At 34.4% G+C, this 57671-nt stretch carries 44 protein-coding genes, 1 rRNA gene and 1 pseudogene (1 of these 46 running past the window's edge); 11 read left to right on the top strand and 35 right to left on the bottom strand.

The features are described from left to right. Together pheT and C8P67_RS14240 are read left to right on the top strand one after the other, a co-directional pair. On the top strand, positions 1-117 hold the final stretch of the coding sequence (pheT, locus tag C8P67_RS14245; RefSeq protein WP_115813838.1) for a phenylalanine--tRNA ligase subunit beta. The gene continues 2304 nt to the left of window position 1, outside the view; 117 of the gene's 2421 nt are visible here — the last part of the coding sequence; its start codon lies off the left edge, out of view; its stop codon occupies positions 115-117. A gap of 168 nt (positions 118-285) precedes the next feature. Then, on the top strand, positions 286-816 hold the full coding sequence (locus tag C8P67_RS14240; RefSeq protein ID WP_170141471.1) for an ExbD/TolR family protein: 531 nt from the start codon (positions 286-288) through the stop codon (positions 814-816). A gap of 87 nt (positions 817-903) precedes the next feature. Here C8P67_RS14240 and C8P67_RS14235 read toward each other — a convergent pair whose 3' ends face one another. The 10 genes from C8P67_RS14235 to C8P67_RS14190 form a co-directional block, all read right to left on the bottom strand. After that, on the bottom strand, positions 904-3099 hold the full coding sequence (locus C8P67_RS14235) for an OmpA family protein (RefSeq protein WP_115813836.1): 2196 nt from the start codon (positions 3097-3099) through the stop codon (positions 904-906). Between the two features lie 10 nt (positions 3100-3109). After that, positions 3110-4039, bottom strand: coding sequence for a PorP/SprF family type IX secretion system membrane protein (locus tag C8P67_RS14230; protein ID WP_115813835.1), 930 nt, complete (start codon positions 4037-4039; stop codon positions 3110-3112). A gap of 28 nt (positions 4040-4067) precedes the next feature. Next, positions 4068-7877: a gliding motility-associated C-terminal domain-containing protein gene (locus tag C8P67_RS14225; protein WP_115813834.1), complete on the bottom strand. Its 3810-nt coding sequence runs from the start codon at positions 7875-7877 to the stop codon at positions 4068-4070. A gap of 226 nt (positions 7878-8103) precedes the next feature. After that, positions 8104-10740 carry a DUF7619 domain-containing protein gene (locus tag C8P67_RS14220; protein WP_115813833.1) on the bottom strand — a complete coding sequence of 879 codons (2637 nt, stop codon included), beginning with the start codon at positions 10738-10740 and terminating at the stop codon, positions 8104-8106. Positions 10741-10871: 131 nt separating this feature from the next. Beyond that, positions 10872-12650, bottom strand: a complete 1779-nt coding sequence (rpsA, locus tag C8P67_RS14215; protein ID WP_115813832.1) for a 30S ribosomal protein S1 — start codon at positions 12648-12650, stop codon at positions 10872-10874. Between the two features lie 484 nt (positions 12651-13134). Then, positions 13135-14511: a nucleoside permease gene (locus tag C8P67_RS14210; protein ID WP_115813831.1), complete on the bottom strand. Its 1377-nt coding sequence runs from the start codon at positions 14509-14511 to the stop codon at positions 13135-13137. Between the two features lie 76 nt (positions 14512-14587). Beyond that, on the bottom strand, positions 14588-15280 hold the full coding sequence (gene cmk / locus C8P67_RS14205) for a (d)CMP kinase (protein ID WP_115813830.1): 693 nt from the start codon (positions 15278-15280) through the stop codon (positions 14588-14590). A 36-nt stretch (positions 15281-15316) separates the two neighbouring features. After that, positions 15317-16339: a type IX secretion system protein PorQ gene (gene porQ, locus C8P67_RS14200; RefSeq protein ID WP_115813829.1), complete on the bottom strand. Its 1023-nt coding sequence runs from the start codon at positions 16337-16339 to the stop codon at positions 15317-15319. Between the two features lie 192 nt (positions 16340-16531). Next, complete coding sequence (lon, locus tag C8P67_RS14195) at positions 16532-18985, bottom strand: endopeptidase La (protein WP_115813828.1); 2454 nt, start codon at positions 18983-18985, stop codon at positions 16532-16534. Positions 18986-19218: 233 nt separating this feature from the next. Beyond that, positions 19219-20160, bottom strand: a complete 942-nt coding sequence (locus C8P67_RS14190; RefSeq protein ID WP_115813827.1) for a DUF6252 family protein — start codon at positions 20158-20160, stop codon at positions 19219-19221. A gap of 235 nt (positions 20161-20395) precedes the next feature. Here C8P67_RS14190 and C8P67_RS14185 point away from each other — a divergent pair, with 235 nt between their 5' ends. From C8P67_RS14185 to C8P67_RS14170, 4 genes are read left to right on the top strand one after another with little or no spacing between them, the layout of a single operon-like run. Continuing rightward, positions 20396-20950 carry an RNA polymerase sigma factor gene (locus C8P67_RS14185; protein WP_115813826.1) on the top strand — a complete coding sequence of 185 codons (555 nt, stop codon included), beginning with the start codon at positions 20396-20398 and terminating at the stop codon, positions 20948-20950. Then, positions 20947-21483 carry an anti-sigma factor gene (locus C8P67_RS14180; RefSeq protein WP_115813825.1) on the top strand — a complete coding sequence of 179 codons (537 nt, stop codon included), beginning with the start codon at positions 20947-20949 and terminating at the stop codon, positions 21481-21483. Before C8P67_RS14185 ends, C8P67_RS14180 begins: the two co-directional genes overlap by 4 nt. Further along, the gene (locus tag C8P67_RS14175) at positions 21467-22540 is read left to right on the top strand and encodes a hypothetical protein (RefSeq protein ID WP_115813824.1); all 1074 of its coding nucleotides are present in this window, start codon (positions 21467-21469) and stop codon (positions 22538-22540) included. Before C8P67_RS14180 ends, C8P67_RS14175 begins: the two co-directional genes overlap by 17 nt. Positions 22541-22583: 43 nt before the next feature. Continuing rightward, the gene (locus tag C8P67_RS14170; protein WP_115813964.1) at positions 22584-23303 is read left to right on the top strand and encodes a head GIN domain-containing protein; all 720 of its coding nucleotides are present in this window, start codon (positions 22584-22586) and stop codon (positions 23301-23303) included. 62 nt (positions 23304-23365) lie between these two features. Here C8P67_RS14170 and C8P67_RS14165 read toward each other — a convergent pair whose 3' ends face one another. From C8P67_RS14165 to C8P67_RS14140, 6 genes are all read right to left on the bottom strand, one after another. Further along, complete coding sequence (locus C8P67_RS14165) at positions 23366-24697, bottom strand: MFS transporter (RefSeq protein ID WP_115813823.1); 1332 nt, start codon at positions 24695-24697, stop codon at positions 23366-23368. A 124-nt stretch (positions 24698-24821) separates the two neighbouring features. Continuing rightward, on the bottom strand, positions 24822-26741 hold the full coding sequence (glgB, locus tag C8P67_RS14160; protein ID WP_115813822.1) for a 1,4-alpha-glucan branching protein GlgB: 1920 nt from the start codon (positions 26739-26741) through the stop codon (positions 24822-24824). Between the two features lie 44 nt (positions 26742-26785). Beyond that, entirely contained in the window at positions 26786-28420 is a 1635-nt protein-coding gene (locus tag C8P67_RS14155; RefSeq protein WP_115813963.1) for a maltokinase N-terminal cap-like domain-containing protein, read from the bottom strand. Then, entirely contained in the window at positions 28420-30354 is a 1935-nt protein-coding gene (locus tag C8P67_RS14150; RefSeq protein WP_115813821.1) for an alpha-1,4-glucan--maltose-1-phosphate maltosyltransferase, read from the bottom strand. Before C8P67_RS14150 ends, C8P67_RS14155 begins: the two co-directional genes overlap by 1 nt. Before the next feature lie 397 nt (positions 30355-30751). After that, the gene (locus tag C8P67_RS14145) at positions 30752-32032 is read right to left on the bottom strand and encodes a glucose-1-phosphate adenylyltransferase (RefSeq protein WP_115813820.1); all 1281 of its coding nucleotides are present in this window, start codon (positions 32030-32032) and stop codon (positions 30752-30754) included. Continuing rightward, positions 32022-33452 (bottom strand): glycogen synthase, encoded by a 1431-nt coding sequence (locus tag C8P67_RS14140; RefSeq protein ID WP_115813819.1) that lies wholly within the window; start codon positions 33450-33452, stop codon positions 32022-32024. The genes C8P67_RS14145 and C8P67_RS14140 overlap by 11 nt, the downstream gene beginning before the upstream one ends. A gap of 190 nt (positions 33453-33642) precedes the next feature. On the opposite strand from C8P67_RS14140, the gene C8P67_RS14135 reads away from it, so the two are divergent. Beyond that, positions 33643-34512: an alpha/beta hydrolase gene (locus tag C8P67_RS14135; protein ID WP_115813818.1), complete on the top strand. Its 870-nt coding sequence runs from the start codon at positions 33643-33645 to the stop codon at positions 34510-34512. 5 nt (positions 34513-34517) lie between these two features. Continuing rightward, complete coding sequence (msrB, locus tag C8P67_RS14130; protein ID WP_115813817.1) at positions 34518-34910, top strand: peptide-methionine (R)-S-oxide reductase MsrB; 393 nt, start codon at positions 34518-34520, stop codon at positions 34908-34910. 71 nt (positions 34911-34981) lie between these two features. On the opposite strand, the gene C8P67_RS14125 is transcribed toward msrB, so the two are convergent. The 9 genes from C8P67_RS14125 to C8P67_RS14085 form a co-directional block, all read right to left on the bottom strand. Continuing rightward, positions 34982-35410: a hypothetical protein gene (locus C8P67_RS14125; RefSeq protein WP_115813816.1), complete on the bottom strand. Its 429-nt coding sequence runs from the start codon at positions 35408-35410 to the stop codon at positions 34982-34984. Positions 35411-35483: 73 nt separating this feature from the next. After that, the gene (sucD, locus tag C8P67_RS14120; protein WP_115813815.1) at positions 35484-36356 is read right to left on the bottom strand and encodes a succinate--CoA ligase subunit alpha; all 873 of its coding nucleotides are present in this window, start codon (positions 36354-36356) and stop codon (positions 35484-35486) included. An 84-nt stretch (positions 36357-36440) separates the two neighbouring features. Next, positions 36441-36803, bottom strand: coding sequence for a nuclear transport factor 2-like protein (locus tag C8P67_RS14115; RefSeq protein WP_115813814.1), 363 nt, complete (start codon positions 36801-36803; stop codon positions 36441-36443). Positions 36804-36805: 2 nt separating this feature from the next. Further along, positions 36806-37735, bottom strand: a complete 930-nt coding sequence (locus C8P67_RS14110) for a UDP-3-O-(3-hydroxymyristoyl)glucosamine N-acyltransferase (protein WP_115813813.1) — start codon at positions 37733-37735, stop codon at positions 36806-36808. 108 nt (positions 37736-37843) lie between these two features. Then, entirely contained in the window at positions 37844-38410 is a 567-nt protein-coding gene (gene efp, locus C8P67_RS14105; protein WP_115813962.1) for an elongation factor P, read from the bottom strand. Between the two features lie 92 nt (positions 38411-38502). Beyond that, positions 38503-39288, bottom strand: a complete 786-nt coding sequence (gene lpxA, locus C8P67_RS14100; RefSeq protein ID WP_100430762.1) for an acyl-ACP--UDP-N-acetylglucosamine O-acyltransferase — start codon at positions 39286-39288, stop codon at positions 38503-38505. A gap of 56 nt (positions 39289-39344) precedes the next feature. Next, complete coding sequence (locus C8P67_RS14095; RefSeq protein WP_115813961.1) at positions 39345-40733, bottom strand: bifunctional UDP-3-O-[3-hydroxymyristoyl] N-acetylglucosamine deacetylase/3-hydroxyacyl-ACP dehydratase; 1389 nt, start codon at positions 40731-40733, stop codon at positions 39345-39347. Further along, entirely contained in the window at positions 40726-41769 is a 1044-nt protein-coding gene (gene lpxD, locus C8P67_RS14090) for a UDP-3-O-(3-hydroxymyristoyl)glucosamine N-acyltransferase (protein ID WP_115813812.1), read from the bottom strand. Before lpxD ends, C8P67_RS14095 begins: the two co-directional genes overlap by 8 nt. Positions 41770-41900: 131 nt before the next feature. Next, on the bottom strand, positions 41901-43130 hold the full coding sequence (locus C8P67_RS14085) for an HD domain-containing protein (RefSeq protein ID WP_115813811.1): 1230 nt from the start codon (positions 43128-43130) through the stop codon (positions 41901-41903). A 208-nt stretch (positions 43131-43338) separates the two neighbouring features. Here C8P67_RS14085 and C8P67_RS14080 point away from each other — a divergent pair, with 208 nt between their 5' ends. Then, on the top strand, positions 43339-44796 hold the full coding sequence (locus C8P67_RS14080; RefSeq protein ID WP_115813960.1) for an FAD-dependent oxidoreductase: 1458 nt from the start codon (positions 43339-43341) through the stop codon (positions 44794-44796). Positions 44797-45029: 233 nt separating this feature from the next. Here C8P67_RS14080 and C8P67_RS14075 read toward each other — a convergent pair whose 3' ends face one another. The 7 genes from C8P67_RS14075 to C8P67_RS14045 all read right to left on the bottom strand — a co-directional run bounded on the left by C8P67_RS14075 (position 45030) and on the right by C8P67_RS14045 (position 54769). Further along, positions 45030-46226 carry a Gfo/Idh/MocA family protein gene (locus C8P67_RS14075; RefSeq protein ID WP_211319916.1) on the bottom strand — a complete coding sequence of 399 codons (1197 nt, stop codon included), beginning with the start codon at positions 46224-46226 and terminating at the stop codon, positions 45030-45032. Continuing rightward, entirely contained in the window at positions 46223-47581 is a 1359-nt protein-coding gene (locus tag C8P67_RS14070) for a 3-keto-disaccharide hydrolase (protein ID WP_115813810.1), read from the bottom strand. Before C8P67_RS14070 ends, C8P67_RS14075 begins: the two co-directional genes overlap by 4 nt. 22 nt (positions 47582-47603) lie before the next feature. Continuing rightward, on the bottom strand, positions 47604-48956 hold the full coding sequence (locus C8P67_RS14065; RefSeq protein WP_115813809.1) for a Gfo/Idh/MocA family protein: 1353 nt from the start codon (positions 48954-48956) through the stop codon (positions 47604-47606). Positions 48957-49620: 664 nt separating this feature from the next. Further along, positions 49621-50331 (bottom strand): HesA/MoeB/ThiF family protein, encoded by a 711-nt coding sequence (locus tag C8P67_RS14060; protein WP_115813808.1) that lies wholly within the window; start codon positions 50329-50331, stop codon positions 49621-49623. Between the two features lie 2 nt (positions 50332-50333). Then, entirely contained in the window at positions 50334-52904 is a 2571-nt protein-coding gene (locus tag C8P67_RS14055) for a DUF4132 domain-containing protein (RefSeq protein WP_115813807.1), read from the bottom strand. 3 nt (positions 52905-52907) lie between these two features. Beyond that, the gene (locus C8P67_RS14050; protein WP_115813806.1) at positions 52908-53297 is read right to left on the bottom strand and encodes a hypothetical protein; all 390 of its coding nucleotides are present in this window, start codon (positions 53295-53297) and stop codon (positions 52908-52910) included. Positions 53298-53695: 398 nt separating this feature from the next. Then, the gene (locus tag C8P67_RS14045; RefSeq protein ID WP_245980462.1) at positions 53696-54769 is read right to left on the bottom strand and encodes a ligand-binding sensor domain-containing protein; all 1074 of its coding nucleotides are present in this window, start codon (positions 54767-54769) and stop codon (positions 53696-53698) included. 103 nt (positions 54770-54872) lie between these two features. On the opposite strand from C8P67_RS14045, the gene C8P67_RS14040 reads away from it, so the two are divergent. Continuing rightward, a complete protein-coding gene (locus tag C8P67_RS14040; RefSeq protein ID WP_115813805.1) occupies positions 54873-55763 on the top strand; it encodes a winged helix-turn-helix domain-containing protein in 891 nt (296 codons plus the stop codon). A 66-nt stretch (positions 55764-55829) separates the two neighbouring features. Next, positions 55830-56048 (top strand): annotated as a pseudogene (locus C8P67_RS14035) (transposase); the annotation flags it as partial. Here the strand turns inward: C8P67_RS14035 and C8P67_RS14030 are convergent. From C8P67_RS14030 to rrf, 3 genes are all read right to left on the bottom strand, one after another. Then, positions 56045-56980 (bottom strand): ISAon1 family transposase, encoded by a 936-nt coding sequence (locus C8P67_RS14030; RefSeq protein WP_245980459.1) that lies wholly within the window; start codon positions 56978-56980, stop codon positions 56045-56047. The pseudogene C8P67_RS14035 and the gene C8P67_RS14030 overlap by 4 nt on opposite strands. Positions 56981-57020: 40 nt before the next feature. After that, the gene (locus tag C8P67_RS22445; protein WP_317125457.1) at positions 57021-57203 is read right to left on the bottom strand and encodes an ISAon1 family transposase N-terminal region protein; all 183 of its coding nucleotides are present in this window, start codon (positions 57201-57203) and stop codon (positions 57021-57023) included. 377 nt (positions 57204-57580) lie between these two features. After that, positions 57581-57671, bottom strand: a 5S ribosomal RNA gene (rrf, locus tag C8P67_RS14020); the annotation flags it as partial.

Below are 57671 nucleotides of genomic sequence, written 5' to 3'. Positions count from 1 at the left end.
GCACTGAGTTTTATTATTCAGGATACTACCAAAACTCTTGAAGATACTCAGATTGATAAAATTATGAATAAACTGCAAAAGAATTTTGAAACTGAGCTTGGAGCTAGTTTGAGATAAAATTTTACAATTGAAAATTTAAACTCCCAATTCTTAAATTTAGAATTGGGAGTTTTTTTATTCCTTAGTTTTAAATTGTTATCATTATCTGAATTAATTAACAAAATAAGTATTAAATTTAAATTAAGGAAATTTGAATAATTTACTCATTCTAAAAACTATCAGATTATGGAAATCAACAGAAAAATTAGAAGTAAAAAATTAAGCACAAGAGTTGACTTAACCGCTATGGTCAGTGTTTCATTTCTGCTGATTATATTTTTTATGCTGGTTGGTGAATTATCAAAGCCAAAAATTATGGATTTAAGTTTGCCTGAGAAAGATCCTATTTGGGATGGAGTTATTAGTTGTGGCGCGGGAATGGATGATAGGATTATAACAGTTTTACTTGATAAAAATAATAGAATTGTAACTTACTCAGGAATTTTAGGTTATTCAGATGTTGCACCTAAAGAATTTAAATATGGTATCAATGGAATTCGTAAAGAACTAATAACCAAACAAACTGAAATACTTAATTATTCTGCTGAAATGGGCATGCCAGATAGAGGAGCTATTGTTATTATAAAACCAACAAAGAATTGCAGTTTTAAAAATCTTGTAGATATTTTAGATGAAATGGCGATTGTGAAAATTAGAACTTATACTATTGTTGATTCTTATACCCCAGAAGAAACAAAATTACTTGCCATGAAATAATTATTATTTTATGCATTTCTTTGGCAGATATAAAAAATCCTAATTCACTTGAATTAGGATTTTTTTTTATTGTAATTGATGTGGCTTTTATAGATTCTTTATTACAAACTCGCTTCTTCTGTTTAGTTCATGCTGTTCTTCATCACAAGAATCATCAGGAATACATTTTACAATTGGCACTGATTCTCCGTATCCTTTGGCTTGAATTCTGTCTTTCGGGATTCCTTGTTCTAAAATGTAATTTCTCGTGGCATCGGCTCTTTTCTGCGAAAGATTCTCGTTGAATTTTGCATTCCCGCGGTTATCTGTATGAGAACCAATTTCTACTACCATTTCTGGATATTTGTTCATCAACTCGACTACACGGTTTAGAATTTTTTTAGATTCTTTTCGTATGTACCACATGTTGTAATCAAAATAGATTGGATCAGTTTTTATGATTAATCGGTCTTTGTCTTTTATAACATCTTTCTCAGCAGCAACTATAGCAGCAGTTCTTTCTTTTTTCCTCGCTTCTGCTGCTTCTTTTTGTTTTTTATCAGCAATTAATTTATCGGCTTTTAATTGCTGAATTGCAGCTAATTCAGCCACTTTTTTGGATTCAAGTGCAATTGCATCCTCTTTTTTCTTTTGCTTTAAAGCATTTTCATCTGCTTTTCTTTTTTGTTCAAGAGCCACTAATTCGGCTGCTTTTAATTTATCTGCAGCTAACTGTTCTTCTCTTTTGATTATTTCCTGAGATCTGATTTCCATAGAACCATCATTGGATTTATTTCTTTCTTTTGAAATAGTCAATGATTTAGAGTTCTGTGTATAATTTTCTTTGGACACCAATAGTAAATATTTCGATTCGCATGCAGCAGAAAAACTAAATTTTCCATCAGCTGCAGTTATTGCTTTTCCAACTTCTTGATTGGCGCTGTTTTTTAAAATTACCACAGCATTTTCTAAAGCAAGATGTGAATCCACATCAGTAATAATTCCCGCTATATATTGCTTGCAGTCTTCGATAAGCAGTTCTTTGGTTTCTTTCAGAGAATAAATATCATCTTTACCTTTTCCGCCTGGTCTGTCCGAGGAAAAATAACCTTCTTTAGTATCAGAATCAATATAAAAGGCAAAGTCATCATAACCAGAGTTTACCGGCAGTCCGACATTCGAAGCCTTAGAAAAAGTAGTATTTTGAATATCTGAAACAAAAATATCCAGACCTCCATACGATTCTCGTCCATTAGAAGAAAAATACAGTTTATTATCATTTGATACAAATGGAAACTGCTCTCTTTTTGAAGTGTTTACATTTTCTCCCAAATTGATTGGCAGGCCGTACGTTAAACCATCAACAGAAACACTAAAAATATCAAAAGAACCTTTTGTACCAGGCATATCCGAAGCAAAATATAATGTTTTCTCATCAGGACTCAAAGCTGGATGTTCTACCGAATAACCGGGACTATTGAATGGCAGTGATGTTATATTTGTCCACTTGTCATTCAGTAATTCGGCTCTAAAAATCTGAATGTTTGATACCTTGTTTGAATCCTTGCCCCGCTTTCCGTTACTGTAATTGTTTCGGGTAAAATACATCGTTTTGCCGTCTTTGGTGAAAACAGCATTGGATTCATGCATTGGTGATTTTAATTCTTTTGAAAAATAAGTAACAATAGAATCCTTTGCATTTCTATTTTTCAATGGAATACTGACTAAATTTAGATAGCCTTCATTGTTCCATCTATAGGTTTTGTCAAACAAATTAGGTTTCTTTTTTACAGCAGCAAAAATTAAATTATCGCCCAGAACTACACCGCCAAATTCTGAATTTGCAGTATTCAGTGCTAGGTTTACAATTTCAAATCTTTCTCCGATTGCATTGACATTACTTAAGTTTTTGATTTCCTTTTCTAATTTTTCTATTGCTGCACTGTTATTTGAAGCCTGATAATAATTCTGCAGGACAGTATTGGCTTCGGTATATTTTCCTTTAGCTTTTAATGTTTCTGCATATTTGAAATAAAAGTCTTCATTAAGCTCTTTGTTTTTACTTTGGATTAACAGCGAATACTGTGCATGGGCTTTGTCGTATTGATTAGTATAATAATAGCAGTCTCCTAAGTTTTTAATGACATCTGCACTTTGGTTTTTCAGGCTGATTATTTCATACAATGGAATGGCTTCGCTATAATACGTTTTGTCGAACAAACGGTTCGCTCTCAGCAGATCCTGCTGCTGGGCTTGTGCAAACTGGATTGTAAATACAATAAGGAGTATATATATTCTTTTCATTTTTACTTTTTTAGAAGAATCTAGGCGATTTATTATATCCTTTTCCTAACAAATCCAAGTTATACAATAATACTATCTCATGTGAACCTGAATTAAACTGGCTTAGATTAGAAGTAGTATAGTCATAGGAGTATCCAACTCTAAAATTTGGAGTTACATTTACATTCATTAAGACACTAACAGCATCGCCAAAACGATACGCAGCGCCAAGTTCAAACTTTTCATTATAAAGTACGTTTGCAGTTAAATCTACAGAAACTGGTGCACCTTCTACGAATATGGCCATGGCAGCTGGTTTCAGTTTAAAAGCTTCATTAATATCAAAAACATAACCTCCTGTTAAATAGCCATGAACTCTATGAGTTCCAAAAGAATTAATTTGACCATTCGATGATCCTGAATGTTCTGTAGTAAGTATGTTGGGAACTGACAGTCCGACATAATAATTATCAGTAAAGTAATAGGCTCCTATCCCGATATTGGGTACAGTTTCATTTGTACTTTCAAATGCTAAATCAGGTCGGGGATCATTTAGTTCAAAGCCATTAAAGTTCGTGCTAATTGTAGAGAATCCCGCTTTTACCCCAAAGGAAAGTTTCTGGTTTTCATCCAGCTGAAGAACGTACGCAAAATCAGCAAACAGATTGGTTTGCTTTTTAACTCCATCACCAATATCATCTGAAACTAATGAGAATCCAGTTTCTATTTTGTCGTTAATAGGCGTATGAGCAAATAAGGTTATTGTTTTTGGAGCACCTTTAATTCCAGCCCATTGGTAGCGATATAATGTTCCTAAATTAAGGATTGATGGTGAAGCTGTAGCATAAGCAGGATTTATCACGCTCATATTACTCATATACTGTGTAAAATGAGGCTCCTGCTGAGCGCTTGCCTTTAGTATAGAAAGGAAAAAAAACACAAGAAGTATTAATTTCTTCATTTTGAATAAATTTAGTAGTAAAAAAAGATTATCGGTTCAAATAAAGCTGTCCCTGTCTTGGAGAAAAGTTGTCTTTATTATAATTGATAATGTAAAAATATACACCAGTCCCTGCATCACCACTTATGAAACTTGAATTAGAATTTTTTCCATCCCAATCTGGTTTGTTGACATTTCCTTTAAACATTATATTTCCGTATCGATTGAATATTTCTATAGTGAAATTTGGAAACAGATATTCGATATCTAATATTTTAAATGTATCATTAACCCCGTCACCATTTGGCGAAAAGCCATCTGGAATTTTTAAGCCGTCTGGGTTAACATTACAGGAAAATAATGTTACAGTGGCTTCTACTGGTTCAGAGGTACATTTAGTAATTGAGTTATAATCAATTCCATAATATGTTGTTCCCTCGGTAAGGAAATCAGAGTTAGCAAGTGCCGTTCCATTAACAGGTGCGTTGTACCAAGTCAAATCACCAGTATAATTAGTTTTGCTGGATAAATTTTGTATTGTCGGTTTATCTGCTCCGCAAAAATTTCCTCCATCAGTTTCTAATGTTGGCGTTGGCATACTGTTTATCTGAACACTTACTTCAGTTGGGTGTGATTCGCATCCTGTTGTGGGATTTACTTCTGTTAAATAGTAAATTCCAGCTACCAAAAGTGTTGTTGGCAATAAAGGTGTTGTGCTGCCAGCTGAATCATACCATTTGTATTGAGCTCCGTTTGGAAATAAATCAGCCACTGTTGATGCGTTTTCTTTGCAAAAACCTTGACTATTTGCTGCTGGATTACTTGGAAGAGGCAGTATATCAAAATTTTGAGAAATTGAATTGATTATTGTATAACAGGAAGTTGAAAAATCTACTAGATTTGATAGCGACAATGTGTTTGTACCGGCTAAAAGTAGTGAGCTTCCGGGTATTGAAAAATTTGCATTCCCTCCTGTTACTTCCAACTGGACAGTTTGTGTACTAATTACATTGGTACCCGACACAGCATAACTTAATATAACATCTGTTAAAGAACCAAGTCCTGAAATAGCAACATTTAAAGGCTGATTAGGACACCCGTCATTTATAACGATAGCAATTGAAGAAATATCCGGAGGACCATTTACTTTAAAATCAGTTTTATGATCGATAAATATCGGACAGCCATTTTGAGTATTGGTGATATTCGTCATGTTAAAAGTCGTCACCCCGGCATTCGGTATATCTGTATTCGGAATTTCAAAATTGGTCTGCCCAGATACGACATTCAATGACATGGTTTTTATGTTTAAAGTATTGGCTCCTGATAACGAAAAATTAATATTAATTGTAGACAATGTTCCTAATCCGGTTATTTCTACAAATGCAGGCTGATTTTGACAGACGTTGTTTATGTTTACTGACATATTGCTGATGTCAGGTAAAGGATTTGTAGTGAAGGATTTGTTTAAGTTTACAGTATTTGAACAGTTAGTAGTTGGATTAGTAATTTTGGTTATTGAAACGGTTGTTGAACCTGCATTTGGGACTAATGCTGCAGGAATTGAAAACACCCCTATTCCGCTCACTACAGTAAGAACAGCATAGATATCTGCACCTGTATTGTCTCCAGTTAAATCATAAAGAATAGTATAATTACCATTAGTAAGATTTGAACTGCCGCCTAATAAAACTGTTACATTGTAGGACTGGCAAGTTGTAGCAACTGATAATCTGGCAGTATCAATTTGAGGTGTAGTGTTAATAGTTATATTTACCATTTTTAATCCTGATTCACAACCAGTCACAGGATTTATTTGTTTTACAAAATAATCACCAGTAAGCAAAGGTGTCGTGTTTGTCAGCGGAACCGTGCTTGCTGCTGTATCAAACCATTGGTATTGATTTCCGTTTGGGACTAAATTGGCGACAGTTGCGTTTTCACTTGTACAGAAAGGCTGGTCTGCGGCCACGGGAATTGCTGGAGGTGAAATAACTGTAAAATTAGCACTCTTGTTATTTATTGCAAATGTACATCCTGTAATAGTATTGGTAATGTTGGTAATTGCAAGAGTAGTTAGACCTGTATTTGGAATATCACTGGCAGGAACAGAAAAGGTACCTTGACCAGATACAGCGGTTAAAGAAACTATTTTACTGCCAACATTATTACTACCTGAAAGATTGTAGGTCACATCAATAGAAGTTAATAAACCCAAACCAGTTAAATTTACATTTGCTGGTTGATTTAAACAGATATTGTTAACTGCAATTGCCAAATTGTTTATATCTAATGCTGGGTTAACGATAAAATCACTTTTAAGAGTTGATATATTACTGCAAGTGGTAGTAAGATTTGTAATTTTAGTAATGGACACTGAGGAAGTTCCTGTTCTGGAAATATAAAAAGATGGAATAGTAAAAGATGACAAGCCGCCTATTACATTCATTGTAGCTGGTATTCCGTTTAAAGTATTACTGCCGCTCAAATTATAAATAATATCATAATTGCCATCTGAAAGGTTAGATGTGCCAGAAAATTGTACGATAGCATCTGAACCCTGACAAACAGGATCAATCGTAAGTGTGGCATTGTCGATTTTTGGACTCGGAGAAATATGTAATATATCTTGAATTGTACCAACAATACTCGAACAAAACACGGGACTGGAAACTAATGTAACATTGTTTACTCTTATGGTATAATCTTTTACTAGTGTAAAATTTGAAGAATCAATAGGGAAAAGTAAAACTCCATTATTGAAATTTTGGAAAGTAGTAAATGATCCTACGCCGGCAATTGTATAGCTCACTCTGTAATTTCCATTCGCTATCGCTTTGATACCTTGTCTTAAAATACCAGTATAGGTTGTGGTAGACATTTCGTTCTCACATACGCCATCAGGATTTACAGATAATGTGGCGCCAGTAAAATCGAGCTGTTCTCCTATTGATATAATTACAGTTGATGACTGATCAGAGCACACTCTATCATCTTTTGGCGGACTTACAGTATAAGTAAAACGGTAGACCCCTGGTCCTTTTGTATTATAAATATTTTGGATATCAATGGTAGAGTCAGTTGGGCTGCTTAATTCAGAAGTGCCAGATTCTGACCATATTCCATCTGCATCAGCTCCACTCAGTCTGGTAAATAAATCTAAATTTGTATACGCCCCAACCTGATTTGAGCACAATTGCAAGCCGCTTGCGATACCTGGCTCCGGAGAACGATAAATTGACACTGAAACTTGAGCTGATGTTTCGGCACAGGTTCCAATGGCATTGATCGTGTATTTATAACTATATGTATTATAGGGAATAGGAACAGAAGCATTTAAAACACCAGTTACAGTATTTAGCCCCCCCGAATTATCCAAATCACTCCAAGTACCGCCGCTTTGTGGCGCTAAAACAGGTATTCCTTGAAAAACCTGGAATAAGCTATACGATTTATCTGAACTACAGATTGAATTATTAGGACCTGGGACTCCCGCATAACCGCCAATTGTGACTTCTATTACGGATTCATTATCGGTACATCCAGTAATTCCATCAATTTTATAAGTATAATGATAAATTCCGCTCCTGAATACCTGCTGTGCATTTAATATACCAGTAGCAGTGTCAAGGCCTCCCGAATTATCATCATCAGTCCAAGTACCTCCCGCTGTATGTATTCCTAATAACAAATTCAAGTCCACATTTTTATTGCTGTTATTTGTAATATCACAAATAGTAATACTATTATCAATACCAGCACACTGCGCATTACTCTTTATAGAAATAAAAAAAAAGAGCATCGCTGTTAAGTAGGCAGAAAATGTAAATTTGGAGTTGAAAAATAATTTTTGCACCATAAAACTTATTTTATTTTATCAAAAATAAACATTTTCCAACTTTAAACAGTAGTTTTGATTTTTAAATTGGCTTTTAATGGGATAGTTGAAAAAAATAAAGCACTATAAATAAAAAATGCCTCACAAATTTGGAGGCATTTTTTTTACTAAAGTTGGAAAACTATTTTTTAATAATATATTTGATTTTTTATTTATTGAAGGTGGTATTCTCCCAATCAATCATAACTTATTTTTTAATAAATTTAAAACTAGAACTTCCTTTGTCTGCTTTTATTTTTAGAAAATAATTTCCAGTTCTTAAATTGGAAACATCAATTTTTGAAGCATCTTTTATATTAGGAAGTGCAATTACCAATTGTCCCAAAATATCATAAATTGAAATTGACTGAATTTTGATATCTTTTTGTACCGAAATATTTAAAACTTCATTTGCTGGATTTGGATAAACGCTAAAATAATTGGAAAATTCAAAATCAGATTTGTCCAATGTTGTTTTAAAAGTAGAAGTAGCTTTATTAGTTAAAACAGGAAAATTGTAATCAAAGTAGATATTAGCTTCATTATCAAATGAATCTCCAGTAACCAGTGTGGGCAGTGTTTTGATTTTAAAAGCGATATAACCGTCATTGTTTGTATCATCAAAAGGAAGATTGATGTTTTCAAAAATAAATTCCACTTTATTTCCTTCAGAAATTTTAGTTACAAAGGAATGACTTGAACTCGTTGGAATCAAAGTCGAAATATCAAATTTTGATAAGTCAATCATATCTTTCACAACAATATTCTGAGCAGGATATGTTCCTGTATTTTCAAAACGAATTAAATAATGAACATATTCACCTATTAAACTAGGTGTAATAACGTCACCTTCCAAACAGGTTTTGTCATTTGGATCTAAAGAACCAACAACAGTGTGATCAAAATAAAATGTATTGTCATTTGTGTTTTCATCAGTGTCAATAGTATTTATTGCTGCTTTATAACGCAAAATAGCCCCGTTTACAACTGCTGGTATTTCCATTGGGCCATTTAAATTTAGTGTTAAGGCAATTTCACGAGTTTCAAATGGTTTTAAATTGGTGAAATCCCAAGATAAATTATTTTCGTTTTGGTAGGAAATGAAAGGATTGGAGGTCACTACATCTAAAACAATATCCTCAAAAGTTAAATTTACAATTCCAGATTGTACAGTATTACCTTTGTTTTTATATATCAATTTATACTTTGTGTCAAATCCTGGCCTAGCTGCTTCAAGTGGAATTAAAGTAATTTCTAAATCATTGTGAATAGCAATTGGTGTAATACAAAAATTTTGGATAAAAGGAGTTACATCTGTTGGAAAAGCAATATTTATAGAGCTTGGTGAAATTGTAAAATAGTCTTTATTTTCTAAAATTGGAGTAACGCTATAAGTTCCTTCCTTAACTTTGATAGAATAATTGCCTGAATTATTCGTGACTATAGTTCCTGTTTCAATCCCGTCAGAAATAATAAACTTAACATTTGCTGCTGGCAAATCAGAATCATCACAACCATTTTTATTAGTGTCTAGTCTATTGTTCCCTTTAATAGTGTAGTTTGCCCCTCCTTCATCAAAAGAGCAATATCCACCAACAATACAATCGGTATAATTATAACCTACTGTTTTTAGTGTAATAGATTCAAGCTCTCCCTGATCTCCGCAAATGTATTTTAATTTAGGACAATTGGAGAAATTACTAAAATCTGTTTTGTAATAATCCTTTAATTCAACCTCTAAATAATTCAAATCTTCAAAACTACCATTTTTTAGGTTTATAGATTCTAAATTTGGGCAATCAGATATATTAACGCCTGTGAGTTTATTTAAATTACTCAAGTCTAGAGAATGTATTAAAGCATTCCCTAACCATAAGGTTTCGAGATTAGACAATTGAGCTAAATCTATCGATACTAGTGGATTTTTTCCACCGCTCAAATCGATTATTTTAGGTGAATTGGTAAGATCTATAGTTTCAATACCATTATCAAAAAAACTTAAATACATTAGTTCCGACAGTCCTGTAAGGTCAAGTGTGGTTAGCTTATTTTCAAATAAATTCAAAAGATAAAGTTTAGATAGTCCAGTTAAATTTATGTTTGTAAGTTGATTTGATGAACAATCTAAATCTTGTAAACTGATGTTTTCGTTTAAATCTAAATTTGTTAGTTTATTTATGGAACATTCAATCGATGTTAGAGAGCTTAATCCATTAATATTTAAATTAGTCAAAATATTTTCGTTGCAATTTAAACTACGCAGATTTGTTAATCCCACTAAATTTAAATTAGAAATTTTATTAGTATTACAATTCAAATTAATAAGTTTTCTATTTTGCTGAACATCTAATTGACTTAATGCATTATTGTTGCAATTTAAACTTTCAAGTAATATTAAATTATTCAAATCCAAACTCGTTAATTTATTATTATAACATTGTAAATCCTTAAGAATATTTGCGCCAAAAGTTAAATTTTCTAATTGATTGTAACTACATTCTAAATATTCAAGTAGTAATAAATTGCTAATATTTAAATTTGTTAATTTATTTCCTTGGCAATTTAAGGATACTAAATTTGTAAAATTCTCAACACCAGTTAAATTAGAAATTTCTGTCCCTTGAAGATATAGTTGGCCAACATTTATTGCTTCGCTTACCTCTATTTCACCATCATTATTTGCATCTACTTTAAAATTGACTCCATCAGTGTTGAAAGCGAGGGAATTATCAGTTGAAGCTTCCAGTAATTTTGCTTTAAATTTAGCATCAGGAAAATTAATTACCTGCGCACAAACACCATTAATAAAACACAAAACTAAAATTAAAAAGTAAATTTTCTTCATATATGTAAATTTTCATACAAAAGTAACTTTTTACAACTATAACACAATTTTTTTTGTTAAAAAGACAAAATATAAAACAAAAAAAACCTCACATTTCTGTGAGGCTTTCCATATTTCAAAAAATCTAAGAATTATTTTTTCTCTGATTTTTCCATTTTAGCTTTCAATGCAGCTAATACATCATTGTTGTCTCCTAAAGTTGCAGCAGGTGCATTTGTAGTAGATGCAGATGAAGTATTTTCAGTTGCAGCTTTCACGTTTTTCTCTTCTTCTTCACGGAAGATAGCAGTGTGAGAAGCAACTACTCTTTTGAATTCTTTGTTGAATTCAATTACTTTGAAATCAGCAAAATCTCCTTTTTTCAATTTTTTACCGTCTTCTTTTTCAAGGTGACGAGTAGGAATGAAAGCAACGATATCTTCACCGAATTCTACAGTAGCTCCTTTGTCAACGATTTCAGAAATCTCACCATTGTGGATAGTTCCTACAGCGAAAGAATCTTCGTATTGATCCCAAGGATTAGCAGTAGTTTGTTTGTGACCTAAAGATAATTTACGTCCGTCAACATCTAATTCTAATACAACTACGTCTAATTTCTCACCAACATTTACAAATTCAGATGGATGTTTGATTTTCTTAGTCCAAGAAAGGTCAGAAATGTAGATTAATCCATCAATTCCTTCTTCTAATTCTACGAAAATTCCAAAGTTTGTAAAGTTTCTAACGATACCTGTATGTTTAGAACCTACTGGGTATTTAGCAGTGATATCAGTCCATGGATCTTGAGTCAATTGTTTGATACCTAATGACATTTTACGGTCATCTCTATCTAAAGTTAAGATAACAGCTTCAACAACATCTCCAACTTTTACGAAATCTTGAGCAGAACGTAAGTGAGTAGACCATGACATTTCAGAAACGTGGATTAAACCTTCAACACCTTCAGCAACTTCGATAAATGCACCGTAATCAGCGATTACAACTACTTTACCGTTTACTTTGTCACCAATTTTTAAATCAGCGTTCAAAGCATCCCATGGGTGAGCGTTTAATTGTTTCAATCCTAATTGAATTCTTGTTTTCTCATCATCGAAATCAAGGATTACAACGTTTAATTTTTGGTCTAATTCAAGAACTTCACTTGGGTGGTTGATTCTTGACCAAGAAAGGTCAGTAATGTGGATTAATCCGTCAACACCACCTAAGTCAATAAACACACCATAAGAAGTAATGTTTTTAACAACACCTTCTAATACTTGTCCTTTTTGTAATTGACCGATAATTTCTTTTTTCTGTACTTCGATGTCAGCTTCAATAAGCGCTTTATGAGATACAACAACGTTTTTGAATTCGTGGTTAATTTTTACCACTTTGAATTCCATCATTTTGTTTACATATACATCGTAATCTCTAATTGGCTTAACGTCAATTTGAGATCCTGGTAAGAATGCTTCAATTCCGAAAACATCAACGATCATACCACCTTTAGTTCTGCATTTTACAAAACCATTAACGATTTCTCCTGTTTCGTTTGCAGCAATAACTCTATCCCAAGATTTGATAGTACGTGCTTTTCTGTGTGATAATACTAGTTGACCAGTTTTGTCCTCACGGATGTCAATTAATACTTCTACTTTGTCACCTACTTTTAAGTTTGGGTTGTAACGGAATTCGTTTAATGAAATAACACCTTCCGATTTTGCGTTGATATCAACGATAACGTCTCTATCTGTAATTCTCACAACTACTCCTTCAACTACTTCTTCTTGGTCAGTAGCGATAAAAGTTTTTGATACTAGTTCTTCGAATTCCAACAAGTTTTTCTCATCTACTGCATCGATACCTTCTTCAAAGTTGTGCCAGTTGAAATTTGCTAAAAACTCTTCTTGTGATTTTAATTGTTCAGACATGCTGATAAAAAATTTGTATTCTGTTTTTTCTCGAGTTTCTCCATGCGAAAGAAAAATACAGAAGTTGTTTTACTTAAATTGTTGATACCTAAAGGAAACTCCTATCCACCAAAAGGTCTGCAAAATTAATTCTTTTTTCTGAACTAGCAAAAGAAAACACACATGATTATCAATCTATTGCTTTAGGAGCAGAAAATTTTGCATTTTATAGGAAGTTTAGTCCCGCTATCCGTTACAATCTTGTTTGCCGAACCCCGGCAAACTAGGATTTTCACTTCTATCGGAGCTAGATTAGAAGTTTAGTTTTTTAGAAGAGATGAGGCTGTTTAATTTTTAGCAGTTGCACAAATAATTAATCGGATTTTATTTTATTCATAACGATTCCTTAAATACTTAAAGTTAGGTCTTCAGTTGTATTTTGAAGTCATTGATTAAAACAGTAAACCCGGTAAATTTTTAAATTTCCCGGGTTTACTATATATTTTTAATGATTCAAATCGACTGCTTCATTGGGATTGTGCTCATGTTTGAATAAAATGGCAAATGCAATCGCAACAATCAAAGAATAGATCGCAAAAGCTAACCAAATCATGTGCCAGTCTTTCATCATAATTGCATTTTGCAGTAAACCATCTGCATTAATTGAATTTCCTTGGCCTTTTATAAATTCCAGCATTTTTGAGTTTGTAACATCGGTCTTCAAAAAAGTGGCTAATTCCGCTACTGTACTGAAAGACTTTGTAAAAAAACGGTCAATTGCCCAGCCCGAAGTAAAGCTTCCCAGTATTGCTCCTACTCCATTGGTCATCATCATAAACATTCCCTGCGCCGAAGAGCGATTTGTATTATCAGTGTGAGTCTCTACAAATAATGAACCCGAGATATTAAAAAAATCAAAAGCCATTCCGTAAACAATGCAAGAAAGGATAATCATCCACAATCCATCAACAGGATTTCCAAATGAAAACAAACCAAAACGCAGCACCCACGCAAGCATACTGATCAGCATAACTTGTTTAATTCCAAAACGCTTCAGAAAAAATGGAATTGCCAATATAAATAACGTTTCCGAAATTTGAGAAATCGACATAATAATAGTTGAATATTTCACAACAAATGAGTCTGCATATAAAGGAAAATGTTTGAATTCATCCAAAAATACATCGCCGTAAGCATTGGTTAGCTGTAAAGCACCGCCCAAAAACATTGAGAAAATAAAGAATAAAGCCATTTTGTAATTGGCAAATAATTTAAAAGAACCTAATCCTAAAGTATCAATCAGCGAAGCATTTTCTTTAATTAACCGCTGTGGTTTGCACTTTGGCAGTGTAAAAGCATAAATTCCTAAAACCACTGCCGAAATTCCTGCTATATAAAACTGGTAAGCTGTTGCTTTATTTCCAGTTAAATTGACAATCCACATAGCGGCAATAAAACCTATTGTCCCAAAAACACGAATAGGCGGAAAACTTTTAACAACATCTAATCCATTTGTTTTTAAGGCATTATAAGAAATAGAATTACTCAAGGCAATAGTAGGCATGTAGAAACACATAGCTAAGAGCATTACATATATAAAACTATTAGGAGTGGCAACTTCAGGAATGTAAAACAAAACTCCGGCATATAAAATTTGAAGGATACCATATAATTTTTCAGCATTTACCCATCTATCGGCAATTATACCTGCAATTGTTGGCATAAAAAGAGAAGCAATTCCCATAGTTCCAAAGACTAATCCAAATTGGGTTCCTTCCCAGTTTTTAGTTCCAAACCAATAATTTGCAATTGTAATAAGCCATGCTCCCCATACAAAAAATTGAAGAAAGCTCATTACTATCAATCTGTTTTTAATTCCCATAAGACGATTTGTGTTTTTTGTTTAAATAAATTTGGAGGCTGTAAATCTACTATTTAAAATAAGATTACCAAAAAAATTATAAAGTATTAATAACTTCATTTACCAATTCAAGAACGGCATCAAACTGCTCTTTTCTGTCTAAATAGGAGTTGTCAATTTCAATAGCATCTTCGGCGATTATCAAGGGAGAATCTTCTCTGTGCGTATCAATATAATCTCTTTCTACGACATTTTTTAAAACTTCTTCATAAGACACGTTATCTCCTTTTGCCTGCAGTTCATCAAAACGTCTTTGTGCACGAGTATCAGCTCCGGCTGTCATGAATATTTTAAGTTCGGCATTAGGGAAAACAACGGTTCCAATATCTCTTCCGTCCATTACAATTCCTTTTTCTTTGCCCATTTCCTGCTGCTGTTCTACTAATTTTGAGCGTACTTCTGAAATTTCTGCAACCGTACTGACAAAACTGGAAACTTCCAAAGTTCTGATTTCGGTTTCTACGTTAACATCATTTAGATACATTTCTGCAAAACCCAATTCTGGATTGAATTTGAAATTTAGTTTTATCGAAGCCAAGCTGTTTACCAATTTGTCTTTATCTAAAAATTCGATTCCTATACAATTATTCTGCATCGCAAACAAAGTGACCGCGCGGTACATCGCACCAGTATCTACGTATACATATCCTAAATGTTTTGCTAATTGTTTTGCCAGAGTGCTTTTCCCGGTTGATGAAAATCCATCTATAGCTATGGTAATTTTTTTCATGTTTATGTTCTGCTGTCTTTATTTTATATTCTAAAATTATTCTCCAAAATTAATTACCAATCCAAACAGACTTGTATTTCCAGCCAGAGTATATTTAGAATAGGAATAATTTAATTTTAATTTATTCAGTTTGAGTCCAAAACCTAACGAAAGACCCGAAAAATTTCGCTGATCTTGAATCTGCAGCTCTTGACCTCTTCTAAAATTGTAGCCTAATCGAATATTAAAAGCTTTCTTTGGGAAAAGTTCTGCTCCAAAAATCATGTGACGCAGGGCATTGTTGAAAAAAGATATTTTTTCTTCGGAAGTTGTGCCGTCTAATGATGTTTCAGAATTTTCAGGATTCGAAAAAGACAAATCCCATTGCTGTAAATTTTCAACAGTTAGGTGCCAGCGTAAAGGTACGTGTTCTAATTCCTGAGAAACTCCTGCAATGATTTCAAAAGGCAGCTGCTCTGCCGTTCCGTCATAGGTAGTAAACTGTGTCCCAATATTTTTTAATGTCAAAGCCCAGTTCACATCATTTTTTTCATCGATGTATACCATTCCCAAGTCGACAGCTCCTCCAAAAGAGCTGTAGCTTTCCAGTGAAGACTGAATAAGTTTAGCATTGGCTCCTATATGAATATCAGTATAAGGAATATTATATGCGTATCCTAGAGAAAGGGCAATTTCGCTTCCTGTGAATGAGCTGGTTTCTAGACCATTTTCATCATATCCGTCAAATTTTCCGTAATTAATATAATTGATTCCTGCTTGAAATGTCTGCAGATGCTGATCGTACGTATACGCATAAGAAGCAGTTCCGTAGGTTACCTCTTGGTAATAATTTCCGTAGTTTAAGGACAAATGATTATCCATTTCCATATTGATGGATGCAGGATTAAAAAGTGCCTGATTGACATCTTCATCATAAATGGTAATAGTTTTGCCTCCTAATGCAGCTTGTCTTGGGGAAGTAATCAGATTTAAAAACTCATAAGTGTGCTTCCCTCCGATTTGTCCGTAAGAAACAGAACAAATTAGAAGTGAATAATAAAATATAAGTTTTTGGGACATACAATATTTAAAAGTAAGTTTGAAATTCCAAGCCTCAAACTTACAAAAAATAACAACCAATAAATGAATATAAATCAAATTGTGAAATAGAAAATGAAGGGGACAAATTCTAAAAAAATAAATTCCAAATTTCAATGACACGATTTAATTCGGAATTGAAATTTGGAATATAAGATATTGATTTATTGATATTTATTTTAAATCTTTTGCGTTTTTAACTTTGTCTTTCGTAATGGCTAATTCTAGAACTTCACTCATTTCTTTTACATAATGAAAGCTGAGACCTTCTAAATATTCGGGTTTGATTTCATCAATATCACTTTTATTTTCATGACATAAGATGATTTCTTTGATGTTAGCTCTTTTTGCAGCCAAGATTTTTTCTTTAATCCCTCCAACTGGCAATACTTTTCCTCTCAAAGTGATTTCTCCTGTCATAGCTAAGTTTTTCTTCACTCTTTTTTGCGAAAGCAAAGAAACCAATGATGTCAGCATCGCAATACCGGCACTAGGACCATCTTTTGGAGTTGCTCCTTCCGGTACGTGTAGATGGATGTTATATTTATTTAAAACTTCTGGATTCAATCCCAATAATTCAGCATTGGCTTTAATATATTCTAAAGCAATGGTTGCTGACTCTTTCATTACAGTACCTAGATTTCCAGTAATAGTCATCGATCCTTTTCCAGGTGAAAGTAAAGACTCAATAAATAAAATATCTCCTCCCACACTTGTCCAAGCAAGACCGGTAACAACACCAGCTACTTCATTATTTTCGTATTTATCTCTTTCCAGTCTTGGAACACCTAAGACTTTTATAATGTCTTCGTCGGTCACTTTTTTATTGTACTCCTCCTCCATCGCTACAGATTTGGCTGCATTGCGGACAATCTGTGCAATTTTATTTTCCAATCCGCGTACACCGGATTCGCGAGTATAACCTTCTACTATTTTCTCTAATTGTTTTTTACCAATAGTTAAATCTTTAGCTTTCAGTCCGTGAGCAGTCAGTTGTTTAGAGAACAAATGCTTTCTGGCAATTTCAACTTTCTCTTCAATGGTGTATCCTGACATTTTTATAACTTCCATTCTGTCAATCAAAGCTGGCTGTATCGCTGCCATATTATTGGAAGTTGCGATGAACATTACTTTTGATAAATCGTAACCCATTTCAAGGAAATTGTCATAAAAAGCACTGTTTTGTTCAGGGTCTAAAACCTCTAACAATGCTGATGACGGATCACCGCTGTGGCTGGAAGATAACTTATCAATTTCGTCCAAAACAAACACAGGATTTGATGTTCCAGCTTTCTTTAAACTCTGAATGATACGTCCGGGCATAGCGCCAATATAGGTTTTTCTATGTCCGCGGATTTCGGCTTCATCACGTAAACCTCCTAACGATATACGGACATATTCCCTGCCCAATGCTTCGGCAACAGATCGTCCAATAGATGTTTTTCCGACACCCGGAGGTCCTGTTAAACAGATGATTGGTGACTTCATGTCATTTCTTAATTTAAGAACAGCCAAATGTTCAATCATTCTCTTTTTGACATCTTCTAAACCAAAATGATCTTTGTCTAATATTTTTTGAGCATGTTTTAAATCAAAATTATCCTTTGAATAATCACCCCAAGGTAAATCTAAAAAGAGTTCTAGATAATTTCTTTGAATTCCAAAATCAGGAGCCTGTGGATTCATTCTGCGCATTTTTGACAATTCTTTTTCGAAATGTGTCTGCGTTTTTGCATCCCAATTTTTGGTTTTGGCTTTCAAGCTCATTTCATCAATTTCCTCCTCATGCGAAACGCCGCCCAATTCTTCTTGGATGGTTTTCATTTGCTGATGAAGGAAATATTCTCTTTGCTGCTGATCTAAATCAAAACGGACTTTGGACTGAATATCATTTTTAAGTTCTAGTTTTTGCAGCTCCACATTCATATAGCGAAGCGTTTCAAGAGCACGTTCCTTTAATCCGTTAATAGATAACAAATCTTGTTTTTCTTTAACAGTTAAATTCATGTTTGAAGAAACAAAATTGATCAAGAACGAAGGACTGCCAATGTTTTTGATGGCAAAAGTCGCTTCTGTTGGAATATTTGGGCTTTCACTGATAATTTTGACAGCAAGTTCTTTTACAGAATCAATGATTGCATTGAATTCAGTGTCTTTTTTAGCGGGTCTTTTTTCAGGAACCTCTTTAATTTTTGCTTTTAAATAAGGGGTATCAGATACTACTTCGTCAATCTCAAAACGTTTTTTTCCCTGCAGAATAACTGTTACATTACCATCCGGCATTTTTAAAACACGAAGAATGCGCGCTACTGTACCAATTTTATTGATATCGTTGAAAGTCGGATCTTCATCATCTTCATTTATCTGAGCTACCACTCCAATTACTTTTCCGTCAGTATTGGCGTCATTAATCAGTTTTATTGATTTATCTCTCCCTGCCGAAATCGGAATAACAACTCCAGGAAACAAAACAGTATTACGTAAAGGTAAAATTGGTAAAAAATCAGGTAATTCTTCATTATTCATTTCTTCCTCATCCTCTGGAGTCAATAATGGAATTAATTCAGCTTCCGAATCAAATTCTTGAAGTGACAGATTGTCAATAGTAAGTATTTTATGATTTGACATAGTTGTATTTAAGTCTTTTTGTCATTAATTTTTAGATAGGAACGCAAATATAAGATTTCACGACAATATTTTGGGCTAATATTGTTGTTATAAATCTATTAAAATATTTGAGCTTTAATAAGGCAATGATTATGCCAAAAAATAAGAATTAAAAAGTGTTTTTGTTTTATGTTAATTTATGAAAAATAAAAAATCCGCTATTAAGCGGATTTAAATACAAAAAGAAATAAAATTTAATAGGAAACACTAAAAACTCCTTCAGTAGCATTATAAACATTGTTAACAAAAAACGAAGTATATTTAGAAGTAAAAGTACCTTTAATTATTTTCTTCGATGTATCATGACTTGTAATTACGATAGAACCTTCTCCTGTAAAAATACCGTTTGAAGTCATATCTTTTGTATATTGAAATGTATAATCCAATCCATAAGCTTCAACAGCATAAGTTCCAGCCTTAATGGTATTTGGTAAAGATATTCCTATGGTTTCTACATCTCCTTTTCTTGCAGAAATTAATATTTTACCACCTTGTGATATAGCCATTACATTTGTAGCTGTAAAAATAGCTCCGTCTAATTTGGCAGAAAAAGTATTTGTAATTGATGGTGGAACATCAGTATTAAAGGATATGTTTGTAAAAGATCCTTTTGTAAAAACTTTTATTTCAGGTTTATTATTTGCTCCTGTAAAATCAACGCCTGTAAATTGGAAAGTACCTGATATTTTTTTTGTTGTTTGGTCAATTGATGTAATGGTAACACTTCCTGTATCAGTATAATTAGCAACATCTGCAGCGTCTTCCTTAGCAACGCATATAAAAGAATTTGCTGAGTTAGCAGGGATATATGCTATTCCTAAAGTTCCGTTGGTATTAGCATAAGCACTCCATGTGTAAGTCCCAACTTTACTTGTAGGCAAAGTAATTTGTATAACGTCTCCATTTGAAGACCTCATTCCTGTAATAGAAATTAAATTATTAGAAATACTTTTTTTTACGATAGCCTGAACAGATGTGGATAAAAAAGTCTGACCATCAAAATCAACTTTTAACGTACCATCTTCAGCAATCACTTCGACGTTGTCATAATTATCATCATTATCATCTTTACTACAAGAAATTAATGAAACTGTAGAAATAAAGACTGATAGAAATAAAATACTAATTTTTTTCATGAAATATTTTTTTTTAAAATTTGACCAAAAGTATTGTAATATTATATGTAAAAATTATTTTATTTTTAAAACAATTTTCTTATTAAATTAGTGAAATTTTCTTTTTTTGGAATAAAATACTAAGTGCTATATATTTATATTTTATTTCAAACTGATGCATGAAAGAATATATTTAAAATAAAACTGTAACAAACTAAAAATATTCATGTCTCTATTATAAATCATTACTATTTAATTGAATTTGACCAGCCAAAATATCGAAGATTTAATTACGCTCTGCAAAGAGAATAATCAGAAAGCACAATTTGAGATTTATAATCGCTATTGCAAGGCGATGTATAATGTGGCCTATAGAATTGTGAAAGATGAGCATTTTGCGGAAGACGTTATGCAGGAAGGCTTTTTGAAAGCATTTACCAAAATAAATGACTTTAAACAGGAAGTTGCTTTCGGTGCCTGGCTGAAACGAATTATAGTGAATTACAGTATTGATTTTTACAAAAAAAACAATCAGTTTAAAACAGAAGATTTTGAAAAAACACTTTATAAACTAGAAGAAAACGATAATGACCGGGAAGAAAAAATAGATTTTAATAATTTAAAAGTAAAGCAGGTTCTGGATGCAATTCAGTCCTTGAAATACAATTACAGTATGGTTTTGACCTTGTTTTATATAGAAGGTTATGATCAGGAAGAAATAAGCGAAATTCTTAAAATTAGTTATGCCAACTGCAGAACAACCTTAAGCAGGGCAAAAGAAAGTTTAAGAAAAAAATTAGATGCGTTATGAAAAATGAAAATGAAAAATTAGATCAGTTATTTGAAAATTTAGAAAATCAGTGGGATATCCAGGAATTAAATACGGAACATTTTGATAAGTTTTCAAAGAAACTGGTTCTTAAAAAGAGAAAGAAAAACTACAGTTTATTTTATGCTGTTGCTGCTTCGGTAGTTGTATTACTCGGGATTACTATGTTTTATCCAAAAGCTGACAGTCATAAAGAACTGAAATTTGCTTCGAAGGAAACTAAGCAGACCGATTCTATTTTTACTGTCATGATAAAACAGCAGCTGGATCAGATTAAAGCTAAAAAATCTCCCGAAAACGAAAAAATAATAAATGATGCATTGCAGCAGATGAAATCGCTGGATAGCGATTACGCAAAAATAACACATGAATTGGAAGTTAACGGGGAGTGCAAACCTATCATTTATGCAATGATAAGTAACCTGCAGACACGAATTTCATTTCTTCAGAATGTTTTGCAGCAAATTGAAAAAACAGAAAAACTTAAAGATTTAAAAAATGAAAAAACAATTTAATATACTGCTTTTAGCCCTTTTACTAATTCCTTTTATAGGATTTTCAAATGATGATTTTAATTATACTAAACAAAAAGTCATCAGTAAAGCCTACATCGTAAACAGTGATGCGGGAGTAAATATTGACAACTCTTATGGAACTATTTTTGTTACTACTTGGAATGAAGATAAAATCGAAATCGAAGTGGTCATTAAAGTCAGTGGCAATAGTGAAAACTGGGTGAATTCAAAATTAGCTGCGATCGATGTTGATTTTACAGCTTTAAAAAGTATGGTAAGTGCCAAAACGACTTTTACCAATACCAGCACACAAAAAAATGGAAGAGACAATAGTTTCGAAATCAATTATACTGTAAAAATTCCAAAAAACGGAACGGTAAAACTGAATAACAAATATGGAAATATTGGTACCGCTGATCTTTTTTCGACAACAGATATCAATTGCAAATATGGTAAAATCAATTTAGGAAGATTAAACGGTAACAGCAATAATATCCAGATAAGCTATTCTTCAAATTCTACTATTGAATTTTTAAAAAATGGCGCTGTAAATGCTCGCTATTCAGGCTTGAAAATGGACGAAGTGAACAAACTTGATTTACTTTCTGATTATTCAGAGATTGAAATCAATCAGGGGAACGACATCAGATACAACAGTAAATATGGAAGCGTAAAAATTAAAAAACTCAACAGCTTGGATGCAAATGGTAATTATCTGACCATATATGTGGGCTCATTGTCGAATCAGTTGAATCTAAAAACAAGATACAGTAACGTTAACATTGATGCCATTCAGCCAAAGGCTGGAAATATACAAATTGCAGCGGCCTACACTGGCATTGATATTGGTTTTCAAAACAATTATATTTTTGATTTTGATGTATTTTTAAAATATGCTGATTTCAAATATGACAATGAATTGAATATTTATTCCAAAGAAGAAACGAATACATCTAAAAGAGTTAGTGGATATTTTAAGAAAAAAGGAGAAAATAAAATTACAGTAACATCAGATTATGGAAATGTAAAATTATATAAAAATGATGCTCAAAAATAGTTTCAATCATAAAAATCAAATTAGTAATTTAATTAATCAAAAAATGAAAAAATCAATTCAATTAGCCATTTTAGGAGTCTTGTTTGTAACTACTGTAACACACGCTCAATGGAAAAAAATTAAAGGAAACGGCAAAATAATTACAGAGAAGCGTACTACAGCAGGTTATGACGAAATCACTGTGTCAGGTTTTTTTGATGTGGCACTGGTTTCTGGAAAAGAAGGTGCTATAACTATTCAAGGGGAAGAAAATATCCTGCCTTATATCAAAGTGGAAGTAAAAGATAATGTTTTGCATATTTATACAGAGAAAGGTGTAAATATCAGTACCAAAGAAAGTCTCGTTTTAACAGTTCCTTTTGAACAAATAAGTGCTGTTTCTCTTTCTGGTTCTGGGGATGTTAAGTCTAAAGATACTATTGTTGCTACAAGTCTGAAAGCCAAATTATCAGGTTCTGGTGATCTGAATCTGGATGTCAAAGCGACAGATTTTGAAGCAAATCTTAGCGGATCCGGTGATGTTGTCGTTACAGGAAATACAGAAAATTTTATCTCAAAAACATCGGGTTCTGGTGATGTAGATGCAGCTGATTTAATTTCAAAAAAAGCCAATGTTTCTATTTCAGGATCAGGTGATATGAAAGTAAACTGTACCGAAAATTTGTTTGCCAGAGTTTCTGGATCAGGAGATATTGAGTATAAAGGTAATCCTCAATACAGAGACACCAAAGTGAGCGGTTCTGGTGAAATTTCAAAAATATAATTCAAAAAAAACAAGGCTGTCACAAATTGACAGCCTTGTTTTTTATCTTTTATTTATACCGATTAATTAGATATGGCATCTTTTTTAGGTACTCTTTTCAAAAGTATTACAGCTATTACAAAAAAGACAGCTAAAATTACAATTGCCATTCTTGGGCTTCCAGTAATCTGGTCAATAATACCATAAACACACATCCCAATTACGATTCCGATTTTCTCGGCAACATCATAAAAACTAAAGAATGAAGTAGTATCTTCCGTATCTGGCAGTAATTTTGAATAAGTAGAACGTGACAAAGATTGAATTCCTCCCATTACAAATCCAATGATAGTTGCCATAATATAAAAATGTATAGGCAGTGTTATAAAAAAAGCAAGACCGCAAAACACAGCCCAAATACTATTTATAGCAATTAACGTCGGAATATTTCCAAATTTGGCAGAAGCTTTTGAAGTTAAAACAGCTCCAACAACAGCTACTAGCTGGATTAATAAAATACATTTAATTAATCCAATAGTACTCTCTTCTTTAGATGACCATTGGATTTCCTGCGCACCAAAATAAGTGGCAACCAGCATAACCGTCTGTACTCCCATGCTCGAAACAAAGAAACCTGCCAAATAACGTCTCAAAGAAACATTTTCATTTAATAATGACCAAACCTTTTTTAATTCCTTGAATCCATTAAAAACAACCGACTTCGTTAATTTTTCTCCCGTTTTTTTATTTCCTTTTGGCAAATAGAAATAAGTATATTGACTAAATAAAATCCACCAGGCTCCTACCATTACAAAAGAATAACGCATGGCTATTTCTGAAGCTTTTACGGTAGCAGTTCCTGTAATTCTAAACCACTCAGGTTTCATAATCATTGCTAGGTTGATGACCAATAAAATTACGCTTCCAATATACCCTAAAGAATAACCCTTAGCGCTAATTTTATCCTGCTGCTCTTCAAAAGCAATATCTGGTAAATATGAATTATAAAAAACTAAACTTCCCCAATACCCTATCAGTCCAAAAAAATAAAATGCAAGTCCTATATAAATGCTTTCCAGATTAAACAAGTACAATCCCATGCAGGACAGCGCTCCTAGATAACAGAAAAATTTCATGAATGATTTTTTATTTCCAACATAATCAGCGATTCCCGATAATAAAGGAGAAATAAAACTAATAACCAAAAAAGCGGCCGCCGTAGTAAAACTAATTAAAGCCGAGTTTTTTAAATGAAAACCAAAAACATCTATATAATGATTATTTTCTGAAAATAAAGAGTCGTAAAATATTGGAAATACAGCCGATGCAATTGTAAGTGTGTAAACCGAATTTGCCCAATCGTAAAATGCCCATGCGTTTAATAATTTTTTGCTTCCTTTTGCTAAATCTGCCATATTTGTCTTTTTTGTGCTGCTAATTTATTTATTTTTTAATTGGAATAACAAAAACTAAACTGTTCACAGCATTAATTTTTCAATGCTAAATTATTATTGTTTTGTATTCAGGTCTTTAGATGATTTACAATTTAGTATCGTCTATTTTATAAACGACTGCACTCAAAGGAGGAAGCGTTAAAATAGCTGAGTATTCTTTACCGTCATAAGGATTATTTTCAACGAAAACATTTTTATCGTTTTTTACGCCGCTTCCGCCAAAATCAGCGTCATCACTATTGAATATTTCTATAAGTTTTCCAGGTCTAGTAATACCTATTCTATAATTTTCTCTTACTACCTGAGTGAAATTAAGCACAATAATTAAATTATCTTTCGGGTCATTTCCTTTTCGGATATAGGACATTACCGCATTTTCGTGATCTGAATAATTGATCCATTCAAAACCTTCCGGGCTGAACTGTTTTTCATGCAAAGCAGGTTCTGTTTTGTATAATTTGTTCAGTTTCGTTATTGTTTTTTTTATACCATTGTGAAAAGGATACTGCAATAAATGCCAATCTAGACTGTTCTGAAAATCCCATTCGGCGCTTTGGCCAAATTCGGAACCCATAAATAATAATTTGGTTCCCGGATGGGTAAACATATAACCGTAAAGTAATCTTAAATTTGCAAATTTTTGCCATTCATCGCCAGGCATTCTTCCTGCAATGGATCTTTTGCCATACACTACTTCATCATGAGAAAGTGGCAGCATGAAATTCTCAGTGTAAGTATAAGTCATTGAAAAAGTAAGATCATTTTGATGGTATTTTCTATACACTGTTTCTTTTTGAAAATATTCTAAAGTATCATGCATCCAGCCCATCATCCATTTCATTCCAAAGCCTAAACCTCCATTAAATGTTGGTCTTGAAACCATTGGGAATGAAGTGCTTTCTTCAGCAATTGTCTGCACGCCGTCATAATTCGAATAAACAGCTTCATTAAAATCTTTTAAGAAACTGATGGTGTCTAAGTTTTCTCTTCCGCCAAATTCATTAGGCTCCCACTCTCCTTCTTCTCTGGAATAATCCAGATACAGCATTGAAGCAACGGCATCTACACGCAGTCCGTCAATATGATAATGGTGTAACCAAAACAAAGCATTACTTATTAAAAAGGAACGTACTTCATTTCGACCATAATTAAAAACTAAGCTTTTCCAGTCTGGATGATAGCCTTTACGGCGGTCTGGATGTTCAAATAAGTTAGAACCGTCAAAAAATCCCAATCCATGTGCATCTTCTGGAAAATGTGAAGGAACCCAATCAAGAATTACCCCAATGCCTGCCTGATGTAGTTTGTCAACCAATACCATAAAATCCTGAGGATTTCCAAAACGGGAAGTTGGAGCAAAATATCCAACCAATTGATAGCCCCATGATGGATCATAAGGATATTCCATTACCGGCATAAATTCTACATGCGTAAATCCGGTCTCTTTTACATAGTTCACAAGATCTTCGGCGTATTCTAAATAAGTCAAAAACCTATTTTCTTCACCGTGTCTTTTCCACGAACCTAAATGAACTTCATAAACGGAATAAGGCTTGTCTAAATCGTTATGTTCTTTGCGGGTCTCCATCCATTTTTTGTCTTTCCACTTGTAATCAAGATCCCAAATAACAGAAGCGGTATGCGGTGGTTTTTCGCAGTAAAAAGCAAACGGATCGGCTTTTTCGGTAATTATTCCGCCGTTATTCGATTGTATTTTATATTTATATGTTGTCCCTTGTTCTATTCCCGGAATAAAACCTTCCCAGATTCCTGATGAGTCCCAGCGTACCTGCAGAGGATGTTCTCCCTGTATCCAGTAATTGAAATCGCCGACTACAGAAACTGTTCTTGCAGATGGAGCCCATACGGCAAAATAAACGCCTTTTACACCGTCAACTTCAATAAGATGTGCTCCTAATTTTTCGTAAAGTCTAAAATGTTTCCCCGCTTTAAATAAATCAATATCGAAGTCTGTGAAGAGTGAGTAGGTTTGTACTTTATTCATTTTTGTATTTTATTTTCTTGTGAAATTGTAATCAATTATCATTATTAAACTTTATTAAACTCCATTATGCTGGCTATTCCCGTCAGCGGAATTACTGACCATCTAGGTCTGGAATTTAATTCATATCCTAATTCGTAAACTGCTTTTTCCAAAAGACAGTATTTCAGTAAAAAATCAATTTCTTTTTGATATCCAATATTTAGATTGCCACCCTGAGCCACTTCTACGTAGGTGTTGAGAAAGACACCCACAAAATATTTATATAAAATTTCGCCGGCGTTAAAAAGTTCTTCCTGCTCGTATGGATATTTATCATTGCTGTTAAAAATAGTCGCATAAATAGCATAATGGAACGAACGGAACATTCCAGCAACATCTTTCAGCGGAGGCTGTTTCACCTTACGGTCCCGAATAGTGCTTTCTGGCTCGCCTTCAAAGTCCAGAAGATAAAAATCATCGCCATTAACCAAAACTTGTCCCAAATGATAATCTCCGTGAATGCGGATGCGTTCCGATTTCATTTGAGTCCAGTCAAAATCAAGGAAAACTTTTCTGATTTCTTTTTTATGATCCAAAAACTGATTGGCTAATTCTAGCGCTAATCCATCAAGTTTATGCAGATTGTTTTCTAAAATATTCAATCGGTTTTGAAACTGGTAGGTTAATCTATTCTTTAGCCAAACCGAATAATCGCCATTATAAGTAAGCGGTGTAAACGCTGTTTCATGAATATCGCTGCCCAGTGCAATGTGCATTTCGGCTGTTCGAGTTGCTAATGTTTTAATTTTTAGAAAAATACTCAATCCAGCCCAATCAATTATTTCATGAGGTACATCATTTAGTTTTAAGCGCTTGAATAATTCAATATCCGGAAGTTTACTGACTGATATTTTTTTTGTTTTTAAATTATCAAAAATCTGGTCTACTTCTTCAAGCATGTATTTCCAGGCGTCACCTTGATTTGGAACCAATTCCTGCATTAAGCCAAGAGTAATATTTCCGTCAGATGATACAATACTGATGCTTCCCGTATACGCAGGAGAATGGTTAAAATTCATTCTTTCGGTAAGGAAACGGCTTATTTCATAGTCAGGATTCATGCTGATGTATATCCTTCTGAAAATTTTTAGAACTAAATTGTCATTGAAAATTATCGAAGTATTGCTTTGTTCCACTCCCATAAAATGAGATGAAATATATTCTTTAACATGTAAAGCTTTTCCTTTATGAAATTTAACTTTTGATTCCTCATTTTTTTTGGAATGAATAATTTTTTCAAAAAGTAATTTCCTGAAATCTTCCTGATGCAGTGCATCCACAAGGTAACCTTCCTGTTCGTTCATTACAACTGGAGCGATTACTGTATTGGTATCCAAATCTTCCTCAGACATAAAAGCCAAAGGCATGAAATAATGCTGATAAAATGCTTCTTTAAAATTAACTTCTAATAAAACGCCGAAATAGGTATTGTCATTTGAATTTATTTTAAAAGAATGTACAATTTCAATATACTTTAAGGTACTGGCTTTGCCTCCGTACCATCTTTTATTGATGATGTAATTTTCTAAAATATCGGAGGCGAAAATTTTAACAAAACTTTCATCTTCAAAAGCATCACTCCAATTGGTGCGAAACACAAATGGATTTTGATATTCGGCTTCGTTAATTTTATCTGCCATCATTTTTGGATTTTAAAAAGATGAAAAGGTAATTCAGAAGGGATTTCAACATAATTCCATTCATTATCCCATGAATAGAAATTTCCGGTAATTAAATCGGTAATTTGAATGTTATGTGTTCCGAGTTGGTCAACAGGAAGTTTTATCATAGCTGTGCCTGTATGATGAGAATCAAGGTTTACTACCATTAAAGTTTCATCCTGCTTATCATCGTCAAACTTATAATAAGCTATTACCTGATCATTGTTTGTTTCGCAAAAAACAATATTATTAGTCTGCTGTAATGAAATTTGTTCTTTCCTGATAGTATTTATTTTGGTAATTAGTGCAGTGAGTTTGTTTTGAATGTTCCAGTCCCATTTATAGCATTGGTATTTTTCAGAATGCAGATATTCTTCTTTACCCGGCGCCATCGGCTCGCTGACCATATATTCAAAAACGGGACCGTAAATCCCAACATTCGAACTTAGCGTTGCTGCCAAAAAGTATTTTTGCAGATGTACAGACTCATTTCCATGCTGTAAAGCAAAAGGATTAATATCCGGCGTGTTAGGCCAAAAATTTGGTCTATAAAATTCTTTCTGTTCTGTCTGCGTTAATTCTTCTACGTAATCAGTTAATTCCTTTTTGGAATTTCTCCATGTAAAATAAGTATATGATTGGCTGAAACCCTGTTTTGCAAGTTCATTCATAATTTTTGGACGAGTAAAAGCTTCAGCCAAAAACAAAACATCTGGGTGTTTCTTTTTAATTTCGGCAATCAGCCAGCCCCAAAAATAAAAGGGCTTAGTATGCGGATTATCAACTCTGAAAATTTGAATATCGCATTCTTCAATCCAAAATAAAGCGACATCCAAAAGTTCTTTCCAAAGATTTTTCCAGTCTGAACTTTCAAAATAAATGGGCTGAATATCCTGATATTTCTTTGGCGGATTTTCGGCATACTGCACCGTTCCATCAGGTCTCCATTTGAACCACTGCGGAAAATCTTTTACATAGGGATGATCCGGCGCTGCCTGCAGAGCATAATCCATTGCAACTTCAATTCCTAAATCTTTTGCTCTTCTTACTAATTCCTTAAAATCTTCGATAGATCCTAATTCTGGATGAGTTGATTTGTGTCCGCCGTGATGGGAACCAATTCCCCAAGGAGAACCAACATCCCCATATTCGGAATTTGTAGCATTGTTTTTTCCTTTTCGGTTTACTTCGCCAATAGGATGAATCGGCGGAAAATAAAGGGTGTCAAATCCCATTTCGGCAACTCTCGGAAGCAGTCTTTCGCAATCTTTAAAAGTACCGTGCTTTCCATCTTCTTCTGATGCCGAACGCGGAAAAAACTCGTACCAAGTACTGAAAAGTGCTTTTTTACGGTCTACATATATTTTTAAATCAATTGATTTATTTTCTAAAAATCGGATTGGGTATTTTTTGAAAATTCTGGTAAGTTCCTCGGATTTTGCCTCTCTAACGGCATTTTCATATTCAGATTCTGTTGTAAAATAATGTATTAATCGATTAAGGTATTCATTATCTGAAGCATCAACTAAATTGAGAATAGCACGCACATATTCAGCACCTTCCAGTAATTCTGATTTGACATATTGATTGTCATTTATTTTTCGCTCTGTACCATGCTGCCAATTCAAAGCATAATCTACCCAGCCTTCTACGAAATAGGTATATGTTCCCTGTTTTTCAACATGAAATGCGGCATTCCACTCATCATTTTGAATATGTGTCATTCGTACCTCCTGCCAATTACTTTCAGATTCATGTTTGAATTTTACACAGCTTTCTACAACATCATGTCCATCTGAAAAAATTTCGGCTGTGACAATCACTTTCTGACCAATTATTCTTTTAATGGCAAAGCTCCCGCTGTTTAGCTGCGGTGAAACGTTTTCTATAATTATACGGGTTTGATTCTGCATAGTAGTAGTTAAATTGAATATGAAATTTAGTAAATATTAAGGGTTTATAGAAACTAATTTAAAGAAATATAAATAATCCATTTATTTGATTCTTTATGTATTATTTGTTATGAATAACAAATGAAATTACGAAATTAAGCTGCTTTATTTATGTATTACAGCTGTATGAAAACGGTTAATTTTTTAAATAAAGAAACCCATTCGATAGTAAATTTCAGTAATTTCTTTTATGATAAACATATCAATTAAAAAAATAGGGATTGATTCCAGAAATAATTTAAAGTTTTTTTAAACCAAGAACATATAATTGCTGAAAACACCAAACTGAAAGTGCAATGAATTGAACTGTCTATCTGGTGTTATTAGTTATTTAGATTAAAATTTTAAAAATATTTGATTATTTAACTGTAAAACCATTTGGGATTATTGCTCCTTTTCGAATCACTACAATTCCTTCTTTTACGCAATACAATTCAGTAACTATATCCTGCAGATGTTTCCCTCCTTTTATATATACATCATTTCCGATTCTGCAGTTTTTGTCTACAATAGCATTATGGATAAAGCATCTTTCACCGATACCAATCAATGGAATGTTATTTTCAATATTTTCCCTGATATCTTCAATACTCTGGTATAAATCATTACCCATAACATAACTGTGCTGTATAACTGTTCCTTCTCCTATTCGAGAACGGTTGCCAATGACAGATTTGGTAATTTCTTTGGAATGAATAATACAGCCTTCAGAAATTAAAGACCTTTCTACTAAAGTGTTATGGAATTTAGACGGAGACAGTAAACGCGGTCTGGTGTAGATTCTATTGTCATTATCAAATAAATTAAATTGAGGAATATCATCTGTTAAACCAATATTTGCTTCAAAAAAGGAATCAATATTTCCAATATCTGTCCAATAGCCTTCATATTGATAACTTAACAGTTTTTTGCTTCCAACGGCCTGAGGAATGATTTCTTTTCCAAAATCTTTTGTCTCTGTATCGGACATCAGTTCAATTAATAATTTTCTATTAAAAATATAGATTCCCATCGAAGCCAGATAGTGTTTTCCCTGACTTTTCATCTCATCACTTACTTCTGATGTCCAATCGGGTAATAATTCTTTTGCAGGTTTTTCTATAAAAGATTCAATACAGCTTTCAGAATTTGTTTTTAAAATCCCAAACTCAGGAGCATCTTTATCATTAACAGGCAAAGTGGCTATCGTAATATCGGCTTCGGCTTCAATATGGGCTTCAATCATTTCATTAAAATCCATCTGATATAACTGATCGCCGGATAGTATTAGCGCATAATCAAATTCATGGTTTAAAAAGTGAGGCATACATTGTCTTACGGCATCAGCTGTCCCCTGAAACCATGTAGGGTTGTCCGGAGTCTGTTCTGCAGCTAAAATGTCAACAAATGAATTACTGAAAAAGCCAAAATTATACGTGTTTTTAATATGTGCATTAAGAGAAGCTGAATTGAATTGGGTCAATACAAACATTTTATAAATATCAGAATTGATACAGTTAGAAATTGGGATATCAACTAGCCTGTATTTTCCTCCAATCGGCACAGCGGGTTTTGATCTTCTTGCAGTTAGAGGGAATAATCTTGAACCCTGACCGCCGCCTAAAATAATAGCGATAACATTTTTCTTTTTAGTTTTCATGTCTTTTTGCAATAATTAAATTATATAATTCTATATATTCCTGGCTCACGTGTTCCCAGGAGTGGTTTGTGTTCATTCCTTTAATTCTTATCTGGCCTATCGCATCCTTGTTTGGATATAAATCGACAGCCCTTTGTACAGCATCGCAAATGTCTTCGACAGTTGCCTGATCATGGCAGATTCCGTTGCCATTATCTTCAAAATCAGTAATTGTATCTTTCAGTCCTCCAGTTCTTCTTACTATTGGAACTGTTCCGTAACGCATGGCATACATTTGGTTTAATCCGCAGGGCTCAATTCGAGATGGGATTAAAATGAAATCAGAACCTGCATACGTTTTATGAGCCAATTCTTCATTATAACCTATATGAACATGATAGTTATTTTTATAAACCTCAAGTAATCCTTTAAGCTGATTTTCTATTTCGTTATCTCCATATCCTAAAATTAGGAAATTAATTTCGTCTTTGTGTACTGTCATAGCGGATGTTACAGCTTTGTAAAGCAGATCGGCTCCTTTTTCATTATATAATCTTCCGATAAAACTAAAAAGCGGTTTTTCTGGATTCATGTTAAAAAGTGAACACAGCTGCTCTTTATTTTTTTGTTTGCCTTCATAAAAATCAGCAATTGAATAATTCATGTCTAGCATTGGATCTCTTTTTGGATCCCACACATCAAGATCAATTCCGTTAAGAATCCCTCTCGATTTATGCCTCATCCGCTGAAACAATGTTTCGAGACCATTATCAGAATAATTTATTTCATTCAGATAAGCTGTTGAAACAGTTGTGATTTCATCTGCACATTTTATCGCGGCGGCTAATGAATTTATACAATTTCCCCATTCGAGATCTTTTATGTGTATTAAATCAAATTCAGGTAAATAATATAATTTATTGAATGTAAATATCCCTTGATACATTCCGTTATGAATGGTAATAATCGTTGGGATATTTTTTAATTTTTCATATTTGAAGCAATAATTTTTCATAAAAGGAATTAGTCCAGTATGATGATCATGGCAGTGAATAATATCAGGAAATGAATTTAATCCGTTAATCCAGTCTAATGCTGCAATCTGAAAGGACAAAAATCGTTCTGTATCATCTCTGTAATTATAAATTTCCGGTCTATCAAAAAGTTCTGGTATTTCAATCAAATAAAGCTCAAAACCCAGTTTGCCTGATGTTTCCTTGAGTATTCTATATGGGAAATTAAAATAACCCAATTTTAATTTTCCAAAATTTATGCATTCAAAATGATTTTCTAATTTAAATACTGTCTGATAACATGGAATAATTACGCTAACATCATTTTCTGATTTATTTTGATATTTCGGCAATGCTCCAATCACATCGGCTAGTCCCCCTACTTTAGCAGCTGGGTAACATTCTGCCCCAATATGAAATATTTTCATGAATTATATATTTTAATTTTCTTACAATGACGGTGCTTCAGGCATCTCGGCAGTAAATTAAATTTAAAAAAATCTCTAATTTTGTAAATAAAAACGAAACTATATTAACATTAAATTTATAGTACTTTTGTCTTTTTTAAATTTAGTTAAAAAAAATTAATATATATAGAATTGTAAAAAAATTAGCAATATGACAAAAAATGCCTTAAAACACACTAAACCTTTAAAAATTCCAAAAATTATAATACTATCTAGTAAGGTTATTGCGTTTCTATCTACTAAATGGGCTGTTATTTATGCATCTAAATTGTTTGTTACCCCGATAAAACATAAGATTCCAAAACGTGAAATTGAAATGGATGAAAAAAGCCTGCAGCAAATGATTACAGTGCAGGCAATAAACAGAAAAGTAAATGTTTATGAATATGGTAAAAACGATACCGGCAAAAAAGTGCTTTTAGTTCATGGATGGTCAGGAAGAGGAACACAATTGTACAAAATTGCAGATGAATTAATTAAAATTGGCTATATTACTGTAAGCTTTGATGCTCCTGCTCATGGAAAATCACCCGGAAATTCTACAATTATGGTGGACTTCATTGCTTCCATTATTGAAATAGAGAAACAGTTCGGGCCTTTTGAAGCTGTCATTGGTCATTCTTTAGGCGGGATGTCAGTAATGAATGCAATAAAACAGGGTTTAAAGGCAGATAAAGCAATTGTCATCGGAAGCGGTGATATTGTTCAGGACATTACTGATGATTTTATTGCCAAACTGGGACTGAAACCAGTTATAAGTAAACTGTTATGCGAACGTTTTGAACAAAAATATGGAGGAAAAATGAATGATTACAGTGCTTATAAGGCAGCTGAAACAACTTTAATTCCAACCTTAGTTGTACATGATAAAAATGATCCTGAAGTACCGGTTAAAGCTGGAATTAATATTCACCAGCATCTTAAAAACGGAGAACTGATGCTGACGGAAAAATTAGGCCACAGAAAAATACTGGCAGACCAGCAAGTGATTGAAAAAATAATTAATTTTATTAAAAAATAAAAAATATGAACTATCCTTTTGTAAAATCAGAGAAAGAATGGGAAGAAGAATTAGGTTCTGAACGGTATAGAATTCTTCGTCAGAAAGGAACTGAATACCCGCATACGGGAAAATATAATCTGCATTTTGAGAATGGCCAGTATTGCTGCGGTGGTTGTGGTACTCCCCTGTTTGAAAGCAATTCTAAGTTTGATGCGCATTGTGGCTGGCCTTCATTTGACGAATCAATTCCCGGAAAAGTTGAATATATACATGATGCCACACACGGAATGACACGAACCGAAATTGTCTGTGCCAATTGCGGCGGCCATTTAGGTCATGTTTTTGAAGACGGTCCTACGAAAACGGGGCAGCGGTATTGTGTAAATTCTTTATCGGTTGATTTTAAAGAAAAATAATTTTGTTTTTGACTCATAAAAAAAGCTTCACAATAACTGTGAAGCTTTTTTTATGAAAAATTACGAACGTATTAAAAAGCTACATTCCATCTTGGCAGTTTTCCTGTTTCGTCCAAGAAATTTTGCAAAACCTGTCCTTCAACACTAGTTGGAATTGATTTTACATCATCATTAAAAGTTTCGAACCAAAAAACTTCTAATGTTTCAATATTTTCTTTTTTCATCTGCGCTGGCCAGGAATATTTTCTTCCTGTTTTTGCAAATTGCTGGCCATTTACAATTTTGTCATAAAGACCTCCATTTTTGCTTTTCAGAGTTCCGTCGTTCTGAACTGTTCCAGTAGAACCAACCATAATTAATTCTTTAGCATCGTTTGAAACAGCGTAAACAGTAAAAACACCGCTTCCTGTTTCTGAAGCGTTACAGGCTGCTTCTAAATTATCTTCTTGTGTAAACGTAAAATTTCCTTTTACAGTAAACTTTTCTAATTCTTTGTACATATTTATTTTAATTAAAAAAATGCCTCACAAAATCGTGAGGCATTTTGGTATTTTATTTTTAAAATACTGAATATTAACCCAATACTTCTTTTACTTTCTTTCCAATTTCAGCAGGAGAGTCAACAACGTGAATTCCGTTTTCTCTCATAATCTGTTTTTTAGCTTCTGCAGTATCGTCAGAACCTCCAACAATTGCACCTGCATGTCCCATTGTACGTCCTGCCGGAGCGGTAACTCCTGCAATGAAACCTACAACTGGCTTACGGTTACCGTCAGCTTTCACCCATTTAGCAGCATCAGCTTCTAATTGACCTCCGATTTCACCAATCATGATGATAATTTCAGTTTCAGGATCGTTCATTAATAATTCTACAGCTTCTTTAGTAGTTGTTCCAATGATTGGATCACCGCCAATACCGATAGCAGTAGTGATTCCTAATCCTTGTTTTACAACTTGGTCAGCCGCTTCGTAAGTTAAAGTTCCAGATTTTGAAACGATTCCAACAGTTCCTTTTTTGAAAACGAAACCTGGCATAATTCCAACTTTAGCTTCACCCGGCGTTATAACACCTGGACAGTTTGGTCCGATTAATCTAGCATTTCTTTCTTTAACATAACTGTTAGCTTTGATCATATCAGCAACAGGAATTCCTTCTGTAATTGCAATGATTACTTTTATTCCTGCGTCTGCAGCTTCCATAATAGCATCTGCAGCAAAAGCTGGCGGTACAAAAATAATTGTAGTATCAGCTCCAGCTTGAACAACAGCATCTTTTACCGTGTTGAAAACAGGAAGGTCCAAATGTGTTGTACCACCTTTTCCAGGAGTAACACCACCAACAACATTTGTACCGTATTCAATCATTTGAGAAGCGTGGAATGTTCCTTCGCTTCCTGTAAATCCCTGAACAATTATTTTTGAATCTTTATTAACTAAAACACTCATGATATATTTTTTATGTAGTTTTTAAAATTGTTTGGCAAAAGTAAGTGTTTTGCAATTATTTTATACTTTTTATAATAAAAAAAATTACGAAACTTGACTCATTTGAAATCCTCTGTATAATTTATTATCTTTTATTTCCCATATAACCATCATATGTGCCAAAAACATCTCTTCTCTTGGGTTTTCTATTGTTTTTGCAAAATGATCAAAACGAACAGAAACAATATTGCCTTCTTCAACAATATGACTGATTCTGGCTTTTGTACGGACATAAGCTCTGCTTATTTCAGTAGTCATGCTTAATATTTCTTCATAATTCCTTTGAATAAATCCTTTGCTGCTGTTCCAGTCCAAAATACACTCCGGATGTAAATACTCTCTCATTATTTCTGTATTAATGAAAGCATCTGATTTATAAAAGCTTCTTACAATTTCTTTAGCTGACATAATTATTTCAGTTTATTTAAAATTTCAGGAATCTTCTTGATATTTGCTAACTGCTTTAATTTTTCTCTCGATTCTTGTATAGGAGTTCCAAAATAGCTTTTTCCTCCTTCAATTGATTTGGTTACACCTGTCTGGCCCATAATTACAGCATTGGCACCTATCGTAATACCGCTTGTTGTCCCTACCTGCCCCCAGATTGTAACTTCATCTTCAATGATAACGCAGCCTGCAATTCCGGTTTGAGAAGCAATTAAACATTTCTTACCAATAACAGTGTCATGTCCCACATGCACTTGATTATCAATTTTTGTACCTTCTCCAATTGTAGTATCACCTGTTACTCCTTTGTCAATGGTGCAGAGTGCTCCAATTCCAACATTGTTTTTTATTACAACCCTGCCTCCTGAAAGTAACTGATCATAACCTTCAGGTCTTTTTTTGTAATAAAAAGCATCAGCACCAAGTACAGTACCGGAATGGATAATTACATTATCACCAATAACTGTATGATCATAAATGGAAACATTAGCATGGATTAAACAATTTTCTCCAATTACAACATTGTTTCCAATGAAAGCATTTGGCTGAATAACAGTTCCTTTTCCAATTTTTGCAGAAGGAGAAATTGTCGCAGCTGCCTGCTCAAAAGGCTTAAAATGTTTTGTCAGCACATTGAAATCTCTGAAAGGATCAGTAGAAATTAATAACGCCTTACCTTCCGGACAATCTACTTTTTTGTTTATTAAAACAATAGTAGCAACCGAATTTAATGCTTTGTCGTAATATTTTGGGTGGTCTACAAAAACGATATCTCCAGATTCCACTACATGAATTTCGTTCATACCTTGAACAGGGAATGAAGCGTCGCCGACAAATTCACATTCAAGTAAATTTGCTATATGCTGTAGGGAATAAATTTTTGGGAATTTCATGTTTTTAATTAGATAATTTTAAAATGAGTCAATGGGATAATTGGGTAACTTGATAATATGAATTTATAATCGATAATTATCTCATTGACGCATTATCTAATTGATAGTCTATTCTTTTACTCGTTCCATATAAGAACCAGAAGCAGTGTCAATTTTAATTTTGTCTCCTTCATTTATAAACAAAGGAACGTTTACAATTGCACCAGTTTCAACCGTTGCTGGTTTTGTAGCATTTGTAGCAGTATTTCCTTTTAATCCTGGTTCTGTGTAAGTAACTTCTAAAACTACTGATGATGCCATATCTACAGATAATGGTAAATCAGTTTCAGTATTGATTTGAATCATTACATTTTCACCTTCTTTCAATAAATCCGGAGAATCCAAAACATTTCTGTTTAATGTAATTTGTTCAAAAGTTTCAGCATTCATAAAATGGAAATCATCACCTTCTGGATATAAAAATTGGAAAGTATGTGTTTCTACACGTACTGTATCAATTTTATGTCCTGCAGAAAATGTATTGTCTAATACTTTTCCGTTTGTCAAAGATTTTAATTTAGTTCTTACAAAAGCAGGTCCTTTTCCTGGTTTCACATGAAGAAATTCAATGATTTTATAAATATCGTGATTGTGCTTAATGCAAAGACCGTTTTTAATATCTGATGTAGATGCCATTTTTTTTGTTTTATTTAATGTTTTGTTGAATCGTTGAATCGTTAATTTGTTTTCGGCTAAAAGATTAAACAAATTAACGATTGAACTTTTATTTAATAATTTCCTGTGTAACCTTTCATAACACCACGAGATGAATTTCGAATAAAATCTAATATTTCATCACGCTCCGTCGTAGCTTCCATTTCAGCTTCAATAATACCAATTGCCTGAGTGGTATTATAGTTCTTCTGATAAAGAATTCTATAGATATCCTGGATCTCTCTGATTTTTTCAGTTGAAAACCCTCTTCTTCTCAAGCCAATAGAATTGATACCTACGTAAGATAAAGGTTCTTTTGCTGCTTTGGTATAAGGAGGAACATCTTTTCTCAATAAAGAACCTCCTGAGATCATGGCATGATCTCCAACGCTTATAAATTGATGCACTGCAGATAAACCGCCGATAACTGCATAATTACCTATTGTCACGTGGCCTCCAAGTAAGACGCCGTTTACAATAATTGCGTTATCTCCTACGTGACAGTCGTGAGCAATATGTGCAGCTGCCATTATTAAACAATTATTTCCTATAGTGGTCTGTCCTGAAGCTATAGTTCCTCTATTAATAGTAACACATTCTCTAATGGTACAGTTGTCTCCGATTATGGCAAGAGAATCTTCTCCTCCAAATTTTAAATCTTGTGGAACTGCTGCTATTACGGCTCCTGGAAAAATATTGCAGTTTTTGCCAATGCGGGCCCCTTCCATTATAGTAACATTAGAACCTATCCAAGTTCCATCTCCTATAATAACATTGTTATGTATGGTTGTAAAAGGTTCAATTACGACATTTTTGGCGATTTTTGCACCTGGATGAACGTATGCTAACGGTTGATTCATCTACTATTTTTTAAATTGATTAAAGGATTAAAACTTCTTAAAGTTGTAATCAAAATTTATTGCTTTCTAGCAATCTGCGCCATTAATTCAGCTTGCGCCACTAATCGTCCATTTGCATATGCATTTGCCTGCATATGACAGATACCTCTGCGTATAGGGGTAATTAAATCACATTTAAAAATAAGTGTATCTCCAGGCAGTACTTTCTGCTTAAATTTTACATTGTCAATTTTCATGAAAAAAGTCAGGTAATTTTCTGGATCAGGAACTGTGCTTAAAACTAAAATTCCTCCTGTCTGCGCCATTGCTTCAACAATCAGAACTCCTGGCATTACTGGAGCATTAGGAAAGTGTCCAACGAAGAAATTTTCATTCATTGTAACATTTTTCATCCCTACTACATGGCTGTCAGACATTTCTATGATTCTGTCAATCAATAAAAATGGAGGTCTGTGAGGCAGTACAGCCATAATTTTATGGATATCCATCAAAGGTTCTTGGTTCAGATCATAAGTTGGAACATAATTTCTCTGTTCGTTTTTAATGATTTTCGACATTTTTTTTGCAAACTGGGTATTTACAAAATGCCCAGGTTTATTTGCAATAATTTTACCTTGAATTTTTGTTCCAATTAAAGCCAGATCACCAATGACATCTAATAATTTGTGTCTTGCAGCTTCATTTGGATAATGAAGTGTAAGATTATCAAGGATTCCATTTGGTTTTACGGTAATTTCTTCTTTTCCAAAAGCTTTTTTCAGGCTTTCCATTGTAGACTCCGAAATATCTTTGTCCACATAAACAATAGCATTGTTTAAATCCCCGCCTTTAATTAGCCCATTTTCTAACAAAGCTTCTAACTCATGTAAAAAACTAAATGTTCTTGCGTTAGATATTTCAGTTTTAAAATCACTGATAGTTTTTAAAGTTGCATTTTGAGTACCTAATATCTTTGTGCCAAAATCTACCATAGTAGTAACACTGTAGTGATCGCTCGGCATGACCATAATTTCACTTCCCGAAGCTTCATCGATATATGAAATAACTTCTTTTACAACATAAATATTTCGATTTAATTCTTGCTCTATAATACCTGCTTCTTCAATAGCTTCTATGAAAAATTTTGAAGAACCATCCATAATTGGAAGTTCAGAAGCATCTAACTCGATAATAACGTTATCCAGATCTGACCCCATTAAGGCTGCCATAACATGTTCTGGAGTTTGAATTTTGACACCTAATTTTTCTAAATTAGTACCACGCTGTGTATTAACTACGTAATTAGCATCTGCTTCAATAACAGGGTGTCCTTCAAGATCAACACGAACAAAAGTAAAGCCATTGTTTACTGGAGCAGGCTTAAAAGTCATTTTTACTTCTTTTCCTGTATGCAGTCCAACTCCCGTTAACGAAATTTCTGTTTTGATGGTCTTCTGTTTAACCATTGTTTCCATTTTTTTGGTTTAATATTTGTTTTTTTAACTCTTCTATTTCTTTTATGATTTTTGGTAAATTCTTAAAGTGAACATACGACTTACTAAAATCAGAATATCCAAAAGTAGGACTTCCTTGAAGAACTACGTTGTCTTTTATATTGCTTGCAACACCGGATTGTGCCTGAATACGAACATTATTACCAATTGTTAAATGTCCTACAATCCCAACTTGTCCGCCAATCATGCCGTTTTCTCCGACTTTCGTTGAGCCTGCAATTCCTGTCTGAGCCGCTATAACGGTATTTTTGCCTATTTCTACATTATGAGCAATCTGAACCTGATTATCAATTTTTACGCCTGTCCTGATGATAGTTGAACCCAATGTCGCTCTGTCTATAGTTGAATTGGCACCAATATCAACATTATCTTCAATAATTACATTCCCGATCTGCGGAATTTTATTATAGGTTCCATCTTCATTTGGCGCATAACCGAAACCGTCCGCTCCAATAACTGCTCCTGAATGGATAGTACAGTTATTGCCAATTACTGTTTCCGAATAAATTTTGGCACCGGCAAAAATAATTACATTGTTTCCAATTGACGTATTATCACCAATAAAACTTCCGGGATATATTTTTACATTATTACCTAACGTCACATTTTCTCCAACATAGCTAAAACTTCCTAAGTATAAATTTTCGCCATAAACTGCATTTTCGGAAATAAAAGAGGGAGTTTCGATACCGCTTTTATTTAATTTCACCTGATTATAAAATTCCAATAATTTAGAAAATGCTTTATAAGCATCTGCTACTTTTATAAGTGTTGTATCTATCGTTGATTCAGGCACAAAAGAATCATTAACAATTGTAATTGAGGCTTTTGTGGTATATATAAAGTTTGTATATTTTGGATTGGATAGAAAGGTTAGTGAGCCCTCAGTTCCCTCTTCAATCTTGGATAAGCGGGATACTTCAACATTGGGATTACCAACAATCTCTCCTTCTAATATTCCTGCTATTTGTTCAGCTGTAAATTTCATTTTATTGGATTGTATCTTTAAAAGGTATAAGGAAGAACAGACAAAAATTTAGTTCTAACAATATATAATAAAAATAGATTGGCTTGATTCATGGCGACAAAAATATGAAAAATAGGTTTTAAATGTTAATTTTATAGCAGTTGTTTTGGAAAACAAATATAATACTTGGTAACCAGCCTTGATAAAGACTTCAAATTCAGCTGGTCAGATGCCTCTACAACATCTTCAATAGTCGCGTCTTTGTTAAGTATCCGTATGGGTTCTGCAGCTTTGCTATAGGCCTGACTTTTAATTTTTCCTTTGAATATAAAATAATTCGACTCTGCCAAAGTAATTTTATTCTGAATAGAGAAACGTTCTTTTTGTATCTGTAATTCTTCTAACGGGACTTTTTCATTGGTCAGTTTTATTTTTAATAGATCTCTGTTAATAATCATCCTGCTTAACGACGAAAGAATAAAATCATCGTTGCTTTCCCAAGCTTTTAAGGCACTAATAATATCAAAATCATCTAGTTTAGTAAATAATTTTACGGCTTCCTTGTCAAAAGTTTCCAGAGTTATTTTGTTCTGCATAAAAAACAGTAAGGGTGCGCTGCAGGGTAAAACAATTCCTCTTTCGGTTAATTCTTTGGCACGTTTCAGCACTTTGGTCAAAATTAATTCGGCAACAAGACTTGTTTTATGAAGATATACCTGCCAATACATCAGCCTGCGTGACATCAGGAATTTTTCGACTGAGTAAATTCCTTTTTCTTCAATAACTAAAACATCATCAGCAACATTCATCATCTGAATCAGTCGTTCTGAATTGACATTTCCTTCAGAAACTCCAGAATAAAAGCTGTCTCGTTTTAAATAATCCATGCGGTCCATATCAAGCTGGCTCGATATCAGCTGCAGCATAAATTTTCGATGGTATTCTCCTTTAAAAACCTGAATTGCAAGACTTAATTGACCATTAAAAGCAATATTGAGTTCATCCATTAATAATAATGAAATTTCTTCGTGATGAACATCCTCGACAATACTGCTCTCCATCGCATGTGAAAAAGGACCGTGTCCAATATCATGCAGCAATATCGCAATGTATAATGCATTTTCTTCTTCAGTACTGATATTTACTTCCTTAAAGCGCAGGACATCAACTGCTTTCTGCATTAGATGCATACACCCTAAAGCATGATGAAAGCGGGTATGATTAGCTCCTGGATATACCAGATAGGATAATCCCATCTGAGAAATACGTCTTAATCGTTGAAAATAAGGGTGTTGCACCAAATCATAGATTAAAGGATTTGGTATCGTAATAAATCCATAAATAGGATCATTGAATATTTTTAATTTATTTATTTGAGACACAATCAGGTAATTTTTAAGGAAAACAAATATAGTTAAAATAGTATTTAGTAATGAGGGCGGTTTTTTATTATGCTTTAGAAAAGTCTTTTTGGTGTATATGGAAAATAATAAATAGTATTTGAATTGATTTATCTTTTATTTTAAATTTGTGGCGCTGCTACAGTGGCAGAACGCCGAAAATATAATTTTTCATGTAAATATAAAAGAATTGGAAAAAGTGGAAAATGAAATTACCAGCTGGACTATTTGTCACGAATGTCAGGGACGTGGCAAAAAAAGCCGCGGTCTCAGCAGTAAAACGCGTCGCAGTTACCAGAACGAACTTGATCAGTTCGAAAAATCGAAAGGCGAAGGAAAGTTTCCGATTCCGCCAAAAGGACACCTATATACATGTCTAAATTGTTCAGGATCTGGCTTAGTACCTTCAGCGCTCCCTCCTATTGCAGATAAAGAAAACTATCCGCATGTTGCTATTATCGGTGGCGGTATCGGGGGAACGGCTCTGGCTGTGGCTTGTCTTCATCGAGGAATTCCTTTTACTATTTATGAACGCGATAATAATTTTGAAGCTCGATCGCAGGGATACGGACTAACATTGCAGCAGGCTAGCAAAGCTATTGAGGGTTTGGGTATATTTTCTCTGGAAGAAGGAGTGATTTCAACTAGACATGTGGTTCACACTATAGAAGGAAAAGTGATTGGCGAATGGGGAGTTAGAAAATGGCTTCAGTCTGGGGCAAAGCCGTTTCAGAAACGGACAAATGTACATATTGCTCGGCAGTCTTTGCGTTTAGCGCTGCTTGAACAGCTCGGCGGACATGATAAAGTAAATTGGGGACATCAATTAGTAAATATTAGGGAGTCCGATGATAAAAGTATTGATCTGACTTTTCTGGTGAATGGAAAAATAAAAACAACCAAGGCAGATCTTATAGTCGGAGCTGATGGTATTCGCAGTACTGTTCGCAGGCTGCTCATAGGTGATGATAGTACGCCTTTGCGTTATTTAGGCTGCATTGTAATATTAGGTATTTGTCCTTTGAAAGAAATCGAAGATGCAGCTTCTCTATTATTAGACTCAGCCACTGTATTTCAGACAGCCAATGGCAGTGAGCGTATTTATATAATGCCTTATGCTTCAGACTCAGTGATGTGGCAGTTAAGTTTTCCAATGCCTGAAGAAGAAGCCAAAGCATTAAGTAATCAAGGGCCTCAGGCACTTAAGGAAGAAGCTTGCCGAAGAACCCAATGGCACGATCCGATTCCACAGATTCTGGCAGCAACTCTGGAAGCTCAGATCTCTGGTTATCCGGTGTATGACAGAGAGTTACTTGATGCAGAATTACTGGCTAAGATGGAACAGGTAACTTTAATTGGAGATGCAGCTCACCCAATGAGCCCATTTAAAGGACAGGGTGCAAATCAGGCGCTGCTGGATGCGCTCATGCTGGCTCGAGGAATAGTAAAAGGATGCTGGTCTGCAGCTCAATGGAAAAAAGAAGGACTGAGGAAAAGTGTATTAACTGAATTTGAAACAGAAATGTTAGAACGCTCTGCTGTGAAAGTTAAAGATTCTGCAGAAGCGGCACACTTTCTGCACTCCGAAATTGTACTTCATGAGGGCGATGAACCTAGAGGACGTTGTTTAAAGAAAAAGGACATGTAAAAACGAATAATATGCTGTATGGTAGTAGTTTATATAATTATTTAATAATAGGAAATAATTGAATTCTAGCTCCCTCTCCTCTGGAGAGGATTAGAGTGAGGTAAATAAAAACTAAATATTGAAGACAGTATGCTTCTATTTTCCAGACCACAGAAACTTTCTGAATCCCCCTACTCTATTTTTCTTTACCAATTCTAGATATTTTTTAAAAGCTGGTCTTTTTATTTTTCAGTTTACTGGCCATATTCCTTTTTCCACATTTGCTTGTTACCCGAATAAATAGCTTCATTGCACATGGCAACACAAATTGCTGCCTGAGTACCCGTATTAATGTTAGATGCCGGTTCTTTTTTGGTGGTTATTGACTTATAAAATTCTTCTAAGGCATAATTTGTCCCGTCAATGGTGGGAGCATTCAAAATCGGAATCCCTCCGTCTGTATTGACTGCAATTTTTGAAGCACCTGTTACGCCGTCTACAATACCCAGCTCTTTTTTGGCATTTTCTTCGGGATAAAATACCCCTGTATTGGTAAGCAGTGAAACCGAGCCCTTTGTGCCTTTTATTTTAAATAGATAACCGTCATGTGCATTACCGCAGGTAGCGCCAAAATTTCCTATCATCTCTTTTTCTTTGTAACGGAGTATAGCTTGGACATTATCATAAGTTTCACGTCCATCTTTAAATATATCAATGCCGCCCGACCCGATAATTTCATCAGGCTGTGTTTCAAAAGCCCAGTTAATAAAATCGATTTGATGCGAAAGAAGTTCTGCAGCCAGGCCGCCGGAATATTCTTTGTACATTCTCCAGTTAATTTTTCTTTCTAACGACGGATCAGAAACTGTTCTTCGCCAATTGCCATTTCGGTCCCAGCGGCAGTCAATTTGGGACACTTTGCCCAAATAGCCGGATTGTATCATCTCTTTTACCTTAAAATACAAAGGCGAATAGCGGTATTGATATCCCACCTGAAAGACCTGTTTAGAGTGATTCCTTACCAGTTTTCTGAGTTCCAATGCCTCCTCAATATGATAAGTCATAGTTTTTTCTACATACACATGCTTTCCGGCAAGCACAGCATCATTGGCAATTTTAAAATGTTCGCTTAAAGGTGTGGCGATAAAGACCGCATCAATGGTTTTATCATCCAAAATCGCACGATAGTCTTTTATAGCTTTCGCATCGGCCGGAACAAATTTTTCGGCTTCTTTTAGTCTAAAATCCAGCAGATCACAATAGGCAATTATTTTATATTTAGCTGGCATAGATTTAATTACAGACAGCAGGCCTTTGCCACGGTCACCGCAGCCAATCATTGCAATATTGATTATTTCATCGGAAATTAAACCTGCAAAAACTTCACTTCCAATTAATAAACTAGAACCTAAGAGAGCAGTATTTTTAACAAACGAACGGCGGTCCATCATAAGGATTTAATTTTAATAGTTCTAAAATCAACCTTATTGCCATGATCCTGAAGCAGAATATGGCCTTTTTGTGCTTCGCCAAAGTTTTTCCAGTCTTTATATTTGCTGATAGCAACCAATTTTCTAAATTCTTCCGATCCGCGGGTATATTCCAAAACTTTTACCCCGTTTAAATAATGTTCCACTTTATTATTTGGATAAACAATTATGCGGGCATTATTCCAGCTCCCTATTGGACGAAGATAACGGTCTTCTTTTTTCGAAGTTATTAAATCGTATAAAGAGGCCAAAGTACGGTTTCCATCTCTGCCCAGTTTAGCATCGGGATGCAGTTTATCGTCCAAAATCTGATACTCCAAACCAATCGCTGAGCCTGTATTTTTCTCACTTAATGTAACAAAATATTTCACGCCGCTATTAGCACCTGGAGTAAGTTTAAACTCAAACGACATATCAAAAGCAGTATATTCCTCCTTAGTTACAATATCGCCTCCATTGGTAGATTCTGCACCGCCTGATGGCTCGACACTAATGACTCCATTGGCAATTTTCCAGCCATTCACCGGAAATTCAGTTTTATAGGCTCCTGTCCAGCCATTGTTAGTTTTCCCATCAAAAAGCAGTTTGTAACCTTCCTTTTTTTCATATTCTGATAAGGTATTTGGCGTGTAATTTACTGTATAAACCCCTTTTGGGAAAGGTGTCGCTTTTAAATTCTCTGTTTTGATATTGATGTTTTTAAAATATACTTTCTTGCCTTCGTTCTCTAAATTACTGCCGATACTATGTACTTGCAGGCCGATAAAACCCGATTGATCTAAAGTATCGATTACATATGCGGCAGGTACTCCATTAACCCAAGTTTTGGTTTCGTTGCCAATACACTCGATTTTATAGTGATTAAATGCATTTTTTTTGTATAGAGATCTTGCCGAAGGATTTAATTCTAAAGGGTAAAGCCATAATCTCCTTGATTCATCATAAATACCGCCGGTCCAAGCTCTTGGTGTCGGGTCAATTTCCATCTGACGGCCGAAAACTGTTTCTTTGCCTCCATCCGGCTTAATGTGGCTTCTTGTTTGAATACCTGAGTTTGTTGTTTCTCCTTCCAGTTTTACATCAATTTCTAATATGAAATCTCCAAATTCTTTTTCTGTTATTAAAAAGGAATTTGGCGTGTCTTTCACCATAGTGCCGACAATCATTTTATCTTCAATTTTGTATGGTGCTGCACCTCCAACGGCTTTCCAGCCAGTTAAGGTTTTACCATCGAATAAGGGTTTTTCTTTTTGAGCGGCTACTGATAAACTAATTAAAGAAAGAGCTAAAAGGCTGTATTTTTTAATGTATAACATGGTTATGATTTGGTTCAGGTTACTATTTAAATATTTTTCCGTTTGTGATTACTTCTTGCTTTTCCTCATCGAAAAAGGCTTTTGCTCCGGTATGCACTGCAGCATTGGTCATGATATTTGCAACCGAATGAGAATAACCAGCTTCAACAGGTGCGTTTGGAGTTTTGCGGCTGCGCACACATTCCATCCAGTTTCTCATATGTCCCGATGTTAGCAGATCTCCGCCCATACTGGCTCCAGTTGCAGTTTTGATTTCAGTTTTACTGAGATCTAGCTCTGGCAAAAGATTGGATTTCATGCCCATTGCGGAAGCTTCTTTTTCGTGTAAGCCACCTTTTGGCGAAATCTTATTGGTAATCAAATTTAATTCACCGCCATTTGAATAGTATACTTCGCCCACATCCCCTGCGCTATTCTGCATCCGCGAAGTAAAAGTAACCTGAAAACCATCGGAAGAATTGGGTTGTCCGTAATCAAACACAGCGACCATAGAATCCCAGTTTTTACGTCCATCTTTCCATGTATAAATACCGCCATTTGCTACCACGCTGCGAGGGTGTTTAAGATTAGTGAACCAATGTACAGTATCAATCTGATGCGACATCCACTGTCCGGGCATACCCGATGAATAAGGCCAGAACAAACGATACTCTAAATATTTTCTTGGATCGAAACGCTCAAAAGGACGATTTAATAAAAATCGATTCCAGTCGATGTCTTCTTCTTTCAGTTTGGCTACTAAATCTGGCCTGCGCCACCTGCCAGGCTGGTTTACATTCCAGACAAGATCAACAGCAGTAATGGGGCCGAATTTCCCGTCCTGAATAAATTTTGCAGCATTGGCATAATTTTCTCCGCTTCTTCGCTGGGAGCCAATCTGCACTATCTGTCTGCTCGCCTTAACGGCTTTAAACGCAGCTTTGGCATCATCCATTGTCTCCGCAAAAGGCTTTTCTACATAAGCATCACAATTGGCTTTGACAGCCTCAATAGTATGCAGTGCATGCTGGAAATCGGCTGTGCTGATAATAACTGCATCCAGATCTTTTGTAGCATACAGTTCATCATTATTACGGCAGGATTTAATATCATGTCCAAACTTTTCTTTTAAATACGCAGTGCCAAGATCCCGTCGGTAAGTCCATAAATCTGAAAGGCCCACTATATCGAAATTCAGTTCTTTGCTATGGTTGAGAAAACAAGGCAGAAGGGTGTCTCTAAAACGATCCGAAAAGCCAACAATACCAACTCTTACACGGTCATTTGCCCCTATAATTCGGTTATAGCTTTTTGCACTCATGCTGACAGTTCCTGTATAAGCAGCAGCAGTTAATATTGCTGTCTGCTTGATAAATTTTCTTCTGGAATTTTCCATATAGTAAGATGCTGTTAAAGTTTAATTTTTGCTCTAAATTGGGTATGAGTTAAGTAAAGCTTGAATAGATAATCTGTGAATACCCCGATTTCATGTTTTTTAAGGCAATCGCATGCTAATGAGTATTTTGATGTTAAGTTTATAACAATTTTTTAAATTATCAAAATTTTCATGAAGGATAATGCTTTAGAAGAATTCATTTAATGAAAAAAAGTATTTAGAACCAAATCTAAATCAGTATGAAATAAAGATTTCTCCTTATTCAGATTATTCCATTTCTGGTTTTTGGGACAAATTGGTCTTAAAGGGATAAAATATTGTAGTCGCTAATTAAAGGGTGTTTTTATTTAAATTAAGGGGTTGGACATTCGTATTTCGGTCCAATAATACAAAGATGGATTCAAAATATGCAGAGTGCTAATAATACCATTTTAGAAATATAAAACATTCCAATTTTAACTCCTTCTCCATTAAAGAGGGCTGGGATGAGATTAAACAAAAAACTATTTTATATTTCTAAATCATATGATTTTCTCTTTTGACAAGTTCTATTGCATAATTATAGAATGATAAATGTAAATAAAGAGCTTAAATTATTGATTTGTAGATTTTAAAATTAAAACAGAGTTTTGGTTTAGCTAAATGAAAAATTCGTCGGCGTAGATTATTTCTCTATCTTTTTTACCCGCAGAATCTTGGAATTGCAAGTTAACCCATCGAAACAAAAAATAGCACCGTCAAGATTGGATTGCAGTCCTAAAATTATTTTTATTGCTTCATTAGCCTGCTGGCTTCCTATTATGCCGCATATCGTACTGATAACGCCCGATACATTGCAATTGTTTTCAGATTCAAAGATAAGATCTGATTCCCGGAAGATATCGGTTAACCCGATCTGAGAATTTCCATGAAGTATGGTGATATAACCCTGCCACCCTCTTACTGCCCCATAAATAAGCTTTTTATCCAAACCTTTACAGACCTTATCCAAAAGCAGACGTGTAGTAACATTATCCGTGCAGTCACAGATTAAATCATAATCCTTTACAATGCTGACTGCGTTTTCTTCGGTTAATTTAACGTTATGACATCTAATCTGGATGTCAGGATTCTGTTTTGTAAGTACTGCGGACAGTACCTTTGTTTTGAGTTTACCAATATCTGCGGGAGAAAAAGCAAACTGTCGATGAAGGTTGGTTTGCTGTATTACATCAAAGTCAGCAATGCCTAATGTTCCTATTCCCATTGCTGTAAGATAGGTGGCAGCCGGCGTACCCAGCCCCCCTGCTCCAGCAATGAGGATTTTTACTTCACGTAACTTACTTTGCCCGTTCAGACTAAATTCGCTGACAAGATTTTGCTGTAAATACCTCATTATTACCTGTTAATTTGGGACGTAATAGTGCTGTCTGTAATCTTATCATCTGCTGCAAGCAAAAATGCCTTCGATAATATCACCGAAAGACCGTTGTCACCTTCAAATGGTAAGTAAACATTTTCAGTAGTATCTTTTTTACTCCTGTCTGGCACTATACATAAGTATTGATCATTTGGTTCCATCAATATGTTGGTACTGCCAATATGGATTTTATATGTACGGAGTTTTCCTTTTACAACGACAAACTTATCCTGAATGGTAGTTACGCCTGCAATTTTTAGACGTGGAATAAGTCCTGTCAATATTTCTTTTCTGTTTTTTGCAACTTCAGATAAATCACCAAAGGAATACGACTGCCAATAGTCCCTATAAGCCGGAAGCCCTCCCGAATCTTGCCATGTCGGATCATTGCCTACGCTGGCAACCCCAACAAAAAGGTCAACATCGCGTAATGTTTCCGAAAAGGGTACTGCTGGCACATCAATAAGTTCAATGAGTTCATTGGTTTGCGTGTTCATAAAACGAATCTGGTCAGTAGTTACATAATTCCAAATACCAGTATCATTAAAGGCATCATCTGCATTCAGGGAATTAACCCAGTATTCTGCACGTAAATTATATTCAGGCAGTGCAAGACATGCGGTATCCTGATCGCCTCCATCCCAAGAACCAATAAGTCTCGCTGTCCAGTTCCTGCCTTTGGCCAAAGTAACATATTGATGCTGTTTTAAAATATGAGAAGCCATTCGGTTACTATAGGTTCGGGTGTTTATTTCTGCTTCTGTAAGCAGATATATTTCCCTAAAAGCCTGCTTAAACGGCTGTAAAATTGTATTACTGATCAGATAATCTCTCCACTGTTTTACTGCAGCTGTACTGCTTGCAGCAGGATGCCATAAAGAAACTCGGGTGTAGTGGTCAATATTGATTTCTTCTTCATCGGCAGTAAACCATTTATCTTTTACCCTGATAGCTTGTACGGCAGTATCTTCATTGATGAAATTGAAGATAATATTTGCTGTAATCCAGTCTAACAGCCCATGATTGACGTACCTTTCTTTAAAATATTCAAGTTTTATTTCACGATTGCTTCGCAGCATCCTGTCAAATCTGTCCCGTTGGGTTGCTGTTGCCTGGTCAATCTGCTTTTGAATGTCTTTTATTTTTTTCAGCGTAGCAAAATGTTTTTCCTTTACTGCAGCAGGAACTGATTTTTGCTCTTTACCATCCTCTTTTAACCACGATAAAGTTGACTTCCCTATTCCGGTAATTTCCAGGACAGCTGTAAAATTCTCAATGCTCCAAAGCCTTTTCCCTTCTTTTAGTTTAAAATCATCAACAGCGAGATCTTCGATTTCATGAGTAGTGACACCATGCTTTGCTGCCGCTTCTTGTATATAATTTTCAATTATTTTTAAAGTATTGTTCTGTTTAATTTTTAATCTCAATCTTGATAGCTGGCTTATGCCATCCAATCCTTTTGAATTAGCCAATGTATAAAGGCAGGCATTCCCAACACCTGCAGACGCAGGGCCTTTTTGCGGAATCTTTTTAAAACAGCGGTCAGCCAGTCTGCTGATTGTTTGTATGGTTTGCTGGTCATGAAACAGTGAGCACATCCAAACCAGCCCTTTCATAGCTTCAGTATTTAGTCCGCTTAGAAATTCTATTTCAGCATAAACATATTCTCTATTATTGTATGTGCTTCTATGTTCTACGATGGTTTCTTTTAAATCAATAAGAGTTACAAAGAGTTGGTGCGCAGTCTTTTTAAACTTCTCGGCTCCCAATAGGATAATTATATCTTTCGATTCTGATATGTATTTTTTTGATGGCTTACCCCCTGTCGCTTTTTGTGCTTTAGCAATCAGTTCGTACCATAATCTTTTTTCTGCATCTGGCTGTGATTCCAGGATAGCGTTTGCAGGCGGTGTCAGATTATCGCTTCCCAAAAATAATACTGGCCTGATAGAACCTTCTTTATTTTCAAAAAGAAGCTCTTCCACTTTCTCCAGTAATTTTGTATTTTCTTTTTCAAGGTATGTTTTATTGTTCTTTTCCAGTTTTTCTTTTAAAACAAGCAAACCCTTTCGTGCCTCTTCATCTATTGTTTTATCCTTTAATTGTTTTGTAAACTGATTTATAAGGTAAGTTAAACTCCAGTCTTGAAAAGTAAACGTATTGTCTTTATGATTACTGTCGTATATTGTGGTAAGTATTCTATACAGATCAGAACCTCTCACTGTTAGTTTTGACCTAAAGAGCTGCTTTAAATAGGCAAAACAAAGCTGATTTTCTTCGTAAGCTCGGCTGTGAGCACCGCCCCATCTGGCTGTAGCGGTAGCACAGATCCTTTTTATGCAGTAAACTGCAAAATCAATTTTTTCGTTATCTCCCCAGTTTGCCGCGACATCTTTGTAAACGTTTAGGTTGTTGATAGCTGGATCATAAAAATACTTTTCTATTAATATATATTCTTTGTGGGTTTGTTTTATTATTGTATCAAATTTTTCAGAATCGGCACTGGTACTCCCATTTATTACAGCTTTTAGTTTATCAAATATTCCCATAATTTATCCTCCTATCAAGGGTGTTAATTTAACAAACGAAATAGTAGTTTTAGCTTTTAATTCTATTTCTTCTTCGAGAGCGTCTGCTTGGTAATTATCTACCAATATAAAAAAACCATTTTTCTGAAAAGCATCTAAGGCAGCATAAATTTGTTTTTCAGCGTCTATAATCTTTTTTGGTTTAAGTTTATAACCATTTAAAGTTTTCTCAGCTTCCATTGGTTCTACTAAGCCGTTAAAGTACGCTGGCAGCTTTTTGTTATATTCTTCTACTTCTTTCTTTACTCTTTCTGTAATAATATCTTTGACTGTAATTATCTCATTTGAAAAATCAAGTTCGGTTTCGTAAACTGATTTTCCGCTTAATAATTCGTCCTTAATTAGTATTTTCATTTTTCGCTAGTTTAACTGTGACTAATGTACAAAAAGTTTTTAGCAGAAAAAAGCTATAATGTGAAATTACAGTTTTAGAAAATTTAATGGGATGATATCCGTTGATTGACGGGACATGTGTTATAGATAGTGTATGAAAAGAATATGTTTTGTTTCTATTTCAAAATACTATTGAGTACTATTTTTTTTGCATTTTCTGTTATAAAAAAAACTCTTTAATTCCCAAAAGAGTTTTTTTTTTATAAGTTGTCAGGGTTCAAAATCGAATCCCCAGTATCAGTTTTTTTTAATATATAAATGAAAATATTGGGCAGATAGCATGGCTGTTATAAAGCGGTATTAAAGCTTTATCCGTTTAAAGAAGTTTAAAGCATAAGTTAAGACTCAGTATACATTTATTACTTTTGACCGGCAGTACCGCCCTTAAAGTCCGTGATAGTTTTTCCATTATAACGGTATACTCCATCTAACGCCCCAAACCAAATATTTCCTTTGTCATCTTCTAGAATACCAAATATCATTGGCTTATTTGCTATTCTGGTTACCGTTGGTTTCTTAGCAGACAAGGACTTTCCGTCATACAGTGAAAGAACCCATGATTGACTGCTCTCCCCTTCTGAACTCGTCCAGATATTACCCTTTTTGTCTTCATAGATATAGCCGACAAACTTTCTGGTAAAATTGGTAAATGTCTTTCCGTCATAGCGCCAGAGACCATCATTGCCGCCCAGCCAGATATTTCCTTTTTTATCTTTGATTATGGAACGGACATTTGTAAAAGGTTTACCGTCTTTTTTGGTTATAGCAGTAAATGTTTTTCCGTCATAAATAGTGGCGTTACCCCTTGTACCAAGCCAATATCTTCCTGTTTTGTCTTCAATAACAGCATTAATATCATTATGTATCCAATGATTTTCTGGAAGCGGATTTTGGTACACTGAAACATGAACAGAATCACCCTTAGTGACGGGCGGAGCTTCATTTATTTTTAGATTCCGAAAAGATTTGCCATCAAAACGGCTTATACCGCTTTCAGTACCAAACCAGATAATGCCTGATTTATCCTCATATATAGTAGTAACCCGATCATTTGCAAGCCCATCTTTGGTTGTGAAATTTTGAAAAGATTTCCCATCGTAATAATACACCCCTGATCCAATAGAAGCGAACCAAAAATTTCCTTTTTTATCTTCCAAAACGGAAAAGAAACGTGCCGAACTCACTTTACTGGTGACATTACTAAATGATTTCCCATCGTATTTAAAAACACCCTCCCATGAAGTAATCCAGATACTGCCTTTTCGATCCTGCTTGATGGTACGAACAATGCCGTTTGGACCTCGAGAAGTAGACATATCCTTAATTTCGACACTATGGGAAGTGCCTTTTTTTTGTTGGCTTTGCAAGGGAAAATTGACAACTCCTGCCAGCATAAAAAGCACGCTGTACAAAACATTTTTTTTATTTTTCATATCTTATTTAAATTGGTTCAGCGAATTTACTTTGATATTTTTCGGATTGAGAGATTGGGATTGTAAATAAAAATGTAAACTTTGTAAATAAAAACTTGACACTATGCTTAATAGCCGAAATCTCTTGGATGGGAAGAGCAAATACCTCTTTGGATTCATGCTATTTTTATTTATTTCTGTAATCTGCCTAGCTTTCAGAGAGAATAGCGGTAATGATTTTGATCTCGCCAGAAGGGAAGTTTTACTCCGCAGGATCGGGCATGAGATACTGCTGCAGTCTGGCGACAGTACATCAAGGGTGCTTCCGGTAAAAAAAATCGGCGAAAACGAATACCAGATCAGGTTTGAGAATGATCTGACTTTCGAGCCTGGCTCTTTAATGAACGCTGTACGGAGTTTATTAGCCAAAGATCCTCTCGTAAATGATTACATTGTTAACGTTCTGAACTGTAGCAATGCCAGCGTAGTCTATGCATTCGCTGTCTCAAAAAATAGAAAAGATGATATTGTTGCTTGTATCGGCAGAAAACAGTCCATCGCATGTTATATGATTAACATTAAATTCAAACCGAATGTTTTGAGTGCAGTAAAGAGTGAATATTTCTTGGGCGGTCTGTCATTTTTAGCATTTATTGGTTTTGTTTTTTTGAGATCTGCTAAGCCAAAAATAGCTTTACCTGTCGGTGAGAATGCTAATATGTTTACTTTGGGCTCGGTGCTGTTTGATGCTGAGAATCAGAAGCTCATAATAAACGGAAATACAATAGACCTGACAGGAACGGAAACCCGTGTTTTGCTCATTTTTGCATTGTCACCCAACGAGACAATAGAAAGAAGCCACCTGCAAAAAGAGATATGGGAGGACGAAGGTGTTATTGTGGGACGCAGTCTGGATATGTTCATATCAAAACTTAGGAAAAAATTAGAACAAGATCCGAATATAAAAATTGTTGTTATACGTGGTAAAGGATATAAGCTTAACATCAGCTCTTAGCAAGAGGCTGTTGTCTTTAAACTTTTAATAGCTGATAAACTAAGTTCCAGCTAATGGCTTTATAAATCACGTGAAAAATGGACTGATACCCAAAGAGAAAGAGCACAAATGATATTTGAATCATATCCCGATATAAAGACAGCATATAATCTAAACCAACAGCTCAGAAGCATTTATAATAACCACAATAGCAAACATATCGCCATGACTAAATTGGCACATTGGTATAGAACTGTAGAAGAGTCAGGTTTTAAAAACGGATCAGGATCAAAAGTTGGGGATTAAGCAAAAAGATTGGATAATCTGAATAGGAAGAAATCTATTTTTCGTACTCCTCTAAATTGGCTTCTAAGAGCTCTTATTTTTGCATTGAAAGATTCTGCCGAAGCATTAGTACTTCTGTTATCAAAATAATTTAGGATTGATTGATAATTAATGGTTATAGTATTTAGAAGAATATTAAAGTTTTTAAAACCTGACTCTTCTACAGTTCTATACCAATGTGCCAATTTAGTCATGGCGATATGTTTGCTATTGTGGTTATTATAAATGCTTCTGAGCTGTTGGTTTAGATTATATGCTGTCTTTATATCGGGATATGATTCAAATATCATTTGTGCTCTTTCTCTTTGGGTATCAGTCCATTTTTCACGTGATTTATAAAGCAAATATCTGCTTCTGGCTAATAACTGTTTTACAGAATCTCCATTAGGTAAAAGATCTGGGATGTATACTTTGTTGTGTGATTTAGCTTGTATGATTAGTTGGTTCTCCCTGTCCATAGCTTCCCATCGGTATTTGATTCTGATTTCCTGCAATGCTTCTGATGCTAATTTTTGAACATGGAATCTGTCAGTTACCTGTATTGCTTTTGGGAAGCATCTTTTTGCAATGAGCTTCATGGAATTTGCCATATCTAGGGTTATCTCGATGACACGGTGCCTGAGTTTGTGATCTATTTTAGAGATATGTTCAATGACTTGTTCTGCTTTGGTTCCCGCAACAATTGCCACCAGCGAACCCTTTTTACCTTTTGCTTCCTTGTTGGTCACAATAGTATAAAGTTCTCCTTGTGACAGAGCTACTTCATCAATGGATAAATGCGATCCTATATTTTGAGGATAAACAATCCATTGATGTGCATGTTCGCGTGGAGTCCAAGTATTAAAAGAGCTCAGGTGTTTTTTATATTGTCTTTGAAGTTTTTTGCCACCCACTCCGAAGAAGCTTCCAATGGTATTGCAGTCGATAGCTGTATTATCTATTAATTTCTTTTAAAAAACCCGCAAACTCTTGAGTCATGCGGGTTCCTTTAGCAACTAATGTCCAGTCTCTTTTTATTATTTCACCGCTGGTTTTATTAGTCCAACGGCGTCTTTTGATATGCAGGTACACAAATTTACCTCTTAAAGGAAAGTCTTGAATGGCAATCTCGTCCAAAAAGCCTTTTGAAACTAATTCTACAGAAGCAAATTCTTTGGGAGCACTGGCTTTTCTTCAAAATACAGATGCATATTCTCTTCTGAATTTTTGAACGAAGTCAGCTTGAAATTTTCAATCAGAAACTCAGGCAGTATTAATTTCAACAATTCTATATATGATTCCAAAATCTATTTGTTTTTCTGCAAATATCGGAGTTTTAATTATTCCTCCCCCAGATTTTGTTCTTGACCCATTTTAACTCTTCGAAAACGATATATTATAAATAAAGGCAAAAAAGCACCTGTTTTAGGGCAATATGTAATATGTTTTTTTTGATAAAACGAACCAACAGGAAACAAAAAACCCTGTTTCGTTATGAAACAGGGTTTTATAAAGAAAGGCAGCGACATACTCTCCCACATAACTGCAGTACCATCTGCGCAGGCGGGCTTAACTACTCTGTTCGGGATGGGAAGAGGTGAGCCC

Origin of the sequence: Flavobacterium aquicola (genome assembly GCF_003385115.1) — a bacterium.
Classification (GTDB): domain Bacteria; phylum Bacteroidota; class Bacteroidia; order Flavobacteriales; family Flavobacteriaceae; genus Flavobacterium; species Flavobacterium aquicola.
This window is presented reverse-complemented; position numbering and strand designations above follow the sequence as displayed.

Excerpts from the sequence above, each read along its gene's own strand:
- C8P67_RS14240 (WP_170141471.1), top strand. The coding sequence starts at position 286 with ATGGAAATCAACAGAAAAATTAGAAGTAAAAAATTAAGCACAAGAGTT.
- C8P67_RS14235 (WP_115813836.1), bottom strand. The coding sequence starts at position 3,099 with ATGAAAAGAATATATATACTCCTTATTGTATTTACAATCCAGTTTGCA.
- C8P67_RS14230 (WP_115813835.1), bottom strand. The coding sequence starts at position 4,039 with ATGAAGAAATTAATACTTCTTGTGTTTTTTTTCCTTTCTATACTAAAG.
- C8P67_RS14225 (WP_115813834.1), bottom strand. The coding sequence starts at position 7,877 with ATGGTGCAAAAATTATTTTTCAACTCCAAATTTACATTTTCTGCCTAC.
- C8P67_RS14220 (WP_115813833.1), bottom strand. The coding sequence starts at position 10,740 with ATGAAGAAAATTTACTTTTTAATTTTAGTTTTGTGTTTTATTAATGGT.
- rpsA (WP_115813832.1), bottom strand. The coding sequence starts at position 12,650 with ATGTCTGAACAATTAAAATCACAAGAAGAGTTTTTAGCAAATTTCAAC.
- C8P67_RS14210 (WP_115813831.1), bottom strand. The coding sequence starts at position 14,511 with ATGGGAATTAAAAACAGATTGATAGTAATGAGCTTTCTTCAATTTTTT.
- cmk (WP_115813830.1), bottom strand. The coding sequence starts at position 15,280 with ATGAAAAAAATTACCATAGCTATAGATGGATTTTCATCAACCGGGAAA.
- porQ (WP_115813829.1), bottom strand. The coding sequence starts at position 16,339 with ATGTCCCAAAAACTTATATTTTATTATTCACTTCTAATTTGTTCTGTT.
- lon (WP_115813828.1), bottom strand. The coding sequence starts at position 18,985 with ATGTCAAATCATAAAATACTTACTATTGACAATCTGTCACTTCAAGAA.
- C8P67_RS14190 (WP_115813827.1), bottom strand. The coding sequence starts at position 20,160 with ATGAAAAAAATTAGTATTTTATTTCTATCAGTCTTTATTTCTACAGTT.
- C8P67_RS14180 (WP_115813825.1), top strand. The coding sequence starts at position 20,947 with ATGAAAAATGAAAATGAAAAATTAGATCAGTTATTTGAAAATTTAGAA.
- C8P67_RS14175 (WP_115813824.1), top strand. The coding sequence starts at position 21,467 with ATGAAAAAACAATTTAATATACTGCTTTTAGCCCTTTTACTAATTCCT.
- C8P67_RS14170 (WP_115813964.1), top strand. The coding sequence starts at position 22,584 with ATGAAAAAATCAATTCAATTAGCCATTTTAGGAGTCTTGTTTGTAACT.
- C8P67_RS14165 (WP_115813823.1), bottom strand. The coding sequence starts at position 24,697 with ATGGCAGATTTAGCAAAAGGAAGCAAAAAATTATTAAACGCATGGGCA.
- glgB (WP_115813822.1), bottom strand. The coding sequence starts at position 26,741 with ATGAATAAAGTACAAACCTACTCACTCTTCACAGACTTCGATATTGAT.
- C8P67_RS14155 (WP_115813963.1), bottom strand. The coding sequence starts at position 28,420 with ATGGCAGATAAAATTAACGAAGCCGAATATCAAAATCCATTTGTGTTT.
- C8P67_RS14150 (WP_115813821.1), bottom strand. The coding sequence starts at position 30,354 with ATGCAGAATCAAACCCGTATAATTATAGAAAACGTTTCACCGCAGCTA.
- C8P67_RS14145 (WP_115813820.1), bottom strand. The coding sequence starts at position 32,032 with ATGAAAACTAAAAAGAAAAATGTTATCGCTATTATTTTAGGCGGCGGT.
- C8P67_RS14140 (WP_115813819.1), bottom strand. The coding sequence starts at position 33,452 with ATGAAAATATTTCATATTGGGGCAGAATGTTACCCAGCTGCTAAAGTA.
- C8P67_RS14135 (WP_115813818.1), top strand. The coding sequence starts at position 33,643 with ATGACAAAAAATGCCTTAAAACACACTAAACCTTTAAAAATTCCAAAA.
- msrB (WP_115813817.1), top strand. The coding sequence starts at position 34,518 with ATGAACTATCCTTTTGTAAAATCAGAGAAAGAATGGGAAGAAGAATTA.
- C8P67_RS14125 (WP_115813816.1), bottom strand. The coding sequence starts at position 35,410 with ATGTACAAAGAATTAGAAAAGTTTACTGTAAAAGGAAATTTTACGTTT.
- sucD (WP_115813815.1), bottom strand. The coding sequence starts at position 36,356 with ATGAGTGTTTTAGTTAATAAAGATTCAAAAATAATTGTTCAGGGATTT.
- C8P67_RS14115 (WP_115813814.1), bottom strand. The coding sequence starts at position 36,803 with ATGTCAGCTAAAGAAATTGTAAGAAGCTTTTATAAATCAGATGCTTTC.
- C8P67_RS14110 (WP_115813813.1), bottom strand. The coding sequence starts at position 37,735 with ATGAAATTCCCAAAAATTTATTCCCTACAGCATATAGCAAATTTACTT.
- efp (WP_115813962.1), bottom strand. The coding sequence starts at position 38,410 with ATGGCATCTACATCAGATATTAAAAACGGTCTTTGCATTAAGCACAAT.
- lpxA (WP_100430762.1), bottom strand. The coding sequence starts at position 39,288 with ATGAATCAACCGTTAGCATACGTTCATCCAGGTGCAAAAATCGCCAAA.
- C8P67_RS14095 (WP_115813961.1), bottom strand. The coding sequence starts at position 40,733 with ATGGTTAAACAGAAGACCATCAAAACAGAAATTTCGTTAACGGGAGTT.
- lpxD (WP_115813812.1), bottom strand. The coding sequence starts at position 41,769 with ATGAAATTTACAGCTGAACAAATAGCAGGAATATTAGAAGGAGAGATT.
- C8P67_RS14075 (WP_211319916.1), bottom strand. The coding sequence starts at position 46,226 with ATGATGGACCGCCGTTCGTTTGTTAAAAATACTGCTCTCTTAGGTTCT.
- C8P67_RS14070 (WP_115813810.1), bottom strand. The coding sequence starts at position 47,581 with ATGTTATACATTAAAAAATACAGCCTTTTAGCTCTTTCTTTAATTAGT.
- C8P67_RS14065 (WP_115813809.1), bottom strand. The coding sequence starts at position 48,956 with ATGGAAAATTCCAGAAGAAAATTTATCAAGCAGACAGCAATATTAACT.
- C8P67_RS14060 (WP_115813808.1), bottom strand. The coding sequence starts at position 50,331 with ATGAGGTATTTACAGCAAAATCTTGTCAGCGAATTTAGTCTGAACGGG.
- C8P67_RS14055 (WP_115813807.1), bottom strand. The coding sequence starts at position 52,904 with ATGGGAATATTTGATAAACTAAAAGCTGTAATAAATGGGAGTACCAGT.
- C8P67_RS14050 (WP_115813806.1), bottom strand. The coding sequence starts at position 53,297 with ATGAAAATACTAATTAAGGACGAATTATTAAGCGGAAAATCAGTTTAC.
- C8P67_RS14045 (WP_245980462.1), bottom strand. The coding sequence starts at position 54,769 with ATGAAAAATAAAAAAAATGTTTTGTACAGCGTGCTTTTTATGCTGGCA.
- C8P67_RS14040 (WP_115813805.1), top strand. The coding sequence starts at position 54,873 with ATGCTTAATAGCCGAAATCTCTTGGATGGGAAGAGCAAATACCTCTTT.